We start from the raw sequence: 56,136 nt of genomic DNA on the forward strand, positions 1-56,136 counted from the left end.
TTGATGGCGTCATGCGAGAAATGCGGGTGATGGTCGGCGAAGTAGGTTTGGGTATAGTTGGTCTGGGTGGAGATCAGAAACTGACAGTAGTCGCGTCTTGTCGGCTTCATCATGGCTCCTGTTGAGTTGAGGCAAGCCAATTGTAGGCATATTTAATGAATCCGAACAGCCAGTTGAAACAAGATATTTCAGTGCACATCGGGTGCCGGATCAATCCATGGATCAGAATATGGCACTCAAAACTCAGTTGAGTTTGAAAGTTTCTTTTGCGTAAGTCCTATGAAACATCAGTAATTTCCCTCGAAGGCTATGAAGACATGAAGCCGGGTGGATGGGAAGATTATCCGCTTGATGAACTTGCAATCCGGGAGGAGCGCCGTGCAGCTATCGATGTCGTTCGTCGGTTGGTCGCAGGTAGATTTCGCCTTGACCCTGACTTCCAGCGAGACTTTGTTTGGGAAATTGACAAACAGAGCCGTCTGATTGAGTCGGTTCTAATGCGTATTCCATTGCCAGTCTTTTATGTTGCTGAGGATACGGCTGGTTTACTGATAGTGGTTGATGGTCGCCAACGGCTCACAACTTTACAAAGGTTTCTTCAAGGGCAATTGATACTAAGTTTGCCGGATCGCCCTGAACTAAACGGTAAGAAATTTTTAGATCTTGAGCCTCGGTTACAGAATCGTGTAGAGGACTGTCAGTTGCATTTTTATATTATCGACCGGACAGTGCCGGAGCGCGCTCGGCTAGATATTTTTGAGCGAGTGAACGGGGGGGAGGTGTTGACTCGGCAGCAAATGAGAAATGCAATTTATAGCGGAAGCGCTACAAATTTCTTAAAAACCGAAGCAGAATCTGATTTATTTAAGGAGGCGACTGGGGGTAGTCTTAATTCCAAGAAGATGCAAGATCGAGAGTTTGTGAATAGATTTTGTTCATTTAGCCTGCTGCCTTTTGATAGTTATAAGGGTGATATGGATGATTGGTTGGCGCGTGGGCTCGTCCGCCTTTCAAAAATGAGTGCGCTTGAACTGGATTCCCTGCGAACCAAGTTTCGGCTTGGGCTTGAAAACAACCTTGTGGTATTCGGTCGGCATGCATTTAGAAAGCATAGGCAGCCATTGCAGGCGCGTAGCATTTTAAATGCGTCACTTTTTGATGCAATGATGGCCGAGATGTCTGTTCGCGACTTACTCAGTGTTTCTGAAAAGGCTGAGGATCTACGTCAAGCTTTTTATAGTCAAATGGAGAATCCTGTTTTTACAAAGGCTATAACTTATGGTCCAAATAGTCCAAAAGAGGTTCGGGCTAGATTTAAAATAGCTGGGGAGATTTTTAAGGAGGTGTTTGATGCTTGATATATTGCATCTTGCTAGCTTCAAATGTTTTGAAGCAATTGATTTGCCGCTTGGGCCGTTGACAGTGCTTTCAGGTATCAATGGGGGTGGAAAATCATCAGTTATTCAATCCCTTGTATTGCTGTCGCAAACCCTGGCCGAGCGTGAGTGGTCCCGATCACTTGTGTTAAACGGTTCTAGTCTTACTTTAGGGGGGGGCATCAGATGTTATAAATCAAGCTACAGGGCGCAGGCAACTCGCAATTGGTGCGACATCGGGGAGTCGTAAGGTTGTGTGGTCATTTCAGGCTCCAGACCGTCGCTCAATGGCGCTCGAACTTGCTGATGTCTACGTAAACGGGCAAGCCATTGACTTGACTGGGGAGATTCGGTGGCTACTTCCAGTTACGCAGTTAGGTGATTGCTCGGTCGTTAATCAGTTACGTCGACTAAGTTGGCTTTCAGCGGAGCGAATGGGGCCACGGGAATTGCTCCCTTTGCTTGATGAGCAACACCATCGCCAAGTTGGGATGCGGGGAGAGCTGGCGGCGGGCCTATTGTATTGGCAAGAATCAGAACCTGTTGCGCAGCAACTCCTTATTCAAGACGAGCCAATAACGTTATTTCATCAGGTACGTGCTTGGATGCGTCACTTCTTTCCCGGTTGTGACTTGCAAATTTTACCGATTGAGGGTGCGAGTGTAATTAGTCTTCGGCTACGGTCTGATTCGAAATCGGATTTTCAGCGACCGCAAAATGTTGGTTTCGGTTTGACGCAACTTTTCCCCATACTTGTCGAAGTATTGTCCTCAAGGTCGGGTGATATGGTCATAGTAGAAAATCCGGAGGTGCATCTTCATCCTCGGGCGCAGCAAGAAATTGGAGTGCTCCTCGCAAAAGTTGCTAGCACTGGCGTTCAGGTAATTGTGGAAACTCACTCCGATCACGTACTCAATGGTGTTAGGCTCGCTGTGAAGTGCGGACGAAGCGTCGATGCCGAGCAGGTAAAAATCCACTTTTTCTCTCGTGGTGAAGACAGCGCGCCGCAGCGGTTATCTCCAAAAATAGACGCCAAAGGACGGTTGGACCAATGGCCTCAAGGCTTCTTTGATCAATTCGATAAAGCACTTTCGGAACTAAGCAGCCTCAATCAAATTTGATTGTTTTTAAATTTTCATCGCTGCGTGTATAGTTGCGACAGGCTTTGTTGCACAACCCACCCCGCCGGCCGATGGTCGAGCGGTGAGGTAGGCTGACAGGATGAGCAAGCCAGCAAAGCAGAAGTACGTGACGAAGAACTGGGCGCCGTACACGAAGGCGCTGAGGGCGCGGGGCTCGCTGACGATGTGGCTGGACCGGGACATGGCGTGGCAGGCTGCGCCGGTCAGCGGCAAGCCGGGGCGACCGGCGATGTACAGCGACGCGGCGGTGCAGTGCTGCCTGACGATGAAGGTGCTGTTCGGACTGGCGCTGCGCCAGACGCAGGGGTTCGTGCAGAGCGTGCTGGGGCTGTCGGGGCTGGACTGGCAGGCACCGGACTACAGCACGATGAGCCGTACGTATTCAGCCCCCCGGTATTGACACCCGCAAAGCCCTGGGCACGCCGCGTCGAGAAGGACGCAGCGCGAGTTCGAAGATGACCTGAAGGACCGCAGGACCGAGCCTGCGGCCACGCACTCAGCCCGAGGGCACCAGCGAGGGCGCCAGACCACCGGTGAAGTGCGCCTGCATCGCCTGACGCAGATACGCCAGCGCATCACGGCCCTGGCGCTTGCAGCTCTCCACCACCGTGTAGCCCCGGGCGATGAACTCCTCGCCCCGGCGTGATCTCGTCAGCCCCGAGATCTTGCGCTTGAGCACGATGGTGCGCAGCGCCTGCTCGGCGGCGTTGTTGGTCGGCGGCACGGCCGCGTCGCTCACGAACGTCCACAGCGCCGGCCAGAGCTTGAGCACGTTGGCGCAGGTCAGTGCGGTGCGCTGGCAGGCGCCGGCGATGCCGCGCTCCAGCGCCCGGCGCACGTGGTGCTGCACCTGCGCCATCTGCGCGGCGACCTGCTGGTCCTTGCGGTGCCAGCGCCGGAACAGCACATAGCCCAGCCCCAGCAGTCGGCGCCCGATCCGTCCGGCCTGCCCCGCACGTTGACTGATGCGCGTGAAGTCCCGCAGCAGGTGCGCCCAGCACACCTGCCGCTGCGCGGCGTCCACCCAGTCGTACACCGCATAGCGGTCCGTGACCAGCTTGGCCTTCGGGCTCTCGCCCAGCATCTCCTTGGCCACGTAGCGCGCCCGCGAAGACCAGAGCTGGTACACCACCAGCTTGGGCTGCGTCACCGTCCACACCCAGTGCCGCCCCGCGCCTTCTCGCGCGTAGCTGGTCTCGTCCACATGCACCACCGGCGCTGCGGCCAGCGTCTTCACCGCCGCCTGCACCGGCTCCTTCAACGCCTGCGCCACCAGCCCGTGCGCCTGCGAGATCGCCCCCACGCTGAACCGCACCCCCAGCACCTGCGCCAGCAGATCCCGGATCTTGGGCTGCGTCAGGTGGTACGCCGTGCCCAGCAGCCCCACCAGGGCCAGCGCCCTCGGCCCGATCTGTCCGCGCGGCACCCCCGCCGGCAACACCGATGCGTGTGTCTTGCGGCAGTGCCCGCACACCCCGTGGTACAGCCGGTACTCCTGCACCTCGGCCTTCACCTGTGCCGGCACGTCGAACACCTGGTGCCGTATCGGCCGCCCCGCCGCCACCGGACCGCCACACTCGCATGCCGCAGGCGGCGGGCAGTCGTGGATCACGTCCACCTCGGACTCCGCCAGCAGCGCCCGGTACGTGCCCTTGTGCCCAGGCTGCGCGCCCCGCACCCGGCCGCTGGTCCGGCGTTGTGCCCGGTTGCCGCTGTCCCCCGGCCCGTCCGACGATGGCGGCTTCGACGAGTTGCGTGAGTTCAGCTTCTTGTCCAGCAGCGCACTGACCTGCTCGCGCAGCTTCGCCAGCTCCTGCCCCATCTGCTCGATCACCGCGTGGCATTGCTCCAGCGTCTCGGGCTTGTTCGGCACTGCGGTGGCCTCACGGCCAGGGGCTTCGGGTTGGTCCATCCCAGCACTCTCCGCCTCGCTCGCTCCGCGCGCTACCCGGACTTCACCGGCTTGACGATGTTGTCAATGCCGGGGGGCTGAATACGTACCGATGAGCCGGCGCGAGAAGCGGCTGACGGTGGAGATCACGGCGCGGCCGAGCCGGGGCGGGCTGCACCTGCTGGTGGATTCCACGGGGATCAAGATGCTGGGCGAGGGCGAGTGGAAGACCAAGAAGCACGGGGCGGAGTACCGCAGGCAGTGGCGCAAGGTTCACCTGGGGATCGACGCCGAGACGCTGGAGATCCGGGCGATCGAGGTGACGGACAACAGCGTGGGTGACGCGCCGATGCTGCCGGAGCTGCTCGGGCAGATTCCGGCAGAGGAGGTGGTGCTGTCGGTGAGCGGGGACGGGGCGTATGACACGCAGGGCTGCCACGACGCGATCGCCGAACGAGGGGCCGAGGCGGTGATACCGACGCGCAAGAACGCCCAGCCGTGGAAGGCCAAGCGGCCGGGGGCGGCGGCGCGCAACGAGATACTGCGGGCGACGAACCGGCTGGGCCGGGGGATCTGGAAGAAGTGGAGCGGCTACCACCGGCGCTCGCTGGTGGAGACGAAGATGCGCTGCTTCAAGCTGCTGGGCGAGCGGGTGATGGCGCGCACCTTCGAGCGTCAGGTGGTGGAGCTGCAGGTGCGGGCTGCGGTGCTCAACCGCTTCACCCACCTGGGCACCCCGGTGACGCAGGCTGTGGCGTAACTCCGTCTGGGGTCAGGGGAAACTCGGCTTCGGCGGAGTTGTGCAACAAAGCCCAGCCTGATCTAACGCGCCCTGACTTTCATGCCGGGCTTGCAGAAACGCCCGTTTGTTCAGCGATCTCTCAGCCCGCCCGCCCCCCCGCGTCCCTGAGAATCGGGCGCAATGAGTGACAAGTGGATCGTCCATGCCTTCGACAAGGCGCCCGAGCGTTCGCCGCGCCCGTCGGGGCGTCTGCCGTCGCCACGGCAACCGATCCGCCCGGAGGAGCGCCGGTCGCTCCACGGCGCGCTGGTCGTCTCCGTTCTGGTCCATGCGCTGCTGCTGAGCCAGTTGGTGGGCGAGGGGCAGGGGGTGCCGGGTCTTGTCCTGCCGTGGCAGGAGCGGCGGGCCGTGGTGCCCGACATCCAGACGGTGCTCGTTCCGCCGCCGCCCATGCCCGCCGCGTCCGCGCCGCCTGTGGCCGCTGTCGATGTGCAGCGTGCGTCGATCCGGTCCGCGCCCGTCGAGACACCGACCCCGAAACCGCCCGCACCACCTGCGCCACCTGCGCCACGGCCGCCCGAGCCCGAGCCTGTGGTGGCCAAGGCTCCCGCGCCCACGCCGGCGCCGCCCGCCGAGCCGGCGCGCAACACCGTGGCCGAGGCGGTTCCCGTGAACCCGCCCCCAGCCCCGCCGCCCGCCGTGGTCCCCGATCGCGCGCCGCCGCCACCGCCGAGCCCACCGCCGCCCGTGCTCGTCGCGGAGCCGACCGCCGTGCCCACCCCGGTCGTGCCGGTGGCGCCCGAGCCGCTGGCCGCGGCCAGCGCGGTTGAACCGAGCGCGTCGAGTCCCGATTCGGTGGCACTGGCGGCGCGCGAGGCCGCGCTGGAGGCGCAGCGGCAGGAGGTCGCGGCCCGCGCCGAGGCGGCGCGGCTGGAAGCCGAGCGCCAGGAAACAGCGCGGCAGGCCGCCGCGAAACTGGATGCCCAGCGGCAAGAGGCCGCACGTCAGGCCGCCGCCCGAGCCGAGACTGCGCGGCTGGAAGCCGAACGCCAGGAGGCTGCACGACAAGCTGCCGCTGCTCAACTGGAGGCCCAGCGCCAAGAGGCCGCGCGTCAGGCCGCCGCCCGTGCCGAGGCTGCGCGACTGGAAGCCGAACGCCAGGAAGCGGCGCGACAAGCCGCCGCCAGACTGGACGCCCAGCGGCAAGAGGCCGCACGTCAGGCCGCCGCCCGAGCCGAGGCAGCCCGGCTCGAAGCCGAACGCCAGGAAGCCGCACGACAAGCCGCCGCGCAACTGGAGGCCGAGCGCCAGGAAGCCGCCCGCAAGGCCGCGGCCCAGCAGGAAGCGGCGGCCAAGCGTGAAGCCGTGCTCCGCGCCATCGGCCGCCAGCTCGACGAGGAGCGCGCCCGCCGCGACGCCGCCGCGAACGCCACCCCCAGCCCGTCCAGCGCGCTCCCCCTGTCGCTGAGCACCGCCCGCCGCGCCCGCCTCTTCGGCCACACCGACCCCAACGCCGACCTCGTCGCCTACGCCCAGGCGTGGGCGCTGAAGATCCAGCTCAACACCTTGCCCGACAAGGTCCGCGACGTCGCCCGGCGCCCCCACACGCCGGCCACCGTGACCGTGGCCCTGCGCCGCGACGGCTCGGTGGAGTCGGTGACCTTCGTGGTGTCCAGCGGCGTGGCAGAGATCGACGACGCCATCCGGCGCATCGTCGACACCCAGCGCCCCTACCCGGCGTTCTCGCCCAACCTGGCCCGCGAATTCGACGTGATCGAGATCCGCCGGACCTGGTATTTCGACTCGGCGGTCCGGCTGCACTGACGCCCGGGTTTCCATGCATCTTGCGCATAACCCCCGCGCTTGCCGGCATGAACCCGGCTTTCTCCCCGCTCTCTTCGGAAAACACGCATGCGTCTCCCGGCCGGGCGCAGTAATCTCCGCTCCCTTTTGAAACACCGGCGCAACCGCCGGACCCCCAGGAGCGCCCCGATGACCCAGCCCTTGTCCCCCGCCGAACTGGCTTTGCGTGAAGCTGCGCTGGAGTACCACCGCGCACCAGTACGGGGCAAGATCGCCGTCACGCCGCTCAAGCCGCTGATGAACCAGCGCGACCTGTCGCTGGCGTACTCGCCGGGGGTGGCCTATCCGTGTCTGGCCATCGAGAAAGACCCGTCGCTCGCTGCCGAATACACCTCGCGCGCCAACCTCGTCGGCGTCGTGACCAACGGCACCGCCGTGCTGGGCCTCGGCGACATCGGCCCGCTGGCATCCAAGCCGGTGATGGAGGGCAAGGGCTGCCTGTTCAAGAAGTTCGCCGGCATCGACGTGTTCGACATCGAACTCGCCGAGCGCGACCCGGACAAGCTGGTCGAGATCATCGCCGCGCTGGAGCCCACGCTCGGCGGCATCAACCTCGAAGACATCAAGGCGCCCGAGTGCTTCTACATCGAGAAGAAGCTGCGCGAGCGCATGAAGATCCCCGTGTTCCACGACGACCAGCACGGCACGGCCATCATCTCCGGCGCGGCGCTGCTGAACGGCCTGGAGCTGGTCGGCAAGGCGATCGGTGACGTGCGGCTGGTGGTGTCGGGCGCGGGCGCGGCGGCGATCGCCTGCCTGGACCTGATGGTGGGTCTGGGCGTGAAGATCGAGAACATCTTCGTCTGCGACTCCAAGGGCGTGATCCGCGCCGGTCGCGGCGACAAGCTCGACGAGTCCAAGCAGCGCTACTGCCAGCAGACCGAGCTGAAGACGCTGGCCGAGGTCATCGTCGGCGCCGACGTGTTCCTGGGCTGCTCGGCGGCGGGCGTGATGACGGGCGAGATGGTCGCCAGCATGGGCACGCAGCCGATCATCCTGGCGCTGGCCAACCCGGAGCCGGAGATCCGCCCCGAGATCGCCAAGGCCGCCCGGCCGGACTGCATCATCGCCACCGGCCGCTCGGACTACCCGAACCAGGTCAACAACGTCCTGTGCTTCCCCTACATCTTCCGCGGCGCGCTGGACTGCGGCGCTACCAAGATCACCGAGGCGATGAAGCTGGCCTGCGTGCGCGAGATCGCCGCGCTGGCCAAAGAAGAGACCAGCGATGAAGTCGCGGCGGCCTATGCCGGGCAGGAGCTGCAGTTCGGCCCCGAGTACCTGATCCCGAAGCCGTTCGACGCGCGCCTGATCCTGCGCATCGCGCCGGCGGTGGCCGAGGCGGCGGTCGAGTCCGGCGTCGCCGAGCGTCCGATCGCCGACATGGCCGCCTACCGCGAGTCGCTGACCCGCTACGTCTACCAGACCGGCATGTTCATGCGCCCGGTGTTCGCCGCGGCCAAGCGCAACCCGGCCCGCGTCGTCTACGCCGAGGGCGAGGACGAGCGCGTGCTGCGCGCGGTGCAGGCGGTGCTGACCGAAGGCATGGCGCAGCCGATCCTGGTGGGCCGGCCGGCGGTGATCGCCGCGCGCATCGAGCGGGCCGGCCTGCGGCTGAAGCCGGGGGTGGATTTCGAGGTGGTGAACCCCGAGGACGACGCACGCTTCCGCGCCTGCTGGGAGGAATACCACCGCCTGATGAAGCGCGACGGCGTGTCGGTGGAGGCGGCCAAGGCGGCGGTGCGGCGCTCGACGACGCTGATCGCGACCATGCTGCTCAAGCTCGGCCATGCCGACGCGATGCTGTGCGGCCTGCACGGGCGCTACGACACGCATTTCGAGTACGTGAAGAACGTCATCGGCCAGAAGCCGGGCGCCAAGGTGTTCGCCACGATGAACGCGCTGATGCTCGACGAGCACAACCTGTTCATCACCGACACCTACATCAACGACCAGCCCAGCGCCGAGGAGCTGGCAGAGATCGCGCTGATGGCTGCCGAGGAAGTGCGCCGCTTCGGAGTGCCGCCGAAGGTGGCCTTCCTGTCGCACTCGATGTATGGCACCTCGTCGCGGCCCTCGGCCAAGCGCATGCGCGCGGCGCGGGATCTGTTCGTGGCCCGCGCACCCGAGATCGAGTGCGACGGCGAGATGCACGGCGACGCCGCGCTGTCGGAGACGATCCGCCGCAACATCCTGCCGGACTCGACGCTGACGGGGGCGGCCAACGTGCTGGTGCTGCCCAACATCGATGCAGCCAACATCCTGTTCAACGTCCTGAAGGTGACGGCGGGCAAGGGCGTGACGGTCGGCCCGATCCTGCTGGGCGCGGCGGCACCGGTGCACATCCTGTCGCCGTCGGCGTCGATGCGCCGGGTGGTGAACATGACGGCGCTGGCCGTGGCGGACGCGGCGGCGGCGGAATCCCGGCGTTCTTCGTAACCACCTTGTTCTATTCGGCGGTCAATAATCCAGCGGTTGTTTTTCAGATCCTTCAGGAGACCGCCCCATGCCCCGCAATACCAAGATCGTCGCCACCCTCGGCCCTGCATCATCCGACCCGGCCGTGCTGGAGCGGCTGATCCGGGCCGGTGTCGACGTGGTACGGCTGAACTTCAGCCACGGCAAGGCGCAGGACCACATCGACCGCGCCACCCTCGTGCGCGAGGTGGCGTCCCGCGTCGGCAAGCCGGTGGCCATCATGGCCGACCTGCAGGGCCCGAAGATCCGCGTCGGCAAGTTCGCCGAAGGCAAGGTGATGCTGGAGAACGGCGCGAAGTTCGTGCTGGACGCGGCGCGCACCGAGCTGGGCGACCTCGGCGGCGTGGGCCTGGACTACAAGGAGCTGCCGCGTGACGTGCGCCCCGGCGACACGCTGCTGCTCAACGACGGCCTGATCGTGCTGGTGGTCGAGTCGGTCAAGGGCGAGCGGGTCAACACCGTCGTCAAGATCGGCGGCGAGCTGTCCAACAACAAGGGCATCAACAAGCAGGGCGGCGGCCTGACCGCCCCCGCGCTGACCTCCAAGGACATGGAGGACATCAAGACGGCGATGTCCTTCCAGTGCGAATACCTGGCGGTCAGCTTCCCCAAGAGCGCCATCGACATGGAAATGGCGCGCCAGCTGGCCAACGTGGCCGGCGAGCCGTGGCGCCACAAGCCCGGCATGATCGCCAAGATCGAGCGCACGGAAGCCATTCCGCAGCTCGAAGCCATCATGAAGGCCAGCGACGGCATCATGGTCGCCCGCGGTGACCTGGCCGTGGAAGTGGGCAACGCGGCGGTGCCGGCGCTGCAGAAACGCATGATCCGCATGGCGCGCTCGATGGACAAGGTCGCCATCACCGCCACGCAGATGATGGAGTCGATGATCCAGAACCCGGTGCCGACCCGCGCCGAGGTGTCGGACGTGGCCAATGCGGTGCTGGACGGCACCGACGCGGTGATGCTGTCGGCCGAGACCGCCGCCGGCAAGTACCCGGTGGAGACCGTCGAGCAGATGGTGGCCATCGCGCTGGCTGCCGAGGCCGCGGAAGAGGTCAAGCTCGACGCTGACTTCACCAACAAGACCTTCGCCCGCATCGACCAGTCGATCGCGATGGGCGCGCTGTTCACGGCGCACCACCTGGGCTGCAAGGCGATCCTGGCGCTGACCGAGTCGGGCTCGACGGCGCTCTGGATGAGCCGCTACAAGACCGACGTGCCGATCTACGCGCTGACCACGCAGGTGCTGTCGGAGCGCAAGATGGCGCTGTACCGCAATGTGCGCCCGATCCTGATGGCCAAGTTCGACGACCGCGACACCGCGCTGGCGGCGGCCGAGCAGCTGCTGGTCGACCGTGGTGTGCTCAAGCCGGGTGACACCTACGCCATCACCTGCGGCGAGCCGATGGGCTACCCGGGCGGCACCAACATGCTGAAGGTTTGCCGGGTCGGGTGAGGTCTGCCGGGCCGGGGCTGCGTACCCGGCTGTAACGCAGGCGTGATCCTGCGCAAAATTGGCACGCCCCCCGCCTCCGTGGGGCAGATATAAGGGGAAATCACAGGGCTGTTGTCCGCCTCGACCTTAGAATCCCAGGAGTTACACAGCGGTTTCAGCGGCCGCTGCTGCAGGTTCTTGTCCTCCTGTCTCCTGTCACTTTCTGAGGTTCCCCCATGCTCGTCTCCATGCGCCAACTGCTGGACCACGCCGCCGAAAACGGCTATGGCATCCCGGCCTTCAACGTCAACAACCTCGAACAGGTCCAGGCCGTGATGGCCGCGGCCGACGCGGTGGGTGCGCCGGTGATCCTGCAGGCCTCGGCCGGTGCCCGCAAGTACGCCGGCGAAGCCTTCATCAAGCACCTGATCCTGGCCGCCGCCGAAGCCTATCCGCACATCCCGCTGGTGATGCACCAGGACCATGGCACCAGCCCGAAGATCTGTGCCGGCGCGCTGGACCTGGGCTTCGGCTCGGTGATGATGGACGGCTCGCTGCGCGACGACGGCAAGACGCCCGCCGACTTCGGCTACAACGTGGACGTGACCCAGCAGGTCGTCGCGATGGCCCACAAGATCGGCGCCACCGTGGAAGGTGAGCTGGGCTGCCTGGGCTCGCTTGAAACCGGTGAAGCCGGCGAGGAAGACGGCGTCGGCGCCGTCGGCAAGCTCGACCACAGCCAGATGCTGACCGACCCGGAAGAGGCGGCCCAGTTCGTCAAGGCCACGCAGCTCGACGCGCTGGCGATTGCCATCGGCACCAGCCACGGCGCCTACAAGTTCACCCGTCCGCCCACCGGCGACGTGCTGGCGATCTCGCGTGTCAAGGAAATCCACGCCCGCATCCCCAACACCCACCTGGTGATGCACGGCTCGTCGTCGGTGCCGCAGGAACTGCTGGCCATCATCAACCAGTACGGCGGCAAGATGAAGGAAACCTACGGCGTGCCCATCGCCGAGATCCAGGAAGCCATCAAGCACGGCGTGCGCAAGATCAACATCGACACCGACATCCGCCTGGCGATGACCGGCGCGGTGCGCAAGTTCCACGCCGAGAACCCGGACAAGTTCGACGCTCGCGAGTGGCTCAAGCCCGCCCGCGAAGCGGCCATGGCGATCTGCAAGCAGCGCTACATGGAGTTCGGCTGCGAAGGCCAGGCCGGCAAGATCAAGCCGATCTCGCTGTCGGTGATGGCCGAGATGTACAGCCGCGGCGAGCTGGCACAGCGGGTACTCTGAGTGTCAGTTCTGATGCGGCAGTCCTGAGCTGCAGCCGCTCTGCCGCACAGCGGATGTGGCACCTGTCTTCAGGTGCGCACCTGATGCGTGGGCATCAACCGTGTTTCGATACAGCGGTAACCCAGGCGCACTTCGCCGCTCGCCTGCAGGCCACGCAGTGCCTCGTTCACACGCTGGCGTGAAGCACCCACTGCGTTGGCCAGGTCCGTCTGGGTGATGCGCAGCCGCAGGCTGCCATCGCTCAGTCGCTCGCCGTTGGTTGCGCCCAGATTGGTCAGCACCGCGCGCAGTCGGTCGGTCAGCGTGCCTTGCGATTGCGCCACGATGTGGTCGAACAGTTCGGCCACGCGCACGCTCAGCATGCGTGCCACCGCCACGCCCGCTGCTGCGTCGCGGTACAGCGCGGCCACGAAGTCGGCGGTGGGAATCCACAGGGCTTCGCAAGGTCCACTGGCCTCCAGGTCGTTCTGGAACGGCAACTGTGCCAACGCCGATGCCACCCCGACGACCTCACCGGCCTCCAGCCAACGAAACAGCCGCACTTCGCCGTTCGTGCTGTTGATGAGTACGCGTATGCGCCCGCTCAGCAGCACCATCACTGCGGGCACGGCCTGCCCGCGCTGCATCACCACGGTGCCGTCGCGGTAGCGCCTGACGCGGCCGGCACTGCGCATCAGCGCGACGCAGCCAGCGGGCATGGCGTCGAAGAATGCGTGCCCGCGCTGGCCGCTGGACGGGGAAGGGATAGTCCTCTCGGTGCTCACCCGGAGATTGTCACGCATGGGTCAATTGACTGCGCCTAGCGGGCTTTCAATGCGCCACGGTAGCCGCGAATACGGCCAGTCGGCTCCATCAACCCCGAGGTGATTGACATGCGCAGATTCCACAAGTCCCTGGTGGCCACTGGCCTGGTGCTGGTTGCAGCTTCTGCCCATGCGCAAGAAGTCGTGCGTGTGCAGGACTACCCGGGGCTGGGCAACATGATGCTGCGGGTGGCGATCACCAATGGGTACTGCGACAAGCGCGGCATCAAGTGCGAAGCCAAGACCATCCCGGCCGCCCCGCTGGGCGTGCAGACCCTGCTGGCCGGCGACCTGGACGTGGCGATGGCGCCGCCCGAGGTGGTGATCCAGGCCGTCAACAAGGGGGCGGATCTGCGCATCATCGGCAATGGCGCCCGCAATTCGAACTTCTTCCTGATGGCCAGCACGGGTCTGGAAACGCCCAATGCCGCCAAAGGCTATCCGGCGGTGATGCAGGACTTCAAGGGCAAGAAGGTGGGCGTCACGGCGCGCGGCAGTGCAGCCGAATTCCAGCTCCTCGACCTGCTCAAGGGCGCCGGCATGAAAAGCGAAGACATCACCATCGTGGCGGTGGGGGCCCCCAACACGGCCTTCCCGGCCATCGCCAACAAACAGATCGATGGCCTGATGCTGTTTGCGCCGATGGATGGCTTCTGTGAGGTCAGCAAGGCTTGCCGCATCGTCGTCGATCCGCGCAAGGGCGAGGGGCCGGCCGATCTGCTGAAGCTGTCCGGCGCGGCCGTGGTGCTGGCGGTGCGTGCGGACTACACGGTCAAGAACACCAAGGCCCTGGACGCGCTAGCCGGTGCGCTGCGCGAAGCCGAGGCCTTCATCCAGGCACCGGCCAACTATGCCGCCGTGTTCAAGATCGCCCAGGAAACCGGCAAGATCAACATCCCCAGCGGGGACCAGATCCTGGACTTCTCGCTGCGCACGGGTCTTCCGAGCTACCGCTTCGCGCTGGAGCCCGCCGCGCTGCAGCATGCGGCCGACTACCTGCACCGCACCGGGCAGGTCGACAAGCTCGTGGACACGGCGCGCTTGCTGCAGTTGCGCTGATCATGACCACGGAATCCGGTATTGCCGTTGATGGCCTCAGCCTGCGCTTTGGTGCGGGCAGTCCGGTGCTGTCGGAGGTGTCTCTGCACGTGGCCGAAGGCGAGTTCGTCTCGCTGGTGGGCCCCAGTGGCTGTGGCAAGACGACCTTGCTGAACCTGTGTGCCGGGCTGGTGCCGCACAACGGCACCGGCACCGTGCGCGTGGGGGGGCGTGCGCCGGTGGAGGGCGATCCGCGCATCGGCTACATGCTGGCGCGTGACAGCCTGCTGCCTTGGCGCACTGCCCTGGAGAACGCCGCTTTTGGTCTGAGTGTGCGGGGGGTGCCGGCAGCGGAATGCTTGCAGCGCGCCCGAGCCATGCTGGCCGAGGTGGGCCTGGCAGGCTTTGAGGAGGTGCTGCCCAAGGCCTTGTCGCACGGCATGCGCCAGCGCACGGCGCTGGCCCGCACCTTCGCCATGGACAGCACGGTGCTGCTGATGGACGAACCCTTTGGTGCACTCGACGCCCAGACCAAGCTCCAGCTGGAAGACCTGTTGCTGCGCCTGTGCCAGCAGCACCGCCACACGGTGCTGTTCGTCACGCACGACCTGGCCGAGGCGGTGGCGGTGTCGGACCGCGTGGTGGTGATGTCGTCCAAGCCTGGGCGCATCGTGGCCGACGTGCCCATCACGTTGCCACGCCCGCGGTCCATCCGCGAGTTGCAGAAAGACCCGCGCTTTCATGCGCTGTATGCGCAGTTGTGGGCGCATCTGGAATCGGGATGGGTGCGCCATGAAGGCTGAGAGCCGCTGGACCGTCAGGACGCTGCTGCCGCATGCGCTGTTCATCACGGCACTGCTGGGCCTGGGTGAGCTGGCGGCCGTCAACCGCTGGATCGATCCCACTTTCTTCGGCCAGCCCAGCGGCGTGGCCAAGTTCCTGTGGGCCAACCTGGGCACGGAAAAACTGTGGGTCGATCTGGCCTGGACGCTGGCAGGCATGGGGGCGTCCTTCGTGCTGGGCAGCGTGTGCGCCTTCACCGTGGCACTGATGTTCGTGCGCTGGCCGGCGCTGGAGCAGTTCGTCGAGCCGTACTTCAGCGCCCTGAACGTGATGCCGCGCATCGCGCTGGCGCCGCTGTTCATCCTGTGGTTCGGCCTCGGGCTGGGCAGCAAGATCGCGGTGGGCTTTTCGCTCAGCTTCTTCATCGTCCTGTCGGCCACCGTGGCTGGCATACGCGGCGTCAGCCAGGACCACGTCACGCTGTGCCGCACGCTGGGTGCCCGGCCTAGCACGCTGTTCTTTCAGGTCACGCTGCCCGGCGCGGTGCCGGTCATCTTTTCCGGTCTGCGGCTGGGCCTGATCTATTCGCTCCTGGGCGTGATCGGGGCCGAGATCATCGCCAGCGAGCGCGGTCTGGGCCAGACCCTGGCGTATCTGGGATCAACCTTTGACGTCAACGGCGTCATGGCCCTGCTGCTGCTGCTGGCTGTCCTGGGCGTGCTCATCATGCGTGGCATGAACTGGCTGGAAAAGCGTCTGCTCCATTGGCAGTGACCGGTCTGGCCGTCACAGCCACCAACACCGAAACGAAGGAGTTGCCACCATGGCCAATGCCAAACCGCTGAAACTCATCAACATCGCACGCCGCTACAAGCACATCACGCCGGTGCCGCGCATGCCCAACTTCGCGGCCTGGATCGACGGCGTAGACCTCACCCAGCCGCTGTCGGCGCCGGTGCAGGCCGAACTGCGCCAGGCTCTGTTCGACTTCGAGGTCATCTTCTTTCGCCCGCAGACCATCACGCCGGAGCAACATGTGGCGCTGGCCAAGGTGTTCGGCCCCCTGTCGGGCGGGTCTTACTTCGATCGCAAGCCTGGTGCGCCGGACATGGAAATGATCGTCTCCGACCGCGAGCGACCGCCGCAGATCGACAACTGGCACACCGACATCAGCTGGAAGCCCCAGCCGCCGCTGGGCACTGCCATCCAGATCACCGTCACGCCGCCAGCGGGCGGCAACACCTGCTGGACCAGCACCAGCAAGGCCTATGACTGGCTGTCACCGGGTCTGCAGAAGTACCTGGAGGGGCTGCAAGCCGTGCACACCTGGGAACAGTCGGGCTTTCGCGAAGCACTGGGCAATCGGGGTGAAGAAGCGTTGATCGGGGCCATCCGTGCTTTCAAGCCGGTGCTGCACCCGGTGGTGAAGAAGAACCCCGACTCGGGCCGCAAGTGCATCTTCGTGAACTCGGACTTCACGCGCAACATCGTCGACGTGGACCGCCACGAGGCGCGTGGCATGCTGCAATTCCTGCTGGAGTGGCTGAAGAAGCCCGAGTTCATGGTGCACCACCAGTGGACCGCAGGCGAGATCGCGTTGTGGGACAACCGCTCCACCCAGCACTACGCCGTCGCTGACTACTGGCCGCACCACCGGGTCAACCAGCGTGTCACCTTTGACGAGCCGGGCAGCGCACCGGCCTCGGCGGACAACGTGAATGCCAAGGTGCTGAAGGGTGAGGCGTTGCGCTGAAATGGCGGCTCGGCTCACGGACGGACTCCCCCGCCTACAATCCGGGCCGATTTCCCGTCCGTTTCTTCACGTTTCGAGCCCTCCGCCGTGACCGCTGCCCTGCACAACTCCAGCCTCCACTCCCTGCCCCTGCTTGCCCGCGGCAAGGTGCGCGACAACTACGCCGTCGGCGAGGACCGTATCCTGATGGTCGCCACCGACCGGCTCTCGGCCTTCGACGTCATCATGGGCGAGCCGATCCCGGGCAAGGGCGCGCTGCTGACGCGCGTGGCGCTGTTCTGGTTCGCGCGCCTGGGCCACATCGTGCCGAACCACCTCACCGGCGAAGACCCGCTGAGCGTGGTCGCCCCCGACGAGGTGGAACAGGTGCGGGACCGCTCGATGCTGGTCAAGCGCCTGAAGCCGCTGCCGGTCGAGGCGGTGGTGCGCGGCTACCTGGCCGGCAGCGGCTGGAAGGAATACCAGGAGAGCCAGTCGGTCTGCGGTGTGGCATTGCCGGCCGGTCTGACCAACGCGGCCAAGCTGCCGGCGCCGATCTTCACGCCGGCCACCAAGGCCGATGTGGGCGACCACGACGAGAACATTGCCTTCGAGCGCATGGTCGAGATCATCGGCTTGGACCTCGCCACCCGCGTGCGCGACGTGTCGATCCAGCTCTACCAGGCTGCCGCCGATTTTGCGCTGACCCGCGGCATCATCATCGCCGACACCAAATTCGAGTTCGGCCTCGACGAGCAGGGCACGCTGACGCTGATGGACGAGGTGCTGACGCCCGATTCCTCGCGCTACTGGCCGGTCGAGCAGTACGACGCCGCGCTGGCCGCGGGCGCGAACCCGCCGAGCTTCGACAAGCAGTACCTGCGCGACTGGCTGGAAACGGCTCAGGTCGACGGCCAGCCCTGGGGCAAGACGGCGCCTGCGCCCGCACTGCCGGACGAGGTCATCGCCCACACCACGGCCAAGTACCAGGAGGCGCTGGACCGTCTGATGCGGACGTGAGCGCGGCACGGGCTGCGGCAGGTCTGCCGTGAACCGGCTGCTTCTGGCGCTCGACGACGCGATGGCGCAGCGGCGGGCGCCGCGCGCGCTGCTGTTCCTGCGGGCCGAGCGGGCGGTCGTGCTGGCCCGGCTGGGCGAGACGGGCCGTGCGCGCAGCGAGATCGCCTGCCTGCGGGCCAGTGACGCGGCGCGCAGCTATCCCTCGCTGGAACCCTGGCTCTGTCTGGCGGAAGGGCTGGCCGATTTCTACGCCGACCTGGCCAGCCGTGCCCGCGACCGGGTGCGCCGTGCGCTGGCGCTGGCCCGCTCGACCCGCAGCACCCGCGCCTTGCCGCTGGCGGCCGCCTGGATGGCCCATCTGGACTTCCATGCCCGCGACGATGCGTCAGCCGTTGCGCACCTGGTGCTGGCGCTCGACACCGCACGGGGCGACCACCACAGCGCGCGTTCCCGGCTCTGTCTGGTGCTGGCCGGCATGCTGCATTACGCCGGAGCCGAGGAGCGCGCCCAGCCCTGGTACAGCCAGGCCCGGGTCCACGCCCAGGCCGAGGGGGACGGGGCGGCGCTCAGCTCGATCATGTACAACATGGCGCTGCTGCGGGTGGTCGAGGTGCGCCTGACGGCCGCCTTCGGCGCGCGCACCGATGCCGCCGCGCTGCGCCGGGCGATGCTGGGCACGGAGTCGTCCATCTTCCTGGACCGCAGCGTCAGCACCCGCGCCCTGAGCCACCACCCACCGATGCAGCATGCCCAGCTGCTGATGCTGTCCGGCGCCTTCACCGAGGCACTGGCCTTGTACGAAGCCCACACGGCACAGGCGGTGGCCGAAGGGCTGACCTCCTGCGAAGCGCTCTTCCTGGCCGACCAGGCGTGGTGCCTGGCCGAGCTGGGCCGCAGTGACGAGGCGCTGTCCCGGTCGCGCCTGGCCGCGGCGGCCCTGCCCGCCGCCACCGAGCCGGAGGACGCCGCCATTGCCCATGCAGTGCTGGCGCAGGTCCAGACGCGGCTGGGGCTGTCCGAGTCGGCACGTTGCCACGCCCAGGCAGCCGAGCGCCACCACACTGTCTACCGCCAGCGCACCGATGCGCTGCTGGCCCTGATCGACGCCCGTCCGGCGCTCAGAACACCGCCATGCTGAGCTTGCGGCGGTAGCTGTCGATCACCGGGTCGCCCGGCACGACCACGGCCTTGCCGGCGATCTCGACCGCGCCCTTCTTGGCTTCCGGCGCGGCCGTCTTCGGCGCCGGCTTGGCCATCAGCTCCAGGATCGCGACATAGGTCTTGCGCGCCAGGCCGTCGCTCCATCCCTTGTCGCGCATCAGGATCTCCAGCAATTCGTCCATCGCTTCCGTGAACGCCTCGCAGGCCATCAGCACCTGGGCGCGTTCGTAGCGGGCGTCGAAGTCGCGCTTGCTGGTGGCGATGGCCGCGTCGAGCGTGGCCATGTCGCGGGCGGTGGCCACGCGCTCGCAGGCGGTGATCCACAGACCGAGTGCCGCGATGCGGGTGTCCAGCATCGCCTTGGGGGCCATCGGGGCGTAGATCTGGCGGGCTTCGGTGACATGGCCGTTCTGCAGCAGCAGCTTGGCGAAGTCGAAGCGGGTCACGTCGTTGCTGGGGTCGGTGGCCAGCGCGTCCTGCAGCTTGTTCAGCGCGGCGGCGGTGTCGCCGTCCTCGATCAGGGCCTCGGCTTCTTCGGTCTCGACGGCGGCCTCGACCTCGGCCTCGCTCGGCACGTGCTTGTCGAGGAACTCGCGGATCTGTGCTTCGGGCACGGCGCCGACGAAGCCGTCGACCGGCTGGCCCTGGCTGAACATCACGCAGAACGGGATCGAGCGCACGCCGAACATCTGGCTGAGCTGGCCGGCGATCTCGGGCACCTCGTCGGCGTTGAGCTTGGCGAGCACGAAGCGGCCTTCGTAGGCGGTTTCGAGCTTTTCGAGCACCGGGCCGAGCTGCTTGCACGGGCCGCACCAGGGCGCCCAGATGTCGAGCAGCACCGGCTGCTGCATCGAGCCCTGGATCAGTTCGGCTTCGAAATTCTGGAGGGTGATATCGATCATCGGGGTGTACCTGGGGACCTGGGCCTGGGGCCTGAAAATGGGGACGAGGCGTGCGGGAAGGGGCTGCGGAGCCGGTGGCGCCTAAAATCCCGCCTTTGCCCAGCCCGGAGTCTGCCTTGAACAGCGCAACGCCCGTGGTCGGCATCGTCATGGGGTCCAACAGCGACTGGGACACCATGAAGAACGCCGCCCAGATTCTCGCCGACTTCGGCGTCCCCTTCGAAGCCCAGGTCGTCTCGGCCCACCGCATGCCCGACGACATGTTCCGCTACGCCGAGTCGGCGCGTGCGCGCGGCCTGCAGGCGATCATCGCTGGCGCCGGCGGCGCGGCCCACCTGCCGGGCATGCTCGCCGCCAAGACGCCGGTGCCCGTGCTCGGTGTGCCGGTGGCCAGCAAGCACCTGCAGGGCGTGGATTCGCTGCACTCGATCGTGCAGATGCCCAAGGGCGTGCCGGTGGCGACGTTTGCCATCGGTGTCGCCGGGGCGGCCAACGCGGCGCTGTTCGCCGTCGCGCTGCTGGCGAACCACGACGCGCGGCTGGCCGAGGCGCTCGACGCCTTCCGCGCCCGCCAGACCGAAGCGGCCCGGGCGATGACGCTCGGCCCGCTCGACAGCCAGGGCTGATGCGCATGGCCATGCCTCGACTGTTGCCCGGCGACCGCAGCGCCGCCGACCCGACTCGTGCCGTGACGCTCGGCGTGATGGGCGGTGGCCAGCTCGGCCGCATGTTTGTCCACGCTGCGCAGCAGATGGGCTTTCGCACCGTGGTGCTGGAGCCGGACGCGGCCAGCCCGGCGGGCGTGGTCGCCCATGCGCATGTGAACGCCGGCTACCTCGACGCCGCCGGCTTGCAGCGCCTGGCCGACGAGGCGGACGCGATCACGACCGAATTCGAGAACGTGCCGGCCGAGGCGCTGCGCACGCTGGCCGCGCGCCGGCCGGTGGCGCCGTCGGGCGACGCGGTGGCCGTGTGCCAGGACCGCGCGGCCGAGAAGGCCCATTTCACCGATTGCGGCGTGCCGGTGGCGCCGTATGCGGTGATCGACAGCGACGCCGCGCTGGCCGCGGTCGGCGACGACCTGCTGCCCGGCATCCTGAAGACTGCCCGCATGGGCTACGACGGCAAGGGCCAGATCCGCGTCGCCGACCGCGCGGAACTCGCCGCGGGCTGGGCGGAACTGGGCGGCGCGGTGTGTGTGCTGGAAAAGCGGCTGCCGCTGGCGTTCGAGGTCAGCGTGCTGATCGCGCGCGGCGGCGACGGGCGCGTGGTGGCCTTCCCGCTGCAGCAGAACCTGCACCGCGACGGCATCCTGGCTGTCACCACCGTGCCCGCGCCGGCCGGAACCCCCGCACTCGAAGCCGAAGCGATCGGCTGTGCGGCCCGGATTGCGGCGGACCTGGGCTATGTCGGCGTGCTGTGCATCGAGTTCTTCATCCTGGAAGACGGCTCGCTCGTCGCCAACGAGATGGCGCCTCGGCCGCACAACTCCGGCCACCACACGATCGACTCCTGCGACGTGTCGCAGTTCGACCTGCAGGTGCGCGCAATGGCGGGTCTGCCGCTGGTCAAGCCGCGGCTGCACTCGCCGACCGTGATGCTCAACCTGCTGGGCGACCTGTGGTTCGACGCGCAAGGCGCCGAGCGCTCGCCCGACTGGGCGGCCGTGCTGGCGCTGCCGGGGGCGCACCTGCACCTGTACGGCAAGGAATCCGCCCGTCCCGGCCGCAAGATGGGCCACCTGACGGTCACGGCGGCCACGCCCGCGGCGGCGCGTGACGTGGCGCTGCAGGCGGCGGCGTTGCTCGGCCTGCCGGCGTTCTGACCGCGGCGAGGGTGCAGACATGGCACGGCTGATCGACGCGACCACCCCCGCGCACCTCGCCGCCGCGCTGCCGGACGCTGTGGCGCGGCTGGCGGCGGGTGAGCTGGTGGCGTTTCCGACCGAGACGGTCTACGGCCTGGGCGCGCGCGCCGACCAGGCCGAGGCGGTGGCGAAGATCTTCGCCGCCAAGGGCCGCCCGAGCGACCACCCGCTGATCGTGCACGTGGCCGATGCGGCGGGCGCGGCGGCATTCGCGGCGGAATTGCCGCCGGTGGCGCAACGGCTGATGGCGGCGTTCTGGCCGGGGCCGCTGACGGTGATCGTGCCGCGCCGCGCCGGCATCGGCGCCGAGGCTGCGGGCGGGCAGGACACGGTCGGCCTGCGCTGCCCCGATCACCCGGTGGCGCTGGCGCTGCTGCGGGCGGCGGCCGAGGCCGGCGTGCCGGGTGTGGCCGCGCCGAGCGCCAACCGCTTCGGCCGCGTCAGCCCGACGCAGGCGGCGCACGTCGCCAGCGAGTTCGAGGCCGCGCCGGACCTGCGGGTGCTGGACGGCGGTGACTGCGCGGTGGGCATCGAGTCGGCGATCGTGGACTGCAGCCGCGGGCACCCGGTGCTGCTGCGGCCCGGCTGCCTGACCGTGGCCGAGATCGAGGCGGCGGCCGGCGAGCCGCTGCGTGCCCGCGACGCCACCGCGCCGCGCGCCTCCGGCACGCTGGAGGCGCATTACGCCCCGCAGGCCAAGGTCCGGCTGATGAGCGCCGAGCAACTGGACGCAGCCTTGACCGTCTGGTCCGCGACGGGCCACAAAGCTTCATCTGCAGCGCCGACGCTGGCGGTATATTCCCGCAGCCGCCGGCCGGCGCTGGCGGGTGTGGTGCTGCGGCGCATGCCCGACGAGGCGGCCGCGGTGGCGCACGAGTTGTTTGCGGTGCTGCGGACGCTGGATGCGAGCCGCGCGCCCTTGATCTGGGTGGAAACGCCCCCGGCCTTGCCCGAATGGGACGGTGTCCGCGACCGGCTGCAGCGGGCGGCGGCGGCCTGACGGAGCCCAAGTCCGGACCGGACGAACTGGAGTTTGCATGCGTGTTCTGAAGTCTCTGTGCGCCTCGGCGCTGTTCGCTGCAGTGCTGGCCGGCCTGTCCGGTTGCGGCGGCTCGTCGTCGCGGGTCGAGGCCTATGTGCCGACCGGACTCGTGGCCTTCGGCGACGAACTCAGCCTGATCGACACCTCGGGCCGCAAATACACCGTCAACGCACTCAAGACCGGCACCACCGGCATCGATTGCGCCACCTACCCGGTCTGGCCGCAGGTGGTGGCCGATGGCTACGGCATGGTCTTCCAGGAATGCAACCCGAACGCCGTGGCCACGACCGCCGCGGTGATGAAGGCCAGTGTCGGGGCGAAGGTGGCCGATGTGGTGGCCGCCGTGGCCGCTTACCAGGCCACGGCCGTCTTCACGCCGCAGACGCTGGTGACCGTGATGGCCGGCCAGCACGACATCCTGGCCGCCTACAACGCCTACGGCGCCGGCACGCTCACCCGTGCCCAGGCCAAGGCCCAGGTGGCCGCGGCCGGCAAGACGCTGGGTGCGCTGGTCAACACGGTGGCCAACCAAGGCTCTGGCGCCCGGGTGCTGTATGCCACGCCGCCCAACCTCGGCTATTCGCCCTTTGCCGCCGAGCAGGTCAGCACCACGGGTGATGCCGACCGCGCCGTGCTGCTCAAGGAGCTGACCCTCGATTTCACGGCCGGACTGCGTCTGGAGGTGATCAACGACGGCCGCTACGCCGCACTGATCACGGCCGACGAGCTGACCATCACCATGTCGGACCCCACCAAGCTGCAGGCCAATGCCTTGACGAATGTGGTGGACGCCGTCTGCACGACCGCCTTGCCCGACTGCACCACGGCCACGATGGTCAGCGGCGCTGCGGGGCTCGGCACGGCCTACCTCTGGGCCGATGCCCAGCATCCGGGGGTCAACTACCAGGTCCGGGTTGGCATCGCGGCCCTCAACCGCGCGCGCAACAACCCGTTCTGACGCCGAAAGGCTGGCTCAGCGCGGCGCCAGCGACCAGCCCACCACGGCGTCCAGCACCGCCCGCGCCGGTGCACCGGCCGCCAGCGGGTGGTTGAGCACCACCACCACCGCATGGCGGCGTCCGTCCGCACCATGGACCACGCCGGCCAGCGAGGCTACGTTGTTCAGCGAACCGGTCTTCAGGTGCGCCCGCCCGCTGGCGGACGTGACGCGCCGCGCGGTCGTCTCGATGCCGGCCACTGGCAGCGAGCCGAGCAGCTCCGGCATCCACGGCTGCGTCCAGGCCCACTGCAGCAGCCGGCCCAGACAGCGCGGGCTGATCCGCTCCTCGCGGGACAGGCCGGAGCCGTTGTCGATCACCAGCTCGCCCTCCCGACAGCCGTGCGCCTGCACCAGCGCCTGCACCTCGGCGCGCGCGCCTTCCCAGGTCGCCGGCTGGGCAGGCTGTCCGGGGCTGAGCGCCAGCAGCAGGTGCTGGGCGATGGCGTTGTTGCTGTGCTTGTTCATGTCGCGCAGCACCTCGGGCAGCGCGGGCGACAGGCCTTCCGCCACCAGCGCCGCACCGGCCGGGACCGGGCCTTCGCGGACCTGCCCGCGCAGGCGCCCGCCCAGCGCGTTCCACTGGGCCGCGATCGCCCGGGCGTTGAACCCGGCCGGATCCGGCCAGGCCAGCGGCCAGACCTTGTCGCCGCAGGCGGTGGGCAGGCTGCCGCCGAAGCGGGGCCGCAGCAGATCGCTGACGTCGAGCTGCAGTCCGCCGCGCCAGTCCTGGCACGGCCCACCCGCCAGCGGCACCGTCGCCGGCCATTGCACGCCCGCCAGCGCCGTGTCGGCGGACACCCGTGCCACGCCGCGTGCCGTGTCCGGCCGGAAGCTCAGCAGCAGGCTCTTCTGGTTCACCAGCAGCGCGTCGGGGCGCACGTTGTAGGGTTTCAGCGGCTCGCCGTCGAAGGCGCCCGGATCGATGGCCGCAATCGCGAATGCGCTGCGGTCGAGCACGAGGTCGCCGCGCAGTTCCGGCCCCGTCACCGCCATCACCTGCCGCAGCAGCGACCACAGCCGCTCGTTGACCAGCCGCGGATCGCCCCGGCCCTGGAGATAGAGGTGTGTGCCGTCGGTGTGGACGGGGGTGCGCCACTGGAACAGCGGGCCGAGCCGGTCCAGCGCGGCCATCGACGTGACCACCTTCATCACCGACGCAGGGTGGGCCAGCGTGTCGGACTGGTGCGCCAGCCAAGGCGGGCCGCCCTCGACCGGCGCGACCCAGGCGTAGAGGCTGTCCTCGGGCAGCTGGGCCTGCGCCAGTGCCGCGCGCACGGTGTCTGGCAAGGTGGTCTGCGCCACGGCAGGCAGGCCATGGCACAGGGCCAGCGCAAGGGGCACGGACAGGGCGGGTGAGCGGGATCGGAGTGGCCGGGACATGCCCGGATCATACGGAGCGGCCGGTACACTGCCGCCCATGTCTGCCCCCCGCCTGCTTGCCCTCGATACCGCCACCGATGTGGTCCACCTCGTGCTCGTCCAGGGCGAGCAGGTGCTGGTGCGGGCGCTGCCCGGTGGGGCGCAGGCGTCGGCGTCGCTCCTGCCGGCGATCCGCGGCCTGCTGGTGCAAGGCGGGCTTGCGCTGCGCGATCTGGAGGCGATCGCCTTCGGCCACGGGCCTGGCGCATTCACCGGATTGCGCACGGCGTGTGCGGTGGCGCAGGGGCTGGCGGTCGGCGCCGACCGTGCGCTGCTGGCGCTGGACACGCTCGCCGCCTTGGCCGAATCCGCCCGGCAGCAGGGTGAAACGGGCGACGCGGTGTGGAGCGTGCTGGATGCGCGCATGGGCGAGGTGTACGCGGCGCGCTGGTGCCGCACGGCGGACGGTGGCTGGACGGCGGACGGGCCGGTGTCGCTGTACAACCCCGCAGCGCTGGCCGAGGCCATCGAGCGGGCGCCGGCCGCGCTGGCCGGCAATGCGCTGGTGGTGCAGGCCGAGGTGCTGGGGCCGCTGGCGACGCGGCTGGGCGTGGCGACCTGGCCGGCGGCGGTGCCGGACGGGGCGGCGCTGGCGGTGCTGGCGCGGGTGGCCTATGGGCGGGGGGCATGGATCGACCCGGCGCTGGCCTTGCCGCTGTATGTGCGTGACAAGGTGGCCCAGACCACGGCCGAGCGGGCGGCGATCCGGGCACGGCCATGACGCTGACCTTGCAGCCGATGGCGTTGCCGCTGCTCGATGCCGTTCTCGCGATCGAGGTGCGGGCGTATTCGTTCCCGTGGAGCCGCGCCAACTTCGTCGATTCGCTGGCCGCCGGGCACCTCACGCACTGCCTGCTGTCGCCCGAAGGCGAGCTGCTGGCCTACCAGGTCGCGATGGCCGGGTTCGAGGAGTGGCATCTGCTCAACGTGACCGTCTCGCCCGATCACCAGGGACGCGGGCTGGCCACGCAGTTGCTGCACGGACTGATCGACCATGCCCGTGCCACGGGGGCGGACTGGCTGTGGCTGGAGGTCCGGCCCAGCAACGAACGGGCACGGAGGCTGTACGCCCACCTGGGCTTCGAGCAGGTGGGGGTGCGCAAAGGCTATTACCCGGACGGGCGCGGACAGCGCGAGGATGCGCTGGTGCTGCGGCTGTCCCTGGACCAGACGGCGGGAGCGGTGGCATGAGCGTGGGCTATACCGAGCGGCAGCAGGCGATGCTGCAGGAGATGGGGATTCGGGTGTGGGTGCCGCCGCGGGTCGAGGTGGCAGAGGCGGCTGTGCCGGTGGTCGATGTGGTGGTGGAGGGGGTGGGTGCCCGCGTGCGCGGGCATGACGAGCGGGGGGATGTCGTGGCGCGGGTTGTGGAGGTGTCCGCGCCTGTGTCCGGGACTGTGCCGGAGCCCGTGTCGGAGCTTGTGCCGGCGTCCGTGGTCGCGCTGCGGTCGACCGGCGTGGCGGCGATGGACTGGGACGCACTGCGCGCAGCGGTGTCGTCCTGCCGGGCCTGCACGCTGTGCGAACGTCGCAAGCAGACCGTGTTCGGCGTCGGCCACCCGCAGGCGCAGTGGATGCTGATTGGCGAGGCCCCTGGCGAGCAGGAAGACCTGCAGGGCGAGCCCTTCGTCGGCAAGGCGGGGCAGTTGCTCGACAACATGCTGCGCGCCGTCGGCCTGACGCGCAGCGAGGCGCCCGCGCACGAGCAGGTCTACATCGCCAACGTGCTCAAGTGCCGCCCGCCGCAGAACCGCAACCCGGAGCCGCAGGAGGTCGCGCAGTGCGAGCCCTACCTGCTGCGTCAGATCGCGCTGGTGCAGCCGAAGCTGATCCTGGCGATGGGGCGCTTCGCGGTGCAGTCGCTGCTGAAGACGGCGGAGCCGATCGGGCGGCTGCGCGGGCGGGTGCACGAGGTGCAGGGCGTGCCGGTGGTCGTGACCTACCACCCGGCGTATCTGCTGCGCAATCCGCTGGACAAGGCGCGGTCGTGGGAAGACTTGTGTCTGGCGCGTGAGGTGATGGCGCGCGCCGGCTGACGCGGCGCGGTTGTGTCAGGTCTTGGTCGCCACAGCGGCGGCGTGCGCCCCGCCCAGGAACAGCCGCTCGATGTCCGGATCCGCCAGCAACTCCCCCGCCGGCTTCTGCAGCACCCGCCGCCCCGACTCCAGCGCGATCGCCTCGTCCGAGATCTTCAGCGCGCTCTTGACGTTCTGCTCGACCATCAGCACGGTCGTGCCCTGGTCGGCCAGCCCGCGCAGCAGCTTGAACACGTCGGCCACCACCAGCGGCGACAGGCCGATCGAGGGCTCGTCGATCAGCAGCACCTTCGGGCGGATCAGCAGCGCGCGGCCGATCTCGAGCTGCTTCTGCTCGCCGCCGGACAGGGCCGACGCCTGGCTGTGCAGCCGCTCGGCGACACGGGGAAAGCGCTGGAGCACCTCAGGGATGCGCTCGTGCGTGGTCTTCATGCCGAGCGTGATGCCGCCGAGTTCGAGGTTCTGGAACACGGTGAGCTGGCCGAACAGGTTGCGGCCCTGCGGCACGAAGGCGATGCCGTGTCGGACCAGCAAGTCCTTGGGGTTGGCGCCGGTGATGTCCTGCCCGTCGAGGCGGATGTGGCCGCTGCGCACCTTCAGCAGGCCGAACAGCGCCTTCAGCACCGTGGACTTGCCGGCGCCGTTCGGGCCGATCAGCAGCGTGATCGCGCCGCGCCGGGCCTTGAAGCTCAGGTGGTTGAGGATCATGAAATCGCCGTAGCCGGCGAGCACGTTCTCGAATTCGATGGCGTGTTCGGACATGGTCTTCAGCTCCCGAGGTAGGCGTCGAGCACCTGCTTGTTGGCGCGGATCTCGGCCGGCGTGCCGATGGCCATCACCTTGCCTTCCACCATGACGAGGATGCGGTGGCACAGGTCCATCACGAAGTCCATGTTGTGCTCGATGACGACGAAGCTGCTGACCTTGCCGCCCGTGCGGCCCTGCTGGTTGAGCTGCTTCAGCAGCGTGCTGATGCCGCCGACCAGGCTCGGGTTGACCCCGGCGCAGGGCTCGTCGAGCAGCACCAGCGCAGGCTCGCTCATGAACGCCATCGCGATGTCCACCAGCTTCTGCTGGCCGTAGCTCAGCTCGCCGGCCTTCTTGTCGGCGACATGGCGGATGCGGAACAGGTCGATCAGCGCGTCGGCCTTCTGCCCGAGGCCGGAGTCCCCGGGCGCGAACATGCGGCTGAACATCGTGCCCTTGTGTTCCTGCGCGGCGACGATCAGGTTGTCGCGCACGGTCATCTTGCCGAAGACCTGCAGCGTCTGGAAGGTGCGGCCGACGCCGCGCTGGTTGAGCTGCAGCGGGCTCAGGCCGGTGATGTCGCGGCCGTTGAGTTCGATGCGGCCGGCGTCTGGCGTGATCTGGCCGAGCACGCTGTTGAACATCGTCGTCTTGCCCGAGCCGTTCGGGCCGATGACGCCGAAGATCTCGCCGGGCATCACTTCGAACGACACGCCGCCGACGGCCTGGATGGCGCCGTAGGCCTTTTTCAGGTCGGTGACCTTGAGCAGGGGGGCGGTCATGGGTCAGGGGCCTTTCTGTTCGGTGGCTGTGGCCGCACCTGCTGCATTCGCTGCAGCCGATCGGGCGGCCGACGCTTCACGCGCCTGGCGCCGCGCCTTGAGCCGGTCGGGGATGCTCAGCAGCCCGTCCGGCAGCCACAGCATCAGCAGCACGACCAGGGCGCCGAAGACGAACAGGTACCAGGCCTGCGCGAAGCGCAGCCACTCCGGCAACAGCACGCCCACCGCCGAGCCCAGCACCGGCCCGAAGAAGTAGCCCGGCCCGCCGACCACGACCATCAGGTACATCATGATCGAGGCGCCCACGGTGAACGGTGCCGGCTCGATGAACTGCACCAGCGAGCCGAACAGCGCGCCCGCCACGCCGGCGTAGACCGCGCCGATGGCGAAAGCCAGCAGGGTGTAGCGCTGGATGTCGATGCCCAGGCTTTCCGCGCGGATCGGGTTGTCGCGCAGCGCGGTGAACGCCTTGCCCCACGGCGAGCGCAGCAGCCCCCACAGCAGCCCCGCCAGGATCAGCGCCACCGCCAGCACGAAGTAGTAGTAGGGCAGGGCGCCGTCCAGCGAGTAGCCGAACAGGCTCGGCCGCGTGATGCCGTTGATGCCGAAGGTGCCGCCGGTGAGCCACTCCTCGTTGCGCATCACCAGCCACACCGCGGTGTTGAAGCCGAGCGTGGCGAACGCGAGGTAGATCGCCTGCACCCGCAGCGCCGGAAAGCCCAGCAGGATGCCGATGGCGAAGCACAGCACCATTGCCGTCGGCAGCCCGATCCAGAAGCTCACGCCGTGCTGCAGCAGGATGGCCACCGTGTAGGCACCGATGCCGAAGAAGGCGGCGTGGCCGAGCGATTTCTGGCCGGCGTAGCCGACGGTCAGGTTCAGGCCCATCGTCGCGATGATGAAGATGAGCCAGTAGGTGAAGAGGTAGACGCCGTAGCTCTTGAGCATGGGCGGCGTGGCCAGCAGCATGACCAGGATGGCCAGCGCACCGAGCTTGTGGAGAGTTTTCATGGTGGGTGTCCTGGGGCGGCGGATCGAGGTCAGACCTTGCGCATCACCTTCTGACCCATCAGCCCCTCGGGCTTGAACAGGATCACGGCCATGAACAGCACCAGCGCGACGGCGTCCTTGTAGGCCGGCGAGACATAGGCGGCGGCCAGGTTCTCCGCCACGCCGACGATCACGCCGCCCAGCAGCGCGCCGCGCGAGTTGTTGAAGCCGCCGATGATGGCGGCGAAGAAGGCCTTGGTGCCCAGCCCCTCGCCCATGTCGAACTTGGCCAGGTAGGTCGGGGTCACCAGCAGCGCCGCGGCGCAGGCCAGCAGCGCGTTGACCGCGAAGGTGTAGAACACCATGCGCGGCACGTTGATGCCCAGCACGGTGGCGCTTTCGGTGTTCTGCGCGACCGCCTGCATCGCGCGGCCGGTGACGGTCTTGCCGAGGAAGGCCTGGGTGCCGAACACGAGGGCGAGCGCCACGACCAGCGTGCCCACGTCGGCGGCGGTGATGGTCACGCCGGCGATGTTGAACAGCGCCTCGCCGAACATCCCGGGGAAGGGGTGGGCCTCGGCCGAGTAGCCAGCGCGCACGCCGTTGCGCATCGCGATCGACAGGCCGATGGTGGCGACCACGATCGGCATCAGCCCGTGGCGCAGCAGCGGATCGGCAATGCCGCGCTTGAAGCCCCAGCCGAGCACGACCACACCGACCACGCAGGTGACGATGAAGGCGATCGGCAGCGGAAGTCCGAACGCCGAGAACGCCAGCATCGTGAACGCCGGCAGCATCACGAACTCGCCCTGCGCGAAGTTGATGGTGCCGCTCGCCTGCCACAGCAGCGTGAAGCCGAGGGCGGCCAGCGCGTAGATGCTGCCGGTGGCGACACCGGAGAACAGCAGTTGGAAGAAGTCGGTCATGGAGTCCTCTCGAAGCGGTTCGAGGGCAGTCGTGGGGCGGACCGCATGGCGTGCCGCAAGCCTGCGGCCCGCCCCGACCGGATCACCGGGGCGGACGCGTGGGCGGGGAGGGCCGGCTTACTTGCCAGCGTTCAGCGCGGGCAGGACTTCCTTCACTTCCTGCTTGCCGTTCTTCACCTCGACGATGAAGCTTTCGCGGTCGAGGTCGCCGTTGTTGTCCATGCTCACGTCCATCAGCACGCCGGGTTGCTTGGCCGCCGACACCTTCAGCCCGTGCAGCGCCTGCGCCACCGCCTTGCGGTCGATCTTGCCGGCCTTCTCGATGGCGGCCTTCATCAGGTAGACGCCGGTGTAGCCCTTGATGCCGTTGTGGTCGCTGATGTATTTGTAGTCCTGGTAGAACTTGGCCTTGAACTTCAGCATCAGCGGGTTCGGCGCGTCCACCGTCAGGCCGACATGGGCGACTGCACCGTTGGCGGCTTCACCGGCCAGCTCGATCACCTTCTGCCCGGTCAGCGTTGTCTCGCCGACGATGGGCTTGCTGTAGCCCTGCTTGCGCAGCTCGCGCAGCGCCCGCGCCGACTCTTCCTCGTTGGTGTAGACGAACAGGGCATCCGCGTTCGACTGCCTGGCCTTGAGCACCGGCGCCGAGAAGTCGATCTGGCCCGAATCGGTCGAGATGTCGGCGACGACCTTCACGCCCTGGGCTTCCAGCGCCTTGGTGATGGCGTCGCGGCCGCCCTTGCCGAAGTCGTTGTTGACGAAGATGACCGCCACCGTCCTGGCCTTCAGGCCATTGGCGATGTAGCGCGCGACCTTCGGCATGGCCGTTGTCTGCGTGAAGCTGGTGCGGAAGATGTAGGGGTTGCCCTTCTGGGTGATCGCGGCCGCCTCGCCGCCGGTGAAGTTGGGCACTTCGGCGCGCTGGGTCTCGGCCATGCTGACCATGATCGAGCCGGAGAACACCGGGCCGAAGACCGCGAACACGCCGTCGTCGATGGCCTTCTGGGTCAGGCCCTTGGCGACGCCGGGGTTGCTTTGTGTGTCGAGCGTGGTGGTCTCGATCTTCTTGCCGAGGATGCCGCCGGCGGCGTTGATCTCCTTGACGGCCAGCTCGACGCCGTTCTTGAAGTTGGTGCCGGCCGTGGCGCCTGCGCCCGACAGCTCGACGATGTTGGCGAGCTTGATGGCTTGTGCCTGCGCCAGGCTGGTGGTGCCCGCAGCGAGCAGGGTGGCCAGTGCCACGATGGAGGGACGAAGGTGGGTCATCAGGAGCCTCTGTGTGTCAGGAACGAGGGGACGGGGTGTCACCTCGCACGATAGGCAGGCTCCCGGGCGGCGACAAGGCGTGAAATCCACCATGGAGCGTGGAGGGGCCGACCGGTCAGCCGTGGTGGGTGCCCAGGTAGCGCTTGCGCCAGAAGAACGCGCTCAGGCCGATGCCCAGCAGCACCATCAGCCCGGCAGCCACCCAGAAGCCGGTGGGCGAGTGGATCAGCGGCAATGCGTCGAAGTTCATCCCGAAGAAGCCGGTGATGAGGTTCAGCGGCAGGAAGATCGCGGTCAGCACGGTGAGCGTGCGCATGATGTCGTTGGTGCGCTGGCCGACCATCGAGAAATGCATCTGCACCGCGCTCTCGATCGACGACTCCAGCCGCCGCACATGCCCCAGCACCCGCTCGATGTGTTCCAGCACATCGCGCGAACGCACCCGCAGCAGCTCGCGGTCCCGCCGGGCGGCGGTGTCCGCGGGGTCGGGCCATTCGTCGATGCTGTCGATCCACTCCTGGATGGCGCTGCGCTGGTCCTCGCAGACGTCTTCGAGCTGGTGCAGCGTGTTGCGCGACTCCAGCAGCGCGGTCCAGTCGACCTTGCGGCTGCGTGGGCCGAGCAGGGTCTGCTGCAGCGTCGTGAGCTGGCGCGTGAGCAGGCGGCGCAGTTCCAGGTAGCCGTCCACCATGTGGTTGACGATGCGCAGCATGAGGTCGGCTGCGCTGGGCGGGAGCCGGCTGGCGCCGCTGCCGTTGACCGTCATCTGCCCGAGTTTCATCGCGAAGAATTCGCGCACCAGACAGTCGGCAGGATGCACCGTCAGCAGCACCCGGTCGAACACCGCGAAGCCGACCGGGCTGGTGTCGATGGACGCCAGCGCCTGGCGGGCGGTGGCCACGGTGCCGTGTTCGTCGTCGAGAAACAGGCTGGTGCTGCCGGGCGCAGCGGCGAGGCGGCGGAACACCAGCAGGTCATACCACGAGGTGTAGTCGAAATGCGAGGGCAGCTGGTTGCTGAGCAGGTCGGAGATGTGCAGGTCCACGAGCTGGCCACCGGCGCACTGGTGCAGCACCGCCTGCACCTCGGCGACCCGGACCTCGAATTCGCGCCGCGCCGACGCGATCCACAGGAAACCGCGCTCAGGCAGCGTCTGTGGCAGATCGGGCAGTTCGGTGCAGCGATCGTCGATCAGGAAAACGCGCATGCCCGCGTTCGCCTCAGCCCTGGCGGATCAGCCGGGCGGCGTCGAGCGCGAAGTAGGTGAGCACGCCATCGGCGCCGGCGCGCTTGAAGGCCAGCAGCGATTCCATCATCACCGCGTCGTGGTCGAGCCAGCCGTTGAGCGCGGCGGCCTTGAGCATCGCGTACTCGCCGCTGACCTGGTAGGCGAAGGTCGGCACGCGGAACTCGTCCTTCACGCGGCGCACGATGTCCAGGTACGGCATGCCCGGCTTGACCATGACCATGTCGGCGCCCTCGGCGATGTCGAGCGCGACCTCGCGCAGCGCCTCGTCGCTGTTGCCCGGGTCCATCTGGTAGACCTTCTTGTTGCTCTTGCCCAGGTTGCCGGCCGAGCCGACCGCGTCGCGGAACGGGCCGTAGAAGGCGCTGGCGTACTTGGCGCTGTAGGCCATGATGCGGGTGTGGATCAGGCGCTTGGCTTCCAGCGCTTCGCGGATCGCGCCGATGCGGCCGTCCATCATGTCGCTGGGGGCGACGATGTCCACACCGGCTTCGGCCTGCACCAGCGCCTGCTGCACCAGCACCTCGATGGTCTCGTCGTTGAGCACGTAGCCGGTGTCGTCGAGCAGGCCGTCCTGGCCGTGCGAGGTGTAGGGGTCGAGCGCGACGTCAGTCATGATGCCGAGTTCGGGGAAGCGCTTCTTCAGCTCGGCCACGACCCTCGGCACGAGGCCGTCGGGGTTGGCGGCTTCACGGCCATCGGGGGTCTTGCCGACGCTGTCCAGCACCGGGAACAGCGCCATCACCGGAATGCCCAGCGCCACGCACTGCTCGGCCACCGGCAGCAGCTGGTCGAGGCTGCGGCGCTGCACGCCGGGCATCGAGCCCACGTCCTGCACCAGCCCCTGGCCTTCGAGCACGAACACCGGGTAGATCAGGTCGCTGCAGCGCAGGTGGTGTTCGCGCACAAGATCGCGGGTGAAGGTATCGCGGCGCAGGCGGCGCGGGCGGCTCAGGGGGTAGGCGGCAGGAGGAATCATGGCGGGCGGCAGGGCAGCGGGTGGAGGCTGTTTTTTCTACATCAGGCAAGGTGCCGCGGCTCTACGGGACACCCCTTACCTTGTCAAAGGCGGGCTTGATGTTAAACTCATTCCCGAGCGATGTGCCGCTAGGTACTCGTTCCCTGCTTTTCCTCCCTGAGCAGGTGCCTTACCGTGTTGACAGCGTTAAGGCTTCGAAGCCCCAGCAAGCATGCTGGGGCTCTTTTTTTGTCTGTACGGATCGTCGCTTCGCCGCCGCCGCGGCAGGCCGCGTGCGGTCAGCGTGGCGCAGTGACCGTGCGGTTCGGGCTGCGGCCGATGCCGGACATCGGAACATCCAGCGACACGTCCACACCATCCAGCTGCACCGGCTGGGTGGCGTTGAGTTCGTCGAACCAGGTGCTGCGCGGAGGCTCCTTGTAGCCCGGCAGATCGTGGCCGTCGAATGGACGTACGCGGGCGCCGCTGCGCGGTGCGACATCCAGCGGTGCGGTGTCGGGACCGTTGTCCTGCATCGCCGGAGTGGGCGCGGTGTCGCCCGACTCTTGCAGCAGTGCCTTGCGCACGGCGATCGGGTCCGGCAGGAAGGCTTCGTTCCAGACATGGAGTGGAATGCCCGCCGCCCGCAGCACGCGCTCGATGCGTTGCTGGCGCTTGCGGGCACGTTCGGAATCGACCTTGTCGGCTTGGCGTACCTCGATGATCGCCACCACATTGGAGGCGGCATCGCAGACCATCAAGTCCACGCAGACATGCCCGACCCGGCGCAGCCATTCCACATAGGAGTGCCGCGTCGGCACCTTGATGAAATGCGACAGCGGTACCTGCGCCAGGATCATGTGCTCGGGTGTGGCGCGGCGCAGCAGTTCGAGCGCACGCTGGTGGCGCAGGGTCAGCACGCGCGTGGCTTCTGGCGGCCAGCCGATGACGGTGTCCACGGCGTCGAGTGCACGGGGGCGACCCATGCGGGTCGGATCGGCCGGCTGGTTGGTGAGACGGCGCCACAGCCACAGCAGTGCCGCTGCACCCACGCAGCCCGCCAGCAGCAGCGCCCCATTGCTGGTTGCGATAGATGAAAAATTCATCCCGTCAAGCTACCTGTCCCGGTGCTGGACGTCAATCCCGACGAAGGTGTGATGGATGTAACAGGTTCTGGTTGTGTGCCTGCATCACCGCGGGACTGTTACAACCGTGTGCGACCGTCAGAAACCCATGCCGCCCATGCCACCCATCCCGGGCATGCCCTTCTTGCCCGCCAGACGCTTCATCATCTTCATCATCCCGCCGCCCTTCATCTTCTTCATCATGTCGCGCATCTGCTCGAACTGGTTGAGCATTCGGTTGACCTCCTGCACATGCACCCCCGCGCCGGCGGCGATCCGGCGCTTGCGGCTGGCCTTGATGAGGTCGGGCTTGCGGCGCTCCAGCGGGGTCATCGAATGGATGATGCCCTCCATGCGTCGCACGTCCTTTTCCGCCTTGCCCATGTCGGCCTGACCCGCCTTGGCCGCCAGCTCCGCCGGCAGCTTGTCCAGCAGGCCGCCGAGACCGCCCATCTTCTTCATCTGGCTGATCTGGGCCAGGAAGTCGTTGAGGTCGAAGCTCTCGCCGCTCTTGACCTTGTCGGCGAGCTTCTGCGCCGCCTGCACGTCGACGCCCCGCTGCACCTCCTCGACCAGCGCCACGATGTCGCCCATGCCCAGCACGCGGCCGGCGTGGCGTTCCGCGTCGAACACTTCCAGCCCGTCGATCTTCTCGGACACCCCCGCGAACTTGATTGGCGCGCCGGTGATCTGCCGCACCGACAGCGCCGCGCCGCCGCGCGAGTCGCCATCGAGTTTGGTCAGCACGATGCCGGTCAGCGGCAAGGCCTCCTTGAACGCCTTGGCGGTGTTGATCGCGTCCTGGCCCTGCATGGCGTCGACGACGAACAGCGTCTCGACCGGCTTCAGCGTGGCGTGCAGGTCGCGGATCTCGGCCATCAGCGCCTCGTCGATCGCCAGGCGGCCGGCGGTGTCGACCAGCAGCACGTCGAAGAAGTGCTTGCGGGCGTAGTCGATGGCGGCCAGCGCGATGTCGTGCGGTTTCTGGTCCGGCGTGGACGGGAACCACTCGGCGCCGGCCTGCTTCGTCACGGTCTTGAGCTGCTCGATGGCGGCCGGGCGGTAGACGTCGGCGGAGACCGTCAGCACCTTCTTCTTGCGGCGCTCGATCAGGTGCTTGGCCAGCTTCGCCGTGGTGGTCGTCTTGCCCGCGCCCTGCAGGCCGGCCATCAGGATGACCGCTGGCGGCTGCGTGGCGAGGTTGATGTCCGAGACGCCGTCGCCCATGGTGGCGGCGAGTTCCTTGTGGACGATGCTCACCAGCACCTGGCCCGGCGAGAGCGAGTTGGCCACCTCGGCGCCGAGCGCGCGGTCCTTGACGCGGGCGACAAAGTCGCGCACCACCGGCAGCGCCACGTCGGCCTCCAGCAGCGCCATGCGGACCTCGCGCAGCATGTCCTGGACGTTCGACTCGGTGATGCGTGCCTGGCCACGCATCGACTTGACCAGGCGTGACAGACGTTCGGAAAGGGCGGAGGCCATCGGGAGTCCCGGTTGAGAGGAAGAGGATCCGGAAGAGGATCAGTACACTGTGCAGGTGATTTTATCGACCCCCTTGACCCCTTCGGCGCACGGCCTGTCCGTCTGGTCGCTGGCGCCCTCGCTGCTGGCGATGCTGGCCTATGTCCTGGCAAGCTTGCCTGGTGCTGGGGTGTCCGTGCGGCGCGCGTTGCCACTGGCCTGGGGGCTGCACGGACTGGCAGGCCTGACACATCTGCTGGGCATCGGACTGGCGATGCAGGGTGCCCGCTTCGGCTTCGCGCCGGCGCTCTCGGCCACGGCCTGGCTGGTGCTGGCCGTGCATGCGGTGGAGAGCCGGTTCGTGCCGCTGCCCGGCGTGCGTCGACTGCTGGCGGCGCTGGGAGGCGGCACGCTGGCGCTGGCACTGCTGTTTCCGGGAGAGGGTGGCTTGCATCCGGCTTCGCCGTGGGCGCCGCTGCACTGGATGCTCGGACTGGCGTCCTACGGACTGGTGGCGGCTGCCGTGCTGCATGCGGCCTGGCTGGACCGCGCAGAGCGTGCGCTGCGTTCGCGGCTGAAGACACCAGGCGTGCCTACCGAGGCACCCGCTCTGCCGCTGTTGACGCTGGAGAAGCTGACGTACCGCTTCGTCTGGGCCGGTTTCCTGATGCTGTCCATGGCGCTGGCGCTGGGCGTGTGGGTGACCCCGGTCTGGCACTGGGACCACAAGACGGTGTTCTCGCTGCTCGGCTGGCTGGTGCTGGCGGGATTGCTGGCCGGGCGGCAGGCCTTTGGCTGGCGTGGACGGATGGCCACGCGCGGGCTGTACGCGGGAGCGACCCTGCTGCTGCTGGCGTATGTCGGTTCTCGCTTCGTGCTGGAGGTGCTGCTCCACCGCACGGCGCTCGGTGCGCTGACGGGGGGCGGAACATGAAGCTGCTGCTGATCCTGCTGACCGTGCTGGCGATCGTGTGGTTGCTGCGTGGCGTGCGGCGGGTGCCGCCGCCGGCCAAGCCGCAGGACGACGCGCCACCCGTGGAGCCACCGGCCCGCGCCGTGCAGACGCTGGCCCGCTGCGCCCATTGCGGCATGCACCTGACCCTGGCCGACAGCAAGCTGCGCGACGGCCAGCCCTATTGCGGCGTGGCCCACTGGCTCGCGGGTCCGCGCGCCCCGTACGGCCGCCGCTGAGCGCCGCAGCCGATGCGCGCCGCCGGATCATCCCCGCGTCGGGCCGACGAGGACGGCGGATTCGCCCGCTCCGAGCCGGTGCGCGAGGAAACCTGGTTTGCCACGCTCGGCTTCGGACTGGAGCGCACCCAGCCGATGGAGCTGGGGCGCGGTGACCGTGACACGCGGCCGTCCGACTCCGACGCCGCCGCCGCGCCTGCAGCCGCCCGGGACGGCGTGGACCGCCATCCGGACCCCGACTCCAAGGATTCCGCATCGACCGCGTCCGCCCGTGCCCCCACGGGTGCCGAGCCCTCCCGCCGGCGTGCACAGGTCGACCCGCCCGCTTCTTTCCAGCGCATCTTCCGCGCCTTCACGATCGCCCGGGCCTTGCTGGGCGTGCTGCTGCTGGGCATCCAGGGGCTGGTGGTGGCCTATCTGAGCGGCCGGCCGGTGTGGGCGTCGCTGCTGGTGTGTGGTGCGCAGGTGCTGGCGTCGCTGGCGGTGCTGGCCTGGCCGGTGGCGCCGACGGGGCACATGGCGGCGTCGGGCCATCTGCGCAGCCGCTGGGCGCTGGCCACGATCGGGGTCGACCTGCTGACGTTCACGCTGCTGCTGTTCGTGGCGGGTCCGGCGGTGAATGTGGCAGCGCTCTACATGCTGCCGGTGCTGATGGCAGCCACGCTGATGCCGCGCCACCAGGCCTACGGGGTCGCGTCCGCCGTGGTGCTGCTGCTGCTGGGCGAGGCCTGGTGGGGGGCGCCCGATGCGCAGCAGCTGGCCGCGGCATTGATGCAGGCCGGCATCGCCGGAGGCGGTGTGCTGACCATCGCGATGCTGGCCGGGCAGTTGTCGGACCGGCTCGCCCGCCAGGAGCGGGCGGCCCGCAGCACGCTGGAGATCGCCCGCCAGCAGGCCCGCCTGAACCGGCTGATGATCGAGGAGATGCAGGACGGTGTCATGGTGGTGGACCGCGACGGGCGGGTGCAGGCGGCCAATCCGGCAGCGCTGCAGCTCATCGGGGCGCCCATGGCGCGGCGCTTCGTGCCGTTTGATCTGCATGACCTGCCGGCCTGGGCGCCGCTGCGCGAGGCGCTCGTGCGGGGCCATGCCAGCGGCGTCTGGCCGGAAGGCGGGCAGGAGATGAGTCTGCGGCTCGCCTCGGGCCGTGCGCAGGCGCCGACCGAGGAGCGCCCGCTGCGCATCCGCATGCGCTTCACCCGCCGGCGTGATGCGCGCTCCGGCGAAGCGCTGTGCGTGCTGTTCCTGGAGGATGTGCGGACATTGCGCCAACGCGCGCGCCAGGACAAGCTGGCCGCGATGGGCCGCGTCTCGGCGGCCATCGCCCACGAGATCCGCAATCCGCTGGCCGCCATCGCCCAGGCGAACGCCTTGCTGGCCGAAGACCTCACCGATCCCGGCCAGCAGCGCCTGAGCCAGATGGTCGCCGACAACGTGGAGCGGCTGCAGCGCATCGTCGACGACGTGGCCGAGGTGTCGCCGGGGGGATCGAGCGATGCGCCGGTGCTGGAGCTGAGGGCGGAGGTCGGGCGTCTCTGTGCCGAATGGGCCCGCACGGCCGGGCTGCCGGTCGACGACAGCAGCCCGCTGTTCGTCGACACCGGCGACGAGCCGCTGCCCGTGCGCTTCGATCCGGAGCATCTGCGCCGCGTGCTGGTCAACCTGCTGGACAACGCCCTGCGCCACGGCAGCGGTCAGCCGCAGGCGGTGTGGGTGCGTGTGGTGGCCCGGGCGGAAGGGCGCATCGAGCTGTCGGTGGCCAGTGATGGCGCCGTGATCGCGCCGGACGTGGAGCCGCACCTGTTCGAGCCGTTTTTCTCCACCCGCAGCCGCGGCACCGGGCTGGGGCTGTACATCTGCCGCGAGCTGTGCACCCGCTATGGCGCCTCGATCGACTTCCGGCCCCGCGGCTCCGGGGCGCGCCACCGCAATGTCTTCCAGGTCGCGATGCCCCGTGTCGCCCCGCCGTCGCCAGAGGTCTCCCCATGAACCACCCGATGACGCCCCGGCTGCTGGTCGTCGACGACGAGCCCGATCTGCGCACGCTCTACGAGCTGGCCTTGCTGCGCGAGGGCTATGACATCGAGACAGCCGGCACGGTCGAGGAAGCCTGGACGCTGCTCAACGCCGCCCGCTACAGCGCCATCATCACCGACATGCGCCTGCCCGACGGCACCGGGCTCGACCTGCTGCGCCGGCTGGAGCAGGCGGGCCGGCCCGAGAAGACCATCGTCATCACCGCCTACGGCTCGGCCGAGAACGCGGTGCAGGCGCTCAAGTCCGGTGCCTACGACTACCTCACCAAGCCGGTGGACCTGCGCCAGTTCCGCAGCGTGGTCGCGTCGGCGCTGGGCCGGGCGGGCACGCCGGCGGCGGTGGCCGCGCCGCGGCTGGCCCGGCCGGTCTCCCGTGGCCCGATCGAGCCGCGGGCGATGGACGCGCTGCAGCGCATGGGCGGGCGCACGCCGGTGATGCAGCAGGTGCGCGTGCTGATCGACAAGGTGGCGCGCAGCATGGCGCCGGTGCTGGTGCATGGCGAGTCCGGCACCGGCAAGGAGCTGGTGGCGCGCGCCATCCACCAGGTCAGCCAGCGCGCCAGCGGGCCGTGTGTTGCGGTGAACTGTGGCGCGATCCCCGAGCAGCTGCTGGAGGCGGAGTTCTTCGGCTACCGCAAGGGCGCCTTCACCGGCGCGAACGAGGACCGCGAGGGCTTCTTCCAGGCGGCGTCCGGCGGCACGCTGTTCCTCGACGAGATCGGCGATCTGCCGCTGGCGATGCAGAGCAAGCTGCTGCGGGTGATCCAGGAGCGGGCGGTGCGGCCGGTGGGGGCGGTGGCGGAGGTGCCGCTGGACGTGCGCATCGTCAGCGCCACGCACAAGGATCTGGCGTGCGAGGTGGCGGCGGGGCGGTTTCGGCAGGATCTGTACTACCGGCTCAACGTGATCCAGATCCGCGTGCCGCCGCTGCGCGAGCGGCTGGAGGACTTGCCGCTGCTCTGCGAGGCCGTGCTGGTGCGGGTGGCGGGCGAGTCGGCGCTGGCCGAGGTGCCGCGGCTGACGGAGGCTGCGCTGCTGGCACTGGCGCAGCACCGGTTTCCGGGCAATGTCCGCGAGCTGGAGAACCTGCTGCACCGGGCGGTGGCGCTGTCCTCGGGCGGGCTGATCGATGTGGCCGATCTGGGGCTGACCGCAGCGGCTGCGCCAGCCAGCCCCGAATCCGTGGCCACCGGGACACCGGTCGAGCGCAGCGACCCGGCGGCGGCCATGCCGGTCGCTGTGGTGGCCACCGCCGAGGCGGTGCCGACCGATCTGGTGGCCTACCTCGACGAGGTCGAGCGTGACGTGCTGGTGCGGGCGCTGGAGCTGCACCGCTACAACCGCACCGCCGCCGGTGCCGCGATGGGCCTGACCCTGCGCCAGATGCGCTACCGGATGGCGCGCCTGGGAATCCAGGTGGCGGGTGATGCGCTCACGGTCGACGACGCCGAGCCGCTGGGCGATCTGGTGCCATGAACTGCGGTCTGCGCCGTCGGCGCCACAGGCCGCGCCGGGGGGCATGGTTCGACGGGTGGCACCAGGCCGCCAGGCGGGTGCCGAGTCCGAATTTCGGGCCCCGTCCACCCGGTCACACCGTGCGGCTGGCGGTGATGCACTCGATCAGCCTGCCGCCCGGGGTCTACGGCGGTGACGCGATCGAGCGGTTTTTCACCAACCGGCTGGACCCGGCGGGCCATCCCTATTTCGCGGGGCTGGCCGGCGTGGCGGTTTCGGCACATTTCCTGGTGCGACGAAATGGCGAGATCGTGCAGTTTGTGCGCGTCGGGGACCGGGCCTGGCACGCGGGCGCCTCGTCCTGGCGCGGGGTGCCGAACTGCAACGATTACGCGCTCGGGATCGAGATGGAGGGTCTGGAGGGCCGGCATTTCGAGGCCGCCCAGTACCAGGCTGCTGCCCGGCTGCTGCGTGACGCCGCGTCCGTCTGGCCTGTCGCGGAAGTGGTTGGTCACGAACATGTGGCCCCGGGTCGCAAGGGCGATCCCGGCCCCGGATTCGACTGGCGCAGACTGGCCCGACTGCTGCGCCGCAGCATGAGATGAAAATCCTGGTCAGTCCGTGATTTGTCAATGGGACACTAGCGGTAGTGTCGAAAATATTCTCGGAACACTACGGGTAGTGTGGTGCTATTCTTGGACCCAATGAACGAAGCCGAAGGCGCCTTCTCCTGGATGGTGCCTTTTTCTTTGGGTCGCCACGACAAGACACGACAAGGCAAGACAAGAAGGAGCGCCAGCCATGCAGACCGCCATCTCCAGCAACCCGTATTCCCCCCCCGGCCACGCCCCCGTCACGGGCACCGGCACGGCCTCCGCCTACGCTGGCTACCAGATCATCCGCCGCAATGGCGCGGTCGTGGCCTTCGAGCCGCACAAGATCGCCGTCGCGCTGATGAAGGCCTTCCTGGCGGTGCGCGGCGCGCAGGGCGCGGCCTCGGCCAGCGTGCGCGAGGCGGTGGACACGCTGACGGAGTCGGTGGTGCGCGCATTGCTGCGCTCGCGTCCGAGCGGCGGCACCTTCCACATCGAGGATGTGCAGGACCAGGTCGAACTCGGCCTGATGCGCGGCAGCCACCATGACGTGGCGCGGGCCTACGTGCTCTACCGCGAGCGCCATGCCCAGGAGCGTCTGAGCAAGGGCCAGGCACCCGCACAGCCGCCGACGGAGCTGGTGGTGCAGGACCACGGCCAGCGTGTGCCGCTGAACCAGGGCGGGCTGCAGCTGCTGATCGAGTCGGCCTGCGCCGGTCTGGGCGACGAGGTGACGGCGGCACCGGTGCTGGCCGAGACGCGGCGCAACCTGTACGACGGCGTGCCGGTGGACGAGGTCTACAAGGCCGCGATCCTGGCGGCGCGCACGCTGATCGAGAAGGATCCCGGCTACACCCGCGTGACGGCGCGGCTGCTGATGCACACGATCCGCCGCGAAGTGCTCGGCGACGACGTGCAGCAGCACGAGATGGCCGACCGCTACGTCGAGTATTTCCCGCAGTTCATCCGCAAGGGCATCGACGCCGAGCTGCTCGACGAGCGCATGGCCCAGTTCGACCTCGTGCGCCTGGGCGCGGCGCTCAAGCCCGAGCGCGACATGAACTTCGACTACCTCGGCCTGCAGACGCTGTACGACCGCTATTTCCTGCACGTGCGCAAGCAGCGCATCGAGCTGCCGCAGGCGTTCTTCATGCGCGTGGCGATGGGGCTGGCGCTGGGCGAGATCGACCGCGAAGGGCGGGCGATCGAGTTCTACGAAGTGCTGTCCACCTTCGACTTCATGTCGAGCACGCCGACGCTGTTCAACGCCGGCACGCGCCGCTCGCAGCTGTCGAGCTGCTACCTGACGACGGTGCCCGACGACCTCGACGGCATCTACGAGGCGATCAAGGACAACGCGCTGCTGTCGAAGTTCGCGGGTGGCCTGGGCAACGACTGGACTTCGGTGCGGGCGCTCGGCAGCCACATCAAGGGCACGAACGGCGAGTCGCAGGGGGTGGTGCCGTTCCTGAAGGTGGTGAATGACACGGCTGTAGCGGTTAACCAAGGGGGGAAACGTAAGGGGGCGGTGTGCGCTTACCTAGAAAGCTGGCACCTCGACATCGAGGAGTTCCTGGAGCTGCGCAAGAACACCGGCGATGACCGCCGCCGCACCCACGACATGAACACGGCGAACTGGATTCCTGACCTGTTCATGCGCCGCGTGATGGAGGGCGGCGACTGGACGCTGTTCTCGCCGTCGACCTGCCCGGACCTGCATGACCTGTTCGGCATCGCCTTCGAGCAGGCCTACACCCGCTACGAGGCGATGGCGCAGCGCGGTGAAATCAAGCTGTTCAAGCGCATCCGGGCGGTGGACCTGTGGCGCAAGATGCTCTCGATGCTGTTCGAGACTGGGCATCCGTGGATCACGTTCAAGGACGCCTGCAACGTGCGCTCGCCGCAGCAGCACGTCGGGGTCGTCCACTCGTCGAATCTGTGCTGCATGACAGCGGATCAGCGCGTCGTGACCGATCGCGGCATCGTGACGGTGGGCGAGCTGTTCCGCTCTGGTGGCAAGAACAAGGTCGTGGGCCTTGACGGGGTGTATGACGCTTCCGAAATGTTGCTGCCGCGCCCCGATGCGCCGATCGTGCGCATCGAGACCGAGGAAGGCTACAGCCACAAGGTCACGCCCGACCACAAGGTCTGGGTCAAGGACCGCGGCTGGGTCGAGGCGCAGCACCTGACGCCCGGTGACAAGCTGCTGATCCAGCAGCTCGAAGGGCTGTGGGGCCAGCGCCATGAGCCCAAGCTCGGCTATCTGATGGGCCTGATCGCCGGGGACGGCACCTTCGGCGAGCACAACGTGTTCATCGACGTGTGGGAACAGGACTTCGACCTGCTGGAGCCGACCACCCAGGTGGTGCATGAGGTGCTCGACGGCAACACGGTGCTGCGGACCACGTCGGTCAACACGCCGGTGTTCCGCATCGACCCCAAGGTTGGCAAGGCCCGTCTGGCCTCGGCCCCGCTGCGTCGCCTGTTGGCCGAACACGATTTCACGCCTGAAACCAAGACCACCGTGCCGGAACTCGTCTGGCAGGGCGACCGCGAGACGGTGGCGGCCTACCTGCGCGGCCTGTATCTGGCCGATGGCAATGTCGTCAGCAGCGGTGAAGTGACGACGCTGGCGCTGGCATCGATCGACCGGAAGTTCATCGAAGACCTGCAGGTGCTGTGGGCCAACTTCGGGGTCAAGTCGTCGATCAACCAGATGCGCGGTCACCAGGAGCACGAACTGCCCGATGGCCAAGGCGGCAAGAAGCTGTACTGGAGCAAGCCGCTCTATCGCCTGCTGATCACGTCCATCCAGGGTTGCCGCATCGCCGAGTCGGTGACGCAACTGGCCGCCAGCCGCAAGTCGGATGCCGCCGCACAGTACCTGCGCAACCTCCAGAAGACCGGCTACCAGCAGAAGCTGCACGCCACCTTCAAGGGACTGGTCGAGCTGCCGAACGAGGATGCCTACTGCCTGTCGGTCAACTCCGAGACCCATGCGTGGACGGTCAACGGGATGATCACCAAGAACACCGAGATCACCCTGAACACCAACGCCAGCGAGATCGCCGTCTGCAACCTCGGCTCCGTCAACCTGGCCCACCACCTCACCGACGGGGCGGACGGTGCCAAGGTGCTCGACACCGCCAAGCTGAAGAAGACGATCTCGACGGCGATGCGCATGCTCGACAACGTCATCGACATCAACTACTACGCCGTCAAGAAGGCCCGTGACTCGAACCTGCGCCACCGCCCGGTCGGCCTCGGCCTGATGGGTTTCCAGGACGCGCTGTACCAGTTGCGCGTGCCGTATGCGTCGCAGGAAGCGGTCGAGTTCGCCGACCGCTCGATGGAGGCGATCTGCTACCACGCCTACTGGGCGTCGACCGACCTGGCGGCCGAGCGTGGGCGTTACCAGAGCTACGCCGGCTCGCTGTGGGACCGGGGCATCCTGCCGCTGGACTCGCTCAAGCTGCTGGCCGAGCAGCGTGGCGGCTACGTCGAGGTCGACACCTCGTCCACGCTGGACTGGGACGCGCTGCGCACCCGCATCGGCGAGGTCGGCATGCGCAACTCGAACTGCGTGGCCATCGCCCCGACGGCGACCATCTCCAACATCATCGGCGTGGACGCCTCGATCGAGCCGAGCTTTGGCAACCTCTCGGTCAAGTCCAACCTGTCGGGCGAGTTCACCATCGTCAACGAGTACCTCGTGCGCGACCTGAAGAAGCTCGGCCTGTGGGACGACATCATGGTGATGGACCTCAAGCACTTCGACGGCTCGCTGCGCCGCATCGACCGTGTGCCGGAGGAGCTGAAGCGCTTGTACGCGACGGCGTTCGAGGTCGAGCCGCGCTGGCTGGTGGAGGCGGGCGCACGTCGCCAGAAGTGGATCGACCAGGCGCAGAGCCTGAACATCTACATGGCGGGCGCTTCGGGCAAGAAGCTCGACGAGACCTACAAGCTGGCGTGGGTGCGTGGTCTGAAGACGACCTACTACCTGCGCACGACCAGCGCGTCCAACGTCGAGAAGTCCACCGTCGGCGCTGGCTCGCACAACGCGGTCAGCGCCAGCAGCGCGCCCTCCGCGTTCGACAAGGCGGCCGCCGCGGCCCAGGCCCTGATGGCCGCCGCCGCAGGCTCGGCGCCGGCCACGGACGTCAAGTTCTGTGCGATCGACGATCCGGGTTGCGAAGCCTGCCAGTGATCTTGGCCAAGGTCATGACACCGCGATGAAACTGCCCGGACACCAGCGTTTCGAGGCCTCAAAACCGGAAGAAACGCTTGGTGTTTGGGCACAACATTCCGATAATTCACCCCCACTAGGAAGTCAGACATGCTGGTCTGGGAAGACACCCCGCGTTCCGCCACCCCCTTGAACACTGCTGAATCGAACGGCCTTTACGCCGTCTCGGTCGCTGCTTCGACGGCGGTGCCCAGCGAAAGCCACCGCCGCGTCAACGCCGCCGACAAGCGCATCATCAACGCCAAGACCGACGTCAACCAGCTCGTTCCGTTCAAGTACAAATGGGCGTGGGACAAGTACCTCGCCACCTGCGCCAACCACTGGATGCCGCAGGAAGTGAACATGAGCCGCGACATCGCGCTCTGGAAAGACCCGAATGGTCTGACCGAAGACGAGCGCCGCATCGTCAAGCGCAACCTCGGCTTCTTCGTCACCGCCGACTCGCTGGCCGCCAACAACATCGTGCTGGGCACCTACCGCCACATCACGGCGCCCGAGTGCCGCCAGTTCCTGCTGCGCCAGGCGTTCGAGGAGGCGATCCACACCCACGCCTACCAGTACATCGTCGAGTCGCTGGGGCTGGACGAGAGCGAGATCTTCAACGCCTACAACGAAGTCCAGTCGATCCGCGACAAGGACGAGTTCCTGATCCCCTACATCGAGGCGATCATGGACCCGCAGTTCAAGACCGGCACGCCCGAGACCGACCAGACGCTGCTGAAGTCGCTGATCGTGTTCGCGTGCCTGATGGAAGGGCTGTTCTTCTACGTTGGTTTCACGCAGATCCTGGCGCTGGGCCGCCAGAACAAGATGACCGGCGCGGCCGAGCAGTACCAATACATCCTGCGCGACGAGTCGATGCACTGCAACTTCGGCATCGACCTCATCAACGCGCTGAAGCTGGAGAACCCGCACCTGTGGACGGCGGAATTCAAGGCCGAGATCGTCGCGCTGTTCCGCAAGGCGGTCGATCTGGAATACGCCTATGCCGAGGACACCATGCCGCGCGGCGTGCTGGGCATGAATGCGTCGATGTTCAAGGGTTACCTGCGCTACATCGCCAACCGGCGCGCGGTGCAGATCGGTCTCGACGAGCTGTTCCCCGGCGAGGAAAACCCCTTCCCGTGGATGAGCGAGATGATCGACCTGAAGAAGGAACGGAACTTCTTCGAAACCCGCGTGATCGAGTACCAAACCGGCGGCGCGCTGTCCTGGGATTGAGGAGACACCATCCCGTGCAGCCTGACCGCTCCCCCATTCACGGTACCCGAACGTCTCCTGCAGACCGATTCGCGGACCGAGGATCACCCGGGGCTTCATCAGGCGCCCGGGTGTGTTGTGTCCAACCTCATCCTCATCTAGGAGAACTGTGATGGCATCGAAGAAGACGGCTGCGGCCCCCAAGGCTGTCGCGGCAACACCGGCCGCAACCCCGGCTGCCAAGCCCGCGAAGAAGGCTGCCAAGGCGGCTGCACCCGTGGTCGAAGTGGCGGCAGTGGTCGCCCCGGCACCGGCTGCGGCGCCTGCGAAGAAGGCTGCTGCGCCGAAGAAGGCGCCGGCCAAGAAGGCGGCTCCGGTGGTGGTGGCCGAGGTGCCGGCGCCTGCGCCCGCTCCGGTGGAAGCACCGGCTGCGCCGGCCAAGAAGGCTGCGGCGAAGAAGTCGGTCGCCAAGAAGGCCGTCGCGGTGGAAGCGCCTGCACCAGCTCCGGTGGAAGCGCCTGCGCCCGCCCCGGCTCCGGCCCCCAAGAAGGCCGCTGCCAAGAAGAAGGCGGCTGCCCCGGTGGAGGCTGCACCGGCTCCCGCCCCTGCGCCGGAACCCGTGCCCGTGCCCGCACCCGCTCCGGCCAAGAAGGCCGCCGCGAAGAAGCCGGCCGCGAAGAAGGCTGTGGCCGCTGAGCTGGCGCCGGCACCGGCCCCTGTGGAAGCCCCGGCTCCGGCCGCCAAGCCGGCCAAGAAGGCCGCAGCCCCCAAGAAGGCCGCCGCCGCACCCGCCAAGGACGCCACGCCCAAGCCCGCGCTGAAGAAGGCCGGCAAGAAGGCGGTCCCCGCCTCGGCCTCGTCCTCGACCGCCAAGACCACGCTCAGCCCCCAGGCTGCGTGGCCGTTCCCGACGGGCGAAAAGCCCTGAGTCCCAAGACCTGACCGCGTCCGCGGTCGCGGTCTCCGAAGCCCGGTGGTGTCACCGGGCTTTTTTCATGGCGTCACCGGGTCCGTCTCGCGTCCAGTCGGGCTCAGAACAGCGCCCGATACTCGCGCAGCACCCGCTCGCTGTCCACGCCCACGCACACCGCCTGGTCGCGAATCCCGTCCCAGTGCGGCGACGGATCGGGGTGGCCGGGCAGGCGCTGGATGGTCTGGCCGGTGGCGATGCCGTCGGTGACGACGCGCACCGGGCCGTGGCGCAGCGTGAACAGGCTGGGGTCGAGCGCGCAGGCCACCGCGCTGGCGTCGTGGCTGTAGATGCCGCCGCCAGTGCGCGGCGCGTAGAAACGCTCGTAGAAGCGCGTGATGCCGCGGATGTAGTGCCCGTGCGGGCCGCCCTCGCGGCCGATCTCGTCGAGGTAGGCGGTGCTCATGCGGATCTGGTGCGTCACGTCCAGCCCGACAAAGGTCACCGGCCAGTCGGCGGTGGCCACCAGATCGGCGGCGTGCGGGTCGCCGTGGATGTTGGCCTCCGCCACCGGCGACATGTTGCCGCCGTGGCCCAGCGTGCCGAACGCACCGCCCATCAGCACCACGCCGCGCACATGGCGCGGCAGGTCCGGGTCGAGCTGCAGTGCGTGGGCGATGTTCGTCAGCGGGCCGACCGGCACCAGCACCAGCTCGCCCGAATGCCGGCGCGCCATCTCGATGATGAACAGCGCAGCGGCGCGGCCGTCGAGCGTGTCGTGTTCGGCCGGCGCGGTGCCGACATCGCCCAGCCCGTCCTGGCCATGCACGAAGTCGGCGTAGCCGCTGGATGGCTTCACCATCGCCCGCGCCGCGCCGCGCGCCACCGGCACATGGTGGATCCCGAAGCGTTCGCGCAGCGACAGCGCGTTGCGGGTGGTGGTGTCGACCGAGGCGTTGCCGAAGACGGTGGTGATGCCGACCAGTTCGGCGCGCGGGTCGCGGGCGAGCATGTACAGCGCCATCGCGTCGTCGATGCCGGGGTCGGTGTCGAAGAGGATCTTGGTGGTCATGGGAGCCTCAGGTCAGGCGGCGGGCGCGAAGGCATCGACCTCCGCGCGGGTGGGCATGGCGGACTGTGTGCCGAGCCGGGTCACGGCCAGCGCGGCGGCGACCTGGGCGCGGGTCAGGGCGGCGGGGATCGGCAGGCCGTCGGCGAGGCCCGCCGCCAGCGCACCGACGAAGGTGTCGCCCGCGCCGGTCGTGTCCACGGCGGTGACGCGCGGCGCGGGCAGGGCGAGCGCGCCGCCCGGGCCGACATGCAGCAGGCCGGCCGAGCCCAGCGTCACCACGACCTGCGACGGGCCGCGCTGGCGCAGGGCGTGCGCGGCGGCTTCGATCTGCACGGGGGTGTCGGTGGGCAGGCTGGTGAGCATCGCGGCCTCGATCTCGTTGACGACGAGCCAGTCCACGGCGGCCAGCAGCGCGTCGTCCAGCGGCTGCGCGGGTGCTGCGTTGAGCATGGTGCAGACGCCAGCGCCATGCGCCAGGCTCAGCGCGGCATGCACGGTGTCGAGCGGGCATTCGAGTTGCGCGACAGCGACCCGGGCGCCCCGCAGCACCGCCGCGCTGTCCGCGACCTGCGCCGGGGTGACGCGGTGATTGGCGCCGGGGATGACGATGATGCTGTTCTCGCCATCGGGCATCAACACGATGATGGCCGTGCCGGTGGGCGCACCGGTGTCCTCGCCCACGGCCGAGGTGTCGATGCCGTCGGCTCGCAGCGCCTGCGTCAGCGCCGCGCCATGCGCATCCCGCCCGACGCGGCCGAGCATCGCCACTGCCGCGCCCATCCGCGCCGCTGCCACCGCCTGGTTGGCGCCCTTGCCGCCGCTGTCGGTGCTGAAGCCGGTGCCGATCAGCGTCTCGCCCGGTGCGGGCAGGCGCGGGGTCTGCACCCGCAGGTCCATGTTCAGGCTGCCGATGACGGCGACTGTGGCGACTGCAGCGGCGGTGGGGGAGGCGGGCATGGCGGGGCTTTCCGTTTCCGGTTCAGGCGAAGGGCCAGGGGCCGTAGTGCTGCTCGAACTGCGCGCGGATCTCGGCGCGGCTCGGGCGGTGGTTCTGGCAGCCCTGGACGGCGATCTTGATCGAGCCGAGCACGCTGCCGAGCTGCGCGCCCTGCAGCAGCGGCTTGTCTTCGGCGAGCGCCAGCAGCAGGCCGGCGCGGTAGGCGTCGCCGCAGCCGGTCGGGTCTTTCACCTCGGTGGCCGGCACCGGGGCAACGGCGTGGACCTCGCCGCGCTGGTAGACGTTGGAGCCTTCGCCGCCGCGGGTGACGATGAGCGTCTCGACGCGCTCGGCCAGCGCGGTGAGCGACAGGCCGGTCTTGTCACAGATCAGCTCGACCTCGTAGTCGTTGCACACCAGCACCGGCGCCTGGTCGATCATCGCCAGCAGTTGCTCGCCGTTGAACAGCAGGATGTTCTGGCCCGGGTCGAGCACGAAGGGCAGGCCGGCTTCGGCCATCTCGCGGGTGTGCAGCACCATCGCGTCCGGCGCGTCCGGGCCGACGATACCGCAGGCGACCGTGCCGGCCTGCGCCAGCGGGATCTCGGCCGAGCGGCCCATCGCGCCGGGGTGGAAGCCGGCGATCTGGTTGTTCGACAGGTCGGTGACGATGAAGCACTGGGCGGTGTAGGTGTCGGCGGCGGTGATGATGCAGCTCTGGTCCACGCCGGTGCGGGTGTTGTGCTCGCGGTAGGGGCCGAAGTCGTCGCCGACCATGCCCATCGGCACGGCCTCGCCGCCGAGCAGCGCGTAGTTGTAGGCGATGTTGCCCGCGCAGCCGCCGTACTCGCGGCGCATCCGCGGCGACAGGAAGGACAGGTTGATCTTGTGGATCTGGTCCGGGAGGATGTGGTCGGTGAACTGGCCCTCGAACACCATGATGGTGTCGTAGGCGATGGAGGCGGCGATGGCGGCGCGGGTGGTCATGGGCGTGTGGGGGTGTCAGTGACAGGCGGCGGCGAGAATACCCCAGTCACTCTGGCGCCGATCCGCCGTGCAGCACATCGAACACCACGGGTTGTGGCGACATCGGCGCCTCGCCCAGCGTGATGAGACGCTGCACCTGCGCCACCGCCGCGTCGGCATCGGCCTCGGTGGCCGCGTGGACGACGGCCAGCGGCTCGCCCATCTCGCGCCGGTCGCCGCGCTGGCAGACCTCGTTCAGCCCGACCCGCGGGTCGATCGCCTCGTCCGCCGCGCGTCGCCCGCCGCCGAGCGTCACCACCAGCACCCCGAGTTCGCGCACCGCCATCGCCTGCACCCAGCCCGCGTGCGGCGCCGGTACGACCCGCTGCACCGGCGCCCGTGGCAGCCGGCCGCGGGTGCCGACATCGGCCGGACCGCCCTGGGCGTGGACCATGCGCTCGAAACGCTCCAGCGCCTCGCCGCTGTGCAGCGCACGGTCGACCCGCGTCTCGGCCTCCGCCGTGTCGCCGGCCAGCCCGCCCAGCACCAGCAGCTCGGCGCACAGCGTGCGGGTCAGCGTGTGCAGCCGCACGTCGCGCCGCGTGCCGCGCAGGTAGTCGAGCGCCTCCTGCACCTCCAGCGCGTTGCCCGCTGCGTGGCCGAGCACCTGGTTCATGTCGGTGATGAGCGCCCGGGTTGGCAGCCCCGCACCCTCGGCCACCCGCACGAGGCTGAGCGCGAGTTCACGCGCCTGCGCCGGGGTCGAGGCGAAGGCGCCATCGCCGGTCTTCACGTCCATCACCAGCGCCTGCAGCCCGGCGGCGAGTTTCTTGGACAGGATGCTGGCCGTGATGAGCGCGGTGGACTCGACCGTCGCCGTCACGTCGCGGATCGCGTAGAGCCGCCGGTCGGCCGGCGCCACGCGGGGCGAGGCGCCGACGATGGCGCAGCCGGCCGAGCGCAGCGTGGCGACCAGCTCGTCCCGCGCGAGCTGCGTGCGGTAGCCGGGCAGGCTCTCCAGCTTGTCCAGCGTACCGCCCGTGTGGCCCAGCCCGCGCCCCGACACCATCGGCACCCAGCCGCCGCACGCCGCCACGATCGGCGCCAGCATCAGGCTGACCTTGTCGCCGACGCCGCCGGTCGAGTGCTTGTCCACGATCGGCGGGTGGTCGCCGAGGTCGTCCCAGCGCAGCACGTCGCCGCTGCGCGTCATCGCTCGGGTGAGCGCGACGGTTTCCGCCGGGCCCATGCCCCGCAGCACGACCGCCATCGCCAGCGCAGACGCCTGCGCGTCGCTCCAGCTGCCGGTGACGAGGCCGTCCACGAACGCGTCGATCTGCGTGGCGGTGAGCGGGTGGCCGTCGCGCTTGAGGCGGATGATTTCCTGGGGCAGTTCAGTAGGCATGGTGATCGGGTGCGGTGCTGCTGCCTTGGAGGATCGCCTCGATGTCCGCATACAGGCTGCTCGCCCCGATCCGGAACCGCTTCGGGTTCAGTGCCCCGGCGCCCAGGTGCTGTACCACCAGCGCCAGATATGGCTGCACGTCCGCCACCGTGCGCAGCCCGCCCGACGGCTTCAGTCCGACCCGGTCGCGGGCCAGCGGATCGGCGGCGATGGCGGCCAGCATCGCTTCTGCGGCCGGCAGGCTGGCGTGGTGCGCGGTCTTGCCGGTGCTGGTCTTGAGGAAGTCGGCGCCCTCGGCCAGCGCGAGCTGGCTGGCGCGGGCGATCAGCGCCGTGTCGCCGGACCGGCCGAGTTCGCCCGATTCAAGGATCACCTTCAGCGTCAGCCCCTCGCACGTCCGCCGCACGCTGCGCAGCACGGCTGCCACCGCCGCCGCGTCACCGGCCTGCAGCGCGCGCCACGGCAGCACCACGTCCACCTCCTGCGCGCCGGCCTGCACGATCTCGTCGGTGTCGCGCACGGCGCGTTCCACGTCCGTGCGGCTGTCGGGAAAGTTGGCGACGGCGGCCACGCCGATGTGCGCCGGCAACTGAGCGCGCGCGAACGCCGCCAGCCGCGGCCAGACGCACACGGCGGCGACCGGCCCGAGCGGCGCCCGGGCGCGTTCGCACAGGCGGGCGATGTCGGCCTCGGTGTCGGCGTCGTTCAGGCTGGTGAGGTCGAGACAGGTCAGCGACAGGCGGGCGGCTTCGGTGGGCGTCATGGTGGTCATGCCAGCGGCAGTGTGGAAAGGATGGCGGCCAGCAGATCACCCGCCGTGTCGCCAGCGGCCTGCGCCTGCGCCAGCGTGTGGGCGTGGCTGAGGTGTTCGTTCGAGAGGCCGGCGGCCATGTTCGTCAGCAGTGACAGCGCCAGCACGCGCATCCCCGCGTGGCGGGCGATGATCGTCTCGGGCACGGTGCTCATGCCGACCGCGTCGGCGCCGAAGCCCTGCATCATGCGGATCTCGGCGGGTGTCTCGAACTGCGGCCCGAGGAACCAGGCGAACACGCCCTCGTGCAGCGGCGTGCCCAGCGACTGCGCGACGGCCTGCGCGTGCTGGCGCAGCGCGGGGTCGTAGGCATCGACCATGCTCACGAAGCGCTCCGATCCGGATTCGCCCACCAGCGGCGAGCGCTGCGACAGGTTCAGGTGGTCGCTGATCGCCATCAGGCTGCCGGGTGGCATCGCAGGGCGCAGGCTGCCGGCCGCGTTGGTCTGCACCAGCACCTCACAGCCGAGCGCGTGCAGCGTGCGCAGCGGGGCCTTCATGCCGTCCGCGTCGCCGGTTTCGTAGACATGCTTGCGCCCGCTCATCACCGCGAGCCGGTATGCCCCGAGCCGGCCGAGCCACAGCGCGCCGTCGTGGCCGGCGACCGTGGACACGGGGAAGCCGGGCAGCTCGGCATAGGGGATGCGCTCGGCGTCCTGCAGCCGCACCGTCAGGCCGCCCCAGCCGGAGCCGAGCACGACGGCGATGCGGGGCGGGGCGTCGGCGCAGCGGGCGCGCAGCAGGGTCAGGGCGGTGTCGGTCATGGTGTGGTGCCCAGGTCGAGGTGATCGGGGCCGAAGCTGTGCGGCAGCAAGTCATCGAGCGTGAAACGGGCGAGCGCCCGCTGCGGATCGGCGATCAGGATCGGCAGGTCCGCCGCGCCGAACTCGCGCAGCTTCTGCCGGCAACCGCCGCAGGGCGTCACCAGCGCGCCGCCCGCGTCGCCGAGCACCACGACCGCCTGCAGCCGCCGCCCACCCGCCAGCACCATCGCCGACAGCGCCCCCGCTTCAGCGCAGACGCCCTGGGGATACGCCGCGTTCTCGACGTTGCAGCCCGCGTGCAGCCGGCCGTGTTCGTCCAGCACGGCTGCGCCGACCAGAAAGCGCGAGTAGGGCGCGTGGGCTTGTAGCCGTGCGGCGCGGGCGGCGTCCATCAGCGCAGCCCAGGTGTCGGCTGAAACGGCCGCATGAAGTTCAGCGTCCATGGTCATGTGTCCTCGAACCAGTTGACCAGCCGCAATCCCGGCAGGCTGGCGAAATCGCGCACATTGCGTGTCACCAGGGTGCAGCCACTGGCGATGGCCACCGCAGCAATCTGCCCGTCGAGCAGTGGCATGACACGACCTTGCAGGGCCATCTCGGCACGCAGGCGCGCGTGGACCATCGCCGCGGTGCCGTCGTAGGGCAATCGCGGCAGCGGCTCGATCACCATCTGGAGAAACTCGGTCAACTGTGACTTGCGCTTTCCCTCTGGCATGCGCAGGCAACCGAAGTTCAGTTCGTGCCAGACCGGAGCGGGCAGGCCTGACGACGCGGCATGCCGTTCGTACTGGCGCAGTACCCCCCCGTCGGGGGCTGGCCGGCACAGCTCGGACACGATGTTGGTGTCCAGCAGCCATTGCAGCGGCTCGCCGTCCAATCCTCGGGTGAACAAAGGGTTCATGGGCGGGATGGCCCGGTGTCTTCGTCTGGCCATGTGAAATCACGGCCACCGTCCGGGCTGCGGTCGCGCACGTCGGCGAACGGATCCGACTCGTCTGCTGGCGCTGCGTCCATGGCATGTCGGGTTCGCCAAGTCTGCAGGGCGGACCAGGAATCCTGTGCCGGGGCGCTGGTGAGCCGTCGATAGTGCGCCACCGAGAGCAGCACCGCCGCTGGTTCACCTCGCCGGGAAATGAACACGGGTTCTTCGCTGTGTGCCAGCACGCGCAACGTGTCTGCCAGACGGGCCCGGACCTCGCTGAAAGGGATGGTCTGCATGGTTCACCTCGGCTCTGATGATGTACTTCTCAAATGTACAATTTTCAGTGTGACCTTGGCGGTCACCGCTCCTTCAGATACGCCCGCCCCAGCGCCTTCGGCGCCACCGACTTGCCGATGAACCCCGCCAGCAGCACGACGGTCAGCGCATACGGCAGCGCCTGCACTGCCTGCACCGGCACCTCGCCGACCATCGGCAGGCTCACGCCCTGCAGCCGGATCGCGATCGCGTCCAGCGCCCCGAACAGCAGGCAGGCCCACAGCGCCTTCACCGGATGCCACTGCCCGAAGATCATCGCCGCCAGCGCCATGAAGCCGCGGCCCGCCGTCATGTTCGGCACGAACGAGGCGTTCTGCGCCAGCACGAGGTAGGCGCCGGCCAGCCCGCAGAGCATCCCGTTGAGCGTCAGCGCCGCATAGCGCAGCCGCGTCACCGACACGCCGGCTGCGTCCACCATCGCCGGGTTTTCGCCGACGGCGCGCAGCCGCAGCCCGAAGCGCGTGCGGTACACCAGCCACCACACGGCCGGCACCAGCGCCAGCGACAGGTAGACCAGCGCGTTGTGGCCGAACAGCGCCGAGTCCGCCATCGACGGCGCCACCGCCTGGATGCGCACTGCGTCGCTGACGGGCGGCGTCTGTCCTCCTTGCTTGAACCACGCGATGCCGAGCACGGCGGTCAGCCCGGCGGCGATGATGTTGACCGCCACGCCCGACACCACCTGGTCACCCTGGTGGCTGACGCAGGCCAGCCCGTGCAGCCACGACAGCATGATGGCCACGCCCATCGCCGCCAGC

Annotated in this window: 50 protein-coding genes and 3 pseudogenes (1 of these 53 only partly in view); 29 read left to right on the forward strand and 24 right to left on the reverse strand. The window is 68.4% G+C overall.

All coding sequences use genetic code 11. The features are described from left to right. Nucleotides 1-110: pseudogene (locus U5O44_RS23110) on the reverse strand (IS701 family transposase); the annotation flags it as partial. 207 nt (nt 111-317) lie between these two features. Here U5O44_RS23110 and U5O44_RS00500 point away from each other — a divergent pair. The 3 genes and pseudogenes from U5O44_RS00500 to U5O44_RS00510 all read left to right on the forward strand — a co-directional run. Continuing rightward, the gene (locus tag U5O44_RS00500) at nt 318-1,358 is read left to right on the forward strand and encodes a DUF262 domain-containing protein (RefSeq protein WP_322586509.1); all 1,041 of its coding nucleotides are present in this window, start codon (nt 318-320) and stop codon (nt 1,356-1,358) included. A 305-nt stretch (nt 1,359-1,663) separates the two neighbouring features. Continuing rightward, nucleotides 1,664-2,497: an AAA family ATPase gene (locus U5O44_RS00505; protein WP_322586510.1), complete on the forward strand. Its 834-nt coding sequence runs from the start codon at nt 1,664-1,666 to the stop codon at nt 2,495-2,497. Nucleotides 2,498-2,597: 100 nt separating this feature from the next. Then, nucleotides 2,598-2,894: pseudogene (locus U5O44_RS00510) on the forward strand (transposase); the annotation flags it as partial. A 120-nt stretch (nt 2,895-3,014) separates the two neighbouring features. On the opposite strand, the gene tnpC reads toward U5O44_RS00510, so the two are convergent. Next, a complete protein-coding gene (tnpC, locus tag U5O44_RS00515; RefSeq protein WP_322586439.1) occupies nt 3,015-4,430 on the reverse strand; it encodes an IS66 family transposase in 1,416 nt (471 codons plus the stop codon). A gap of 82 nt (nt 4,431-4,512) precedes the next feature. On the opposite strand from tnpC, the pseudogene U5O44_RS00520 reads away from it, so the two are divergent. From U5O44_RS00520 to fba, 5 genes and pseudogenes are all read left to right on the forward strand, one after another. Beyond that, a pseudogene (locus U5O44_RS00520) lies at nt 4,513-5,169 on the forward strand (IS5 family transposase); the annotation flags it as partial. A gap of 162 nt (nt 5,170-5,331) precedes the next feature. Further along, nucleotides 5,332-6,975, forward strand: a complete 1,644-nt coding sequence (locus U5O44_RS00525; protein WP_322586511.1) for a TonB C-terminal domain-containing protein — start codon at nt 5,332-5,334, stop codon at nt 6,973-6,975. Nucleotides 6,976-7,143: 168 nt separating this feature from the next. Further along, nucleotides 7,144-9,453, forward strand: coding sequence for an NADP-dependent malic enzyme (locus tag U5O44_RS00530; protein ID WP_322586512.1), 2,310 nt, complete (start codon nt 7,144-7,146; stop codon nt 9,451-9,453). A 67-nt stretch (nt 9,454-9,520) separates the two neighbouring features. Beyond that, the gene (gene pyk / locus U5O44_RS00535; RefSeq protein WP_322586513.1) at nt 9,521-10,951 is read left to right on the forward strand and encodes a pyruvate kinase; all 1,431 of its coding nucleotides are present in this window, start codon (nt 9,521-9,523) and stop codon (nt 10,949-10,951) included. A 215-nt stretch (nt 10,952-11,166) separates the two neighbouring features. Continuing rightward, nucleotides 11,167-12,228, forward strand: a complete 1,062-nt coding sequence (gene fba, locus U5O44_RS00540; RefSeq protein ID WP_322586514.1) for a class II fructose-bisphosphate aldolase — start codon at nt 11,167-11,169, stop codon at nt 12,226-12,228. A gap of 68 nt (nt 12,229-12,296) precedes the next feature. Here fba and U5O44_RS00545 read toward each other — a convergent pair whose 3' ends face one another. Continuing rightward, complete coding sequence (locus tag U5O44_RS00545) at nt 12,297-13,010, reverse strand: Crp/Fnr family transcriptional regulator (RefSeq protein ID WP_322586515.1); 714 nt, start codon at nt 13,008-13,010, stop codon at nt 12,297-12,299. 90 nt (nt 13,011-13,100) lie between these two features. Here U5O44_RS00545 and U5O44_RS00550 point away from each other — a divergent pair, with 90 nt between their 5' ends. From U5O44_RS00550 to U5O44_RS00575, 6 genes are all read left to right on the forward strand, one after another. Beyond that, on the forward strand, nt 13,101-14,090 hold the full coding sequence (locus U5O44_RS00550) for an ABC transporter substrate-binding protein (protein WP_322586516.1): 990 nt from the start codon (nt 13,101-13,103) through the stop codon (nt 14,088-14,090). 2 nt (nt 14,091-14,092) lie between these two features. Continuing rightward, nucleotides 14,093-14,872: an ABC transporter ATP-binding protein gene (locus U5O44_RS00555; protein ID WP_322586517.1), complete on the forward strand. Its 780-nt coding sequence runs from the start codon at nt 14,093-14,095 to the stop codon at nt 14,870-14,872. Then, nucleotides 14,862-15,626: an ABC transporter permease gene (locus U5O44_RS00560; protein ID WP_322586518.1), complete on the forward strand. Its 765-nt coding sequence runs from the start codon at nt 14,862-14,864 to the stop codon at nt 15,624-15,626. Before U5O44_RS00555 ends, U5O44_RS00560 begins: the two co-directional genes overlap by 11 nt. Nucleotides 15,627-15,675: 49 nt before the next feature. After that, entirely contained in the window at nt 15,676-16,605 is a 930-nt protein-coding gene (locus U5O44_RS00565) for a TauD/TfdA dioxygenase family protein (RefSeq protein WP_322586519.1), read from the forward strand. An 87-nt stretch (nt 16,606-16,692) separates the two neighbouring features. Continuing rightward, a complete protein-coding gene (locus U5O44_RS00570) occupies nt 16,693-17,604 on the forward strand; it encodes a phosphoribosylaminoimidazolesuccinocarboxamide synthase (protein WP_322586520.1) in 912 nt (303 codons plus the stop codon). Between the two features lie 28 nt (nt 17,605-17,632). Further along, nucleotides 17,633-18,742, forward strand: a complete 1,110-nt coding sequence (locus tag U5O44_RS00575; protein ID WP_322586521.1) for a hypothetical protein — start codon at nt 17,633-17,635, stop codon at nt 18,740-18,742. Here the strand turns inward: U5O44_RS00575 and U5O44_RS00580 are convergent. After that, nucleotides 18,723-19,667 (reverse strand): tetratricopeptide repeat protein, encoded by a 945-nt coding sequence (locus U5O44_RS00580; protein ID WP_322586522.1) that lies wholly within the window; start codon nt 19,665-19,667, stop codon nt 18,723-18,725. The genes U5O44_RS00575 and U5O44_RS00580 overlap by 20 nt on opposite strands. Nucleotides 19,668-19,816: 149 nt before the next feature. On the opposite strand from U5O44_RS00580, the gene purE reads away from it, so the two are divergent. Genes purE through U5O44_RS00600 form a run of 4 tightly spaced genes read left to right on the forward strand, consistent with a single transcriptional unit; the run spans nt 19,817 to nt 23,534 of the window. Then, the gene (purE, locus tag U5O44_RS00585) at nt 19,817-20,293 is read left to right on the forward strand and encodes a 5-(carboxyamino)imidazole ribonucleotide mutase (RefSeq protein WP_322587090.1); all 477 of its coding nucleotides are present in this window, start codon (nt 19,817-19,819) and stop codon (nt 20,291-20,293) included. A gap of 11 nt (nt 20,294-20,304) precedes the next feature. After that, entirely contained in the window at nt 20,305-21,492 is a 1,188-nt protein-coding gene (locus U5O44_RS00590; protein WP_322587091.1) for a 5-(carboxyamino)imidazole ribonucleotide synthase, read from the forward strand. 19 nt (nt 21,493-21,511) lie between these two features. Then, entirely contained in the window at nt 21,512-22,534 is a 1,023-nt protein-coding gene (locus U5O44_RS00595) for an L-threonylcarbamoyladenylate synthase (protein ID WP_322586523.1), read from the forward strand. 37 nt (nt 22,535-22,571) lie between these two features. Continuing rightward, nucleotides 22,572-23,534, forward strand: coding sequence for an SGNH/GDSL hydrolase family protein (locus tag U5O44_RS00600; protein WP_322586524.1), 963 nt, complete (start codon nt 22,572-22,574; stop codon nt 23,532-23,534). Nucleotides 23,535-23,549: 15 nt separating this feature from the next. Here the strand turns inward: U5O44_RS00600 and dacB are convergent, their stop codons facing one another. Continuing rightward, nucleotides 23,550-24,956, reverse strand: coding sequence for a D-alanyl-D-alanine carboxypeptidase/D-alanyl-D-alanine endopeptidase (dacB, locus tag U5O44_RS00605; RefSeq protein WP_322586525.1), 1,407 nt, complete (start codon nt 24,954-24,956; stop codon nt 23,550-23,552). A gap of 37 nt (nt 24,957-24,993) precedes the next feature. Here dacB and tsaB point away from each other — a divergent pair, with 37 nt between their 5' ends. From tsaB to U5O44_RS00620, 3 genes are read left to right on the forward strand one after another with little or no spacing between them, the layout of a single operon-like run. Next, on the forward strand, nt 24,994-25,716 hold the full coding sequence (gene tsaB / locus U5O44_RS00610) for a tRNA (adenosine(37)-N6)-threonylcarbamoyltransferase complex dimerization subunit type 1 TsaB (RefSeq protein WP_322586526.1): 723 nt from the start codon (nt 24,994-24,996) through the stop codon (nt 25,714-25,716). Further along, nucleotides 25,713-26,186, forward strand: a complete 474-nt coding sequence (rimI, locus tag U5O44_RS00615; protein WP_322586527.1) for a ribosomal protein S18-alanine N-acetyltransferase — start codon at nt 25,713-25,715, stop codon at nt 26,184-26,186. The genes tsaB and rimI overlap by 4 nt, the downstream gene beginning before the upstream one ends. Continuing rightward, nucleotides 26,183-27,031 carry a uracil-DNA glycosylase gene (locus U5O44_RS00620; RefSeq protein WP_322586528.1) on the forward strand — a complete coding sequence of 283 codons (849 nt, stop codon included), beginning with the start codon at nt 26,183-26,185 and terminating at the stop codon, nt 27,029-27,031. Before rimI ends, U5O44_RS00620 begins: the two co-directional genes overlap by 4 nt. A 15-nt stretch (nt 27,032-27,046) precedes the next feature. Here U5O44_RS00620 and U5O44_RS00625 read toward each other — a convergent pair whose 3' ends face one another. The 9 genes from U5O44_RS00625 to ffh all read right to left on the reverse strand — a co-directional run bounded on the left by U5O44_RS00625 (nt 27,047) and on the right by ffh (nt 36,555). Continuing rightward, a complete protein-coding gene (locus U5O44_RS00625; protein WP_322586529.1) occupies nt 27,047-27,793 on the reverse strand; it encodes an ABC transporter ATP-binding protein in 747 nt (248 codons plus the stop codon). A 5-nt stretch (nt 27,794-27,798) separates the two neighbouring features. Next, nucleotides 27,799-28,560 (reverse strand): ABC transporter ATP-binding protein, encoded by a 762-nt coding sequence (locus tag U5O44_RS00630; protein ID WP_322586530.1) that lies wholly within the window; start codon nt 28,558-28,560, stop codon nt 27,799-27,801. A 3-nt stretch (nt 28,561-28,563) separates the two neighbouring features. Next, nucleotides 28,564-29,571, reverse strand: coding sequence for a branched-chain amino acid ABC transporter permease (locus U5O44_RS00635; protein ID WP_322586531.1), 1,008 nt, complete (start codon nt 29,569-29,571; stop codon nt 28,564-28,566). A gap of 29 nt (nt 29,572-29,600) precedes the next feature. Beyond that, nucleotides 29,601-30,476, reverse strand: a complete 876-nt coding sequence (locus U5O44_RS00640; protein ID WP_322586532.1) for a branched-chain amino acid ABC transporter permease — start codon at nt 30,474-30,476, stop codon at nt 29,601-29,603. 117 nt (nt 30,477-30,593) lie between these two features. Then, complete coding sequence (locus tag U5O44_RS00645; protein WP_322586533.1) at nt 30,594-31,745, reverse strand: ABC transporter substrate-binding protein; 1,152 nt, start codon at nt 31,743-31,745, stop codon at nt 30,594-30,596. Between the two features lie 115 nt (nt 31,746-31,860). Beyond that, on the reverse strand, nt 31,861-32,952 hold the full coding sequence (locus U5O44_RS00650) for a magnesium transporter CorA family protein (RefSeq protein WP_322586534.1): 1,092 nt from the start codon (nt 32,950-32,952) through the stop codon (nt 31,861-31,863). 13 nt (nt 32,953-32,965) lie between these two features. After that, nucleotides 32,966-33,970, reverse strand: coding sequence for a porphobilinogen synthase (hemB, locus tag U5O44_RS00655; RefSeq protein ID WP_322586535.1), 1,005 nt, complete (start codon nt 33,968-33,970; stop codon nt 32,966-32,968). A gap of 278 nt (nt 33,971-34,248) precedes the next feature. After that, entirely contained in the window at nt 34,249-35,055 is an 807-nt protein-coding gene (locus U5O44_RS00660) for a DUF2726 domain-containing protein (protein ID WP_322586536.1), read from the reverse strand. A gap of 117 nt (nt 35,056-35,172) precedes the next feature. Beyond that, a complete protein-coding gene (gene ffh / locus U5O44_RS00665) occupies nt 35,173-36,555 on the reverse strand; it encodes a signal recognition particle protein (protein ID WP_322586537.1) in 1,383 nt (460 codons plus the stop codon). 58 nt (nt 36,556-36,613) lie between these two features. Here ffh and U5O44_RS00670 point away from each other — a divergent pair, with 58 nt between their 5' ends. The 8 genes from U5O44_RS00670 to U5O44_RS00705 all read left to right on the forward strand — a co-directional run bounded on the left by U5O44_RS00670 (nt 36,614) and on the right by U5O44_RS00705 (nt 48,183). Beyond that, nucleotides 36,614-37,468 (forward strand): cytochrome C assembly family protein, encoded by an 855-nt coding sequence (locus tag U5O44_RS00670; RefSeq protein WP_416222113.1) that lies wholly within the window; start codon nt 36,614-36,616, stop codon nt 37,466-37,468. Further along, nucleotides 37,465-37,725, forward strand: coding sequence for a PP0621 family protein (locus U5O44_RS00675; protein WP_322586538.1), 261 nt, complete (start codon nt 37,465-37,467; stop codon nt 37,723-37,725). The genes U5O44_RS00670 and U5O44_RS00675 overlap by 4 nt, the downstream gene beginning before the upstream one ends. 12 nt (nt 37,726-37,737) lie before the next feature. Beyond that, entirely contained in the window at nt 37,738-39,714 is a 1,977-nt protein-coding gene (locus U5O44_RS00680) for an ATP-binding protein (protein WP_322586539.1), read from the forward strand. After that, nucleotides 39,711-41,237: a sigma-54-dependent transcriptional regulator gene (locus tag U5O44_RS00685; RefSeq protein ID WP_322586540.1), complete on the forward strand. Its 1,527-nt coding sequence runs from the start codon at nt 39,711-39,713 to the stop codon at nt 41,235-41,237. The genes U5O44_RS00680 and U5O44_RS00685 overlap by 4 nt, the downstream gene beginning before the upstream one ends. Beyond that, nucleotides 41,234-41,821: a 1,6-anhydro-N-acetylmuramyl-L-alanine amidase AmpD gene (gene ampD / locus U5O44_RS00690; RefSeq protein ID WP_322586541.1), complete on the forward strand. Its 588-nt coding sequence runs from the start codon at nt 41,234-41,236 to the stop codon at nt 41,819-41,821. The genes U5O44_RS00685 and ampD overlap by 4 nt, the downstream gene beginning before the upstream one ends. A 196-nt stretch (nt 41,822-42,017) precedes the next feature. Further along, nucleotides 42,018-46,016 carry a ribonucleoside-diphosphate reductase subunit alpha gene (locus U5O44_RS00695; protein ID WP_322586542.1) on the forward strand — a complete coding sequence of 1,333 codons (3,999 nt, stop codon included), beginning with the start codon at nt 42,018-42,020 and terminating at the stop codon, nt 46,014-46,016. Between the two features lie 129 nt (nt 46,017-46,145). Further along, nucleotides 46,146-47,276 (forward strand): ribonucleotide-diphosphate reductase subunit beta, encoded by a 1,131-nt coding sequence (locus U5O44_RS00700; protein ID WP_322586543.1) that lies wholly within the window; start codon nt 46,146-46,148, stop codon nt 47,274-47,276. 151 nt (nt 47,277-47,427) lie between these two features. Then, on the forward strand, nt 47,428-48,183 hold the full coding sequence (locus U5O44_RS00705; RefSeq protein WP_322586544.1) for a histone H1: 756 nt from the start codon (nt 47,428-47,430) through the stop codon (nt 48,181-48,183). 103 nt (nt 48,184-48,286) lie between these two features. Here U5O44_RS00705 and U5O44_RS00710 read toward each other — a convergent pair whose 3' ends face one another. From U5O44_RS00710 to U5O44_RS00755, 10 genes are all read right to left on the reverse strand, one after another. Further along, nucleotides 48,287-49,237 (reverse strand): nucleoside hydrolase, encoded by a 951-nt coding sequence (locus tag U5O44_RS00710; RefSeq protein ID WP_322586545.1) that lies wholly within the window; start codon nt 49,235-49,237, stop codon nt 48,287-48,289. 12 nt (nt 49,238-49,249) lie between these two features. Next, the gene (gene rbsK, locus U5O44_RS00715) at nt 49,250-50,194 is read right to left on the reverse strand and encodes a ribokinase (protein ID WP_322586546.1); all 945 of its coding nucleotides are present in this window, start codon (nt 50,192-50,194) and stop codon (nt 49,250-49,252) included. A gap of 22 nt (nt 50,195-50,216) precedes the next feature. Further along, a complete protein-coding gene (locus tag U5O44_RS00720) occupies nt 50,217-51,161 on the reverse strand; it encodes a carbohydrate kinase family protein (protein WP_322586547.1) in 945 nt (314 codons plus the stop codon). Nucleotides 51,162-51,207: 46 nt separating this feature from the next. Then, nucleotides 51,208-52,545 carry a thymidine phosphorylase gene (locus U5O44_RS00725; RefSeq protein WP_322586548.1) on the reverse strand — a complete coding sequence of 446 codons (1,338 nt, stop codon included), beginning with the start codon at nt 52,543-52,545 and terminating at the stop codon, nt 51,208-51,210. Then, nucleotides 52,535-53,317: a deoxyribose-phosphate aldolase gene (gene deoC / locus U5O44_RS00730; RefSeq protein WP_322586549.1), complete on the reverse strand. Its 783-nt coding sequence runs from the start codon at nt 53,315-53,317 to the stop codon at nt 52,535-52,537. Before deoC ends, U5O44_RS00725 begins: the two co-directional genes overlap by 11 nt. Then, nucleotides 53,314-54,120, reverse strand: coding sequence for a purine-nucleoside phosphorylase (locus U5O44_RS00735; RefSeq protein ID WP_322586550.1), 807 nt, complete (start codon nt 54,118-54,120; stop codon nt 53,314-53,316). The genes deoC and U5O44_RS00735 overlap by 4 nt, the downstream gene beginning before the upstream one ends. Continuing rightward, nucleotides 54,117-54,563: a cytidine deaminase gene (locus U5O44_RS00740; RefSeq protein WP_322586551.1), complete on the reverse strand. Its 447-nt coding sequence runs from the start codon at nt 54,561-54,563 to the stop codon at nt 54,117-54,119. Before U5O44_RS00740 ends, U5O44_RS00735 begins: the two co-directional genes overlap by 4 nt. Before the next feature lie 2 nt (nt 54,564-54,565). Further along, complete coding sequence (locus U5O44_RS00745; protein WP_322586552.1) at nt 54,566-55,021, reverse strand: type II toxin-antitoxin system VapC family toxin; 456 nt, start codon at nt 55,019-55,021, stop codon at nt 54,566-54,568. After that, nucleotides 55,018-55,338: a type II toxin-antitoxin system Phd/YefM family antitoxin gene (locus U5O44_RS00750; protein WP_322586553.1), complete on the reverse strand. Its 321-nt coding sequence runs from the start codon at nt 55,336-55,338 to the stop codon at nt 55,018-55,020. The genes U5O44_RS00745 and U5O44_RS00750 overlap by 4 nt, the downstream gene beginning before the upstream one ends. 62 nt (nt 55,339-55,400) lie before the next feature. Further along, nucleotides 55,401-56,136, reverse strand: the 3' portion of a protein-coding gene (locus U5O44_RS00755; RefSeq protein ID WP_322586554.1) for an ABC transporter permease. It continues 194 nt past the right edge of the window; 736 of the gene's 930 nt are visible here — the last part of the coding sequence; its start codon lies off the right edge, out of view; its stop codon occupies nt 55,401-55,403.

Source organism: Sphaerotilus sp., assembly GCF_034519685.1.
Lineage (GTDB): Bacteria > Pseudomonadota > Gammaproteobacteria > Burkholderiales > Burkholderiaceae_C > Sphaerotilus.

What these genes read in the sequence shown, in the direction of transcription:
- U5O44_RS00500 (WP_322586509.1), top strand. Translation starts at nt 318, where the DNA reads ATGAAGCCGGGTGGATGGGAAGATTATCCGCTTGATGAACTTGCAATC.
- U5O44_RS00505 (WP_322586510.1), top strand. Translation starts at nt 1,664, where the DNA reads ATGGCGCTCGAACTTGCTGATGTCTACGTAAACGGGCAAGCCATTGAC.
- tnpC (WP_322586439.1), bottom strand. Translation starts at nt 4,430, where the DNA reads ATGGACCAACCCGAAGCCCCTGGCCGTGAGGCCACCGCAGTGCCGAAC.
- U5O44_RS00525 (WP_322586511.1), top strand. Translation starts at nt 5,332, where the DNA reads ATGAGTGACAAGTGGATCGTCCATGCCTTCGACAAGGCGCCCGAGCGT.
- U5O44_RS00530 (WP_322586512.1), top strand. Translation starts at nt 7,144, where the DNA reads ATGACCCAGCCCTTGTCCCCCGCCGAACTGGCTTTGCGTGAAGCTGCG.
- pyk (WP_322586513.1), top strand. Translation starts at nt 9,521, where the DNA reads ATGCCCCGCAATACCAAGATCGTCGCCACCCTCGGCCCTGCATCATCC.
- fba (WP_322586514.1), top strand. Translation starts at nt 11,167, where the DNA reads ATGCTCGTCTCCATGCGCCAACTGCTGGACCACGCCGCCGAAAACGGC.
- U5O44_RS00545 (WP_322586515.1), bottom strand. Translation starts at nt 13,010, where the DNA reads ATGCGTGACAATCTCCGGGTGAGCACCGAGAGGACTATCCCTTCCCCG.
- U5O44_RS00550 (WP_322586516.1), top strand. Translation starts at nt 13,101, where the DNA reads ATGCGCAGATTCCACAAGTCCCTGGTGGCCACTGGCCTGGTGCTGGTT.
- U5O44_RS00555 (WP_322586517.1), top strand. Translation starts at nt 14,093, where the DNA reads ATGACCACGGAATCCGGTATTGCCGTTGATGGCCTCAGCCTGCGCTTT.
- U5O44_RS00560 (WP_322586518.1), top strand. Translation starts at nt 14,862, where the DNA reads ATGAAGGCTGAGAGCCGCTGGACCGTCAGGACGCTGCTGCCGCATGCG.
- U5O44_RS00565 (WP_322586519.1), top strand. Translation starts at nt 15,676, where the DNA reads ATGGCCAATGCCAAACCGCTGAAACTCATCAACATCGCACGCCGCTAC.
- U5O44_RS00580 (WP_322586522.1), bottom strand. Translation starts at nt 19,667, where the DNA reads ATGATCGATATCACCCTCCAGAATTTCGAAGCCGAACTGATCCAGGGC.
- purE (WP_322587090.1), top strand. Translation starts at nt 19,817, where the DNA reads ATGGGGTCCAACAGCGACTGGGACACCATGAAGAACGCCGCCCAGATT.
- U5O44_RS00590 (WP_322587091.1), top strand. Translation starts at nt 20,305, where the DNA reads ATGCCTCGACTGTTGCCCGGCGACCGCAGCGCCGCCGACCCGACTCGT.
- U5O44_RS00595 (WP_322586523.1), top strand. Translation starts at nt 21,512, where the DNA reads ATGGCACGGCTGATCGACGCGACCACCCCCGCGCACCTCGCCGCCGCG.
- U5O44_RS00600 (WP_322586524.1), top strand. Translation starts at nt 22,572, where the DNA reads ATGCGTGTTCTGAAGTCTCTGTGCGCCTCGGCGCTGTTCGCTGCAGTG.
- dacB (WP_322586525.1), bottom strand. Translation starts at nt 24,956, where the DNA reads ATGTCCCGGCCACTCCGATCCCGCTCACCCGCCCTGTCCGTGCCCCTT.
- tsaB (WP_322586526.1), top strand. Translation starts at nt 24,994, where the DNA reads ATGTCTGCCCCCCGCCTGCTTGCCCTCGATACCGCCACCGATGTGGTC.
- rimI (WP_322586527.1), top strand. Translation starts at nt 25,713, where the DNA reads ATGACGCTGACCTTGCAGCCGATGGCGTTGCCGCTGCTCGATGCCGTT.
- U5O44_RS00620 (WP_322586528.1), top strand. Translation starts at nt 26,183, where the DNA reads ATGAGCGTGGGCTATACCGAGCGGCAGCAGGCGATGCTGCAGGAGATG.
- U5O44_RS00625 (WP_322586529.1), bottom strand. Translation starts at nt 27,793, where the DNA reads ATGTCCGAACACGCCATCGAATTCGAGAACGTGCTCGCCGGCTACGGC.
- U5O44_RS00630 (WP_322586530.1), bottom strand. Translation starts at nt 28,560, where the DNA reads ATGACCGCCCCCCTGCTCAAGGTCACCGACCTGAAAAAGGCCTACGGC.
- U5O44_RS00635 (WP_322586531.1), bottom strand. Translation starts at nt 29,571, where the DNA reads ATGAAAACTCTCCACAAGCTCGGTGCGCTGGCCATCCTGGTCATGCTG.
- U5O44_RS00640 (WP_322586532.1), bottom strand. Translation starts at nt 30,476, where the DNA reads ATGACCGACTTCTTCCAACTGCTGTTCTCCGGTGTCGCCACCGGCAGC.
- U5O44_RS00645 (WP_322586533.1), bottom strand. Translation starts at nt 31,745, where the DNA reads ATGACCCACCTTCGTCCCTCCATCGTGGCACTGGCCACCCTGCTCGCT.
- U5O44_RS00650 (WP_322586534.1), bottom strand. Translation starts at nt 32,952, where the DNA reads ATGCGCGTTTTCCTGATCGACGATCGCTGCACCGAACTGCCCGATCTG.
- hemB (WP_322586535.1), bottom strand. Translation starts at nt 33,970, where the DNA reads ATGATTCCTCCTGCCGCCTACCCCCTGAGCCGCCCGCGCCGCCTGCGC.
- U5O44_RS00660 (WP_322586536.1), bottom strand. Translation starts at nt 35,055, where the DNA reads ATGAATTTTTCATCTATCGCAACCAGCAATGGGGCGCTGCTGCTGGCG.
- ffh (WP_322586537.1), bottom strand. Translation starts at nt 36,555, where the DNA reads ATGGCCTCCGCCCTTTCCGAACGTCTGTCACGCCTGGTCAAGTCGATG.
- U5O44_RS00675 (WP_322586538.1), top strand. Translation starts at nt 37,465, where the DNA reads ATGAAGCTGCTGCTGATCCTGCTGACCGTGCTGGCGATCGTGTGGTTG.
- U5O44_RS00680 (WP_322586539.1), top strand. Translation starts at nt 37,738, where the DNA reads ATGCGCGCCGCCGGATCATCCCCGCGTCGGGCCGACGAGGACGGCGGA.
- U5O44_RS00685 (WP_322586540.1), top strand. Translation starts at nt 39,711, where the DNA reads ATGAACCACCCGATGACGCCCCGGCTGCTGGTCGTCGACGACGAGCCC.
- ampD (WP_322586541.1), top strand. Translation starts at nt 41,234, where the DNA reads ATGAACTGCGGTCTGCGCCGTCGGCGCCACAGGCCGCGCCGGGGGGCA.
- U5O44_RS00695 (WP_322586542.1), top strand. Translation starts at nt 42,018, where the DNA reads ATGCAGACCGCCATCTCCAGCAACCCGTATTCCCCCCCCGGCCACGCC.
- U5O44_RS00700 (WP_322586543.1), top strand. Translation starts at nt 46,146, where the DNA reads ATGCTGGTCTGGGAAGACACCCCGCGTTCCGCCACCCCCTTGAACACT.
- U5O44_RS00705 (WP_322586544.1), top strand. Translation starts at nt 47,428, where the DNA reads ATGGCATCGAAGAAGACGGCTGCGGCCCCCAAGGCTGTCGCGGCAACA.
- U5O44_RS00710 (WP_322586545.1), bottom strand. Translation starts at nt 49,237, where the DNA reads ATGACCACCAAGATCCTCTTCGACACCGACCCCGGCATCGACGACGCG.
- rbsK (WP_322586546.1), bottom strand. Translation starts at nt 50,194, where the DNA reads ATGCCCGCCTCCCCCACCGCCGCTGCAGTCGCCACAGTCGCCGTCATC.
- U5O44_RS00720 (WP_322586547.1), bottom strand. Translation starts at nt 51,161, where the DNA reads ATGACCACCCGCGCCGCCATCGCCGCCTCCATCGCCTACGACACCATC.
- U5O44_RS00725 (WP_322586548.1), bottom strand. Translation starts at nt 52,545, where the DNA reads ATGCCTACTGAACTGCCCCAGGAAATCATCCGCCTCAAGCGCGACGGC.
- deoC (WP_322586549.1), bottom strand. Translation starts at nt 53,317, where the DNA reads ATGACCACCATGACGCCCACCGAAGCCGCCCGCCTGTCGCTGACCTGT.
- U5O44_RS00735 (WP_322586550.1), bottom strand. Translation starts at nt 54,120, where the DNA reads ATGACCGACACCGCCCTGACCCTGCTGCGCGCCCGCTGCGCCGACGCC.
- U5O44_RS00740 (WP_322586551.1), bottom strand. Translation starts at nt 54,563, where the DNA reads ATGGACGCTGAACTTCATGCGGCCGTTTCAGCCGACACCTGGGCTGCG.
- U5O44_RS00745 (WP_322586552.1), bottom strand. Translation starts at nt 55,021, where the DNA reads ATGAACCCTTTGTTCACCCGAGGATTGGACGGCGAGCCGCTGCAATGG.
- U5O44_RS00750 (WP_322586553.1), bottom strand. Translation starts at nt 55,338, where the DNA reads ATGCAGACCATCCCTTTCAGCGAGGTCCGGGCCCGTCTGGCAGACACG.